Source organism: Paucidesulfovibrio longus DSM 6739, from assembly GCF_000420485.1.
Taxonomy (GTDB): domain Bacteria; phylum Desulfobacterota; class Desulfovibrionia; order Desulfovibrionales; family Desulfovibrionaceae; genus Paucidesulfovibrio; species Paucidesulfovibrio longus.
Genome location: NZ_ATVA01000017.1, coordinates 171,153 through 227,034, shown reverse-complemented (window position 1 = coordinate 227,034; position 55,882 = coordinate 171,153). Strand labels below are relative to the sequence as shown.

Genomic DNA, 55,882 nt, shown 5'->3' with positions numbered 1-55,882 from the left:
CGGCCCGCGCACCATCTACCGCGACGCGAAGAAGCTCCAGCCCGGACACATGCTCCGGGTGGACATGGACGGCATGCACGAGCCGGAACCTTACTGGTCGCTGCGCGAAACGCTCGAAGCCGCCGAACCCTTCGACGGCAGCCCCTGCGACGCCGCCGACAGGCTGGAAGCCCTGCTGCGCGAGGCCGTGCGCGGCCAGATGCTCGCGGACGTGCCCCTGGGCGCGCTGCTTTCCGGCGGCATCGATTCCTCCCTGATCGTGGCCCTGATGCAGGCCGAAAATCCGGGCCGGGTGCGCACCTTCACCATCGGCTCCGCGGACCCGGCCTACGACGAGGCCGCCCACGCCCGCGCCGTGGCCGCGCACCTCGGCACGGAACACACCGAGCTGGTCGCGCGGCCGGAGGACGCCCTGGAGCTGGTGGGGCTGCTGCCGGAAATCTACGACGAGCCCTTTGCGGACGCCTCGCAGCTGCCCACGCGCCTCGTCTGCGGCCTGACCCGCGAGCACGTCGCGGTCTGCCTGTCCGGGGACGGAGGGGATGAATTCTTCGCGGGCTACAATCGACATTTCTGGGCTCCGGAACTCTGGAACCGCATCTCGCGGGTGCCCGCGCCCCTGCGGCGGGCCTTTGCCGCGGCCCTGCGCGCGGCCTCCCCGCGCAGCCTGGACACCGCCTTCGGCCTGCTCGGCGCGGTCCTGCCGGAAAAATACCGCCAGCGCACGCCCGGCCAGAAGCTGCACAAGCTCGCCCAGGCCATGCCCGCCGGGACGCGCGAGGAAATGTACGCCCTGCTGGCCTCGATCTGGCCGGACCCGGCCTCCCTGCTCGTGCGCGGGACCGAACCGCTCCAGCTCTGGCAGCGGCCCGGCGAATGGCCGGAGAATCTCGGCTTCGCCCGCTGGATGCAGTACATGGACGCCGCGACCTACCTGCCCGACGACATCCTCGTGAAGGTGGACCGGGCCGCCATGAGCGTTTCCCTGGAGACGCGCGCGCCCTATCTCGACCACAAGGTCGTGGAGTTCGCCGCGACCCTGCCGCCGGAAATGCAGGCCGAGCCGGGACGCGGCAAGCTGCTCCTGCGCCGCGTGCTGGAGCGGCACGTGCCGCGCGGGCTGTTCGAGCGGCCCAAGACCGGATTCGGCATTCCCCTGGGCCCATGGCTGCGCACGGCGCTGCGCCCCTGGGCCGAGGAGCTGCTCGCCGAGAAGCGCCTGGAAGAACAGGGGCTGCTGCGGCCCGCGCCCATCCGCAAGGCCTGGAAGGACCACCTCGCGGGCAGGGCCGACAACGAATACAAGCTTTGGAACGTGCTCATGCTTCAGGCCTGGCTGGAGCGCTGGATATAAAAGACAAGCCTCCGGCGGCCAAGGGGCCCGCGGCCCCCTGGACCCCCATTCGCCGCCCGCGCTGCGCGCGGTCGGGGCCGGAGCTTCGAGGTTTGTCGTGAATGCGGGCAAGCCTGCGGTGCGCAACGGAGCGCGCTTCGAAACGGGCGCAGCCCGTTTCGAAGGAGGAGGCTTGCAAGACGCCGCTGGACGCCGAAGGCGTTCAGCCTGTGAACGGTCTTTGGGAAGGGGGTCCGGGGGGAACCCTTTCTGCAAGAAAGGGTTCCCCCCGGAAGGCTTTTCCAGACCAACATGAAAATTTGCATAATCGCTGGATACGCCCCTTCCCTGGTGAATTTTCGCGGCCCGCTGCTGCGGGCCATGCGCGCCCAGGGGCATGAGGTCTGCGCGCTCGCTCCGGGCGGGGCCGAGGCTGAGGGCGTGGACGAGGCGCTGGCGTCCTGGGGCGTGGGCTTTCGCGCGGTGCGCCTTTCCCGCCGGGGGCTGAACCCGTATGCGGACCTGCGCGCCGTGTTGGACCTGCGCGCGGCCCTGGTGGAGGAGCGCGCCGACCTCGTGCTTTCCTATACGATCAAGCCCGTGATTTTCGGCTCGTTCGCGGCGCAGCGGGCCGGTGTCCGGCGCATCTATTCCATGGTCACGGGGCTTGGCCGGGCCTTCGAGGGCGTGGGCGCGGCGGCCTGGGTGCTTTCCGCCGTGGTCCGGGGCCTGTATCGCGGCGCGCTGCACTTCAACGAGCGTGTATTTTTCCAGAACAGGGACGACGAGCGGTATTTCCGCGAGAACGGAATGCTCTCGCCGGACACGCCGAGCGCCGTGACCTTTGGCACGGGCGTGGATTTGGATCGTTTTCCCAGCACGGCGCTTCCCGACGGCCCGCCCCTGTTTCTGTGCATGGCCCGGCTCCTGCGGGACAAGGGCGTGGCGGAGTTCGCCGCTGCCGCGCGCGCGGTGCGCCGGGAGTTTCCGCAGGCGCGTTTTCGGCTGCTGGGCGGGCTGGAGCGCGGGCCGGGCGCGGTGGGCGAGGCCGAGGTGCGTTCCTGGGTCGCCGAGGGCGTGCTGGAATATCCGGGCGAGGTCGCGGACGTGCGTCCGCACCTGGCCGAGGCTTCCGTGGTGGTGCTGCCGTCGTATTACGGCGAGGGGCTGCCGCGTTCGCTCCAGGAGGCGGCGTCCATGGGCCGGGCAGTGGTCACGACGGATCATCCGGGCTGCCGGGACGCGGTCATCCACGGCCAAAGCGGTCTGCTCGTGCCTGTCCGGGACGTTTCCGCCTTGTCAGGCGCGCTGAAACGGTTCATTTTGGAGCCTGATCTGTCCGCGCGCATGGGCGCGGCAGCGCGGACCCTGGCCGAGGAGCGTTTCGACGTGCGCAGGATCAACGAAATTTTGCTGGAGGGCATGGGCCTTTGCTGAAGCGACTGATGGACCTGGGCGTGGCCCTGGCGGGCCTGGCCCTGCTCTGGCCCGTGATGCTCGGCGTGGCCCTGGCCGTGCGGCTGAAGCTGGGGCGGGGCGTGCTCTTCCGGCAGGTGCGGCCCGGCCTGGGAGGCAGGCCGTTCACGATGTACAAGTTCCGGACCATGCGCGAGGCCGCCGGCCCGGACGGAACCCCTCTGCCGGACTGCGAGCGGCTCACGCCGCTGGGGCGTTTTCTGCGCTCCACCTCGCTGGACGAGCTGCCGGAGTTGTATAACGTGCTCAGGGGGGACATGAGTCTGGTTGGCCCCCGGCCCCTTCTTATGCAATACTTGGAGCGCTACACGCCGCAGCAGGCGCGGCGCATGGAGGTCCGGCCCGGCATCACGGGCTGGGCGCAGGTCCGGGGCCGCAACGCGCTCTCCTGGGAGGAGCGCTTCGCGCTGGATGTCTGGTACGTGGACAACCGCAGCCTGCTCCTGGACCTGAGGATACTGTTGATGACCGTGGCGAGCGTTGCGCGGCGGGAGGGCGTCTGCCAGCCCGGCCACGCGACCATGGCGGAATTCATGGGTTCAAAACGACCCGAAGCAACCAACGGAGATTGAGATATGCAGATCAAGAAAGTGCTTTTGCCCGTGGACGGCTCTTCCAGCTCGGACCGCGCCGTGAACTACGCCGTGGGCTTCTGCGAGCTGGTGGGGGCCGAGGCCGTGCTGCTGCACGCGCACAAGTCCGTGCCCCAGACGCTGGGCAAGCCCAATTTCGACGAGGCCATGGACCGCATGAACCGCGAGGCCCAGGAAGTGCTCCGGCCCTATGAGGAAACGCTTTCGCTCTCCGGCGCGAACTACGTGACGCGCATCGTGGGCGGCCCCTCTGCGGAGGTCATCTTCGACGTGGCCACGGCCGAGGGCTGCGACCTGATCATCATGGGATCCAAGGGCAAGAGCGACCTGGAAGGGCTGATGGTCGGCAGCGTGACGCACAAGGTGCTGCACCTCGCGCCCTGCCCGGTGCTCGTGATTCGCTGACCGCGAAGCGTGCGTTCGCCTGGACGAGCCTGAAACAACGGGGTATATCGCGGCCCAGCGGGAACGTCCCGCAGCGACATCATCCTGGAGATACTATGCCTGTCCGACCCAAGGAGCGTTTTCTCGTTTTCGGCTCGCCCCGCATCGAGGAGGCCGAGATCGAGGAGGTTGCCGGAAGCCTGCGCAGCGGCTGGCTCGGCACCGGGCCCAAGGTGGCCCGCTTCGAGCGCGAGTTCGCGGCCTACACCCAGGCCGAGCACGCCGCCGCGTTCAACTCCTGCACCGCCGCCCTGCACCTCAGCCTCGTGGCGCTCCGGCTCCGGCCCGGAGACGAGGTCATCACCACGCCCCTGACCTTTTGCGCCACGGTCAACGCCATCATCCACGCCGGAGCGGTTCCCGTGCTGGCGGACGTGGACCCCGTGAGCATGAACATCGACCCGGAGGCGGTGCGCGCCAAGATCACGCCGCGCACGCGGGCGATTCTTCCGGTCCACTTCGCGGGCCGCCCCTGCGACATGGACGCGCTTCTGGCCCTGGCGGACGAGCACGGGCTGAAGATCGTGGAGGACTGCGCCCACGCCATCGAATCGACCTACAAGGGAAAGCATTGCGGCACGTTCGGCGACTTCGGCTGCTTCAGCTTCTACGTGACCAAGAACGTGGTCACGGGCGAGGGCGGCATGGTCCTGGCGAAGCGCAAGGAAGACCTGGACCGGATCAAGATCCTGGGCCTGCACGGCATGAGCGCGGACGCCTGGAAGCGCTTCGGCGACGAGGGCTACAAGCACTATCAGGTCGTGGAGGCCGGGTTCAAATACAACATGATGGACATCCAGGCCGCCATCGGCATTCACCAGCTGGCCAGGGTGGATCATTATTATGTGCGGCGGCGGGAAATCTGGGACATGTACGACGCGGCCTTCGCGGACCTGCCCGTGACCTGCCCGGCCCCGCCCGAGGCGGAAACCCTGCACGGGCTGCATCTCTACACGCTGCTCGTGGACGAGGCGCGCGCGGGCGTGAGCCGCGACCGCTTCCTCCAGCGCATGACCGCCGAGAACATCGGCGTGGGCGTGCACTACCTGGGCCTGCCGGAGCAGCCCTACTACCAGGAACGCTTCGGCTGGCGGCCAAAGGACACGCCCCACGGCACCCGCATCGGGCGGCAGACCGTGAGCCTGCCGCTTTCGGCCAAGCTGACGGACACGGACGTTCAGGACGTTATCGAGGCGGTGCGAATCGCCCTGAAACATTGACCAAAGGGGACCGGCAATGAAAGTCGTCATCATCGGAGCGGGAGGGCACGGCCAGGTCGTGGCCGACATCCTTTTCCATATGTGGGCCAAGGGGCGCGACCTGGAGCTGATGGGTTTCCTGGACGACGACTCCTCGCTCGCAGGCAAGGAATTTCTCGGGCTCAAGGTGCTCGGCAACGTGGACAAGCTCGACGACATCGGCCACGAGGCCGTCATCGTGGCCATCGGCGACAACCGCACGCGCCTGGAGATGACCGAGCGCCTCAAGGACGAGCAGCTGATCACGGCCATCCATCCTTCGGCCGTGCTCGCGCCGGACGTGTCCATCAAGGCCGGGGCCATGGTCTGCGCCGGAGCCGTGGTCAACCCCGGCACCACCGTGGGGCGCGGGGCCATCGTCAACACCGGGGCCACCGTGGACCACCACAACGCCATCGGCGAGTTCAGTCACGTGGCTCCCGGCGTGAACCTGGGCGGCGAGGTGCACGTGGGCGAGGGCGCTCTGGTGGGGCTGGGCGCGAGCATCGTGCCCCGGCTGAGCCTGGGCGACTGGTGCGTGGTGGGCGCGGGCGCGGTGGTCACCCGCGACGTGCCCGCGAACGAAACCTGGGTCGGGGTTCCCGCCCGGAAGATTTCCTGAGCATGGGCAGCCGACCGGAGCGCATCTTCCTCTCGCCGCCGCACATGGGCGGCAATGAGCGCGCCTATGTGGACGAGGCCTTCGCCAGCAACTACATCGCCCCGCTGGGACCGCAGGTGGACGCGTTCGAGCGGCGCTTCTGCGAGCTGACGGGCTTCGGCCACGCCGTGGCCCTTTCCAGCGGCACCGCGGCCCTCCACCTGGCCCTGCGCCTGCTGGACGTGGGCCCCGGCGACGTGGTCCTGGCCTCGTCCCTGACCTTCATCGGCAGCGTCAGCCCCGTGACCTTCCTGGGCGCGACCCCGGTGTTCATCGACGCCTCGCGCGAGGACTGGAACATGGACCCGGCGCTCCTGGCCGAGGCCGTGGAATACATGGCCGGGCAGGGCCGCCTGCCGAGGGCCGTGCTGCCCACGGACCTCTACGGCCAGAGCTGCGACCTGGACGCCATCCGCGAGGTCTGCGAGCCGTACGGCATTCCCGTGCTCGAAGACGCGGCCGAGGCCGTGGGCGCGCGCTACAAGGGCCGCCACGCGGGCCTGGGCGCGTTCGCCGCGGCGTTTTCCTTCAACGGCAACAAGATCATCACCACCTCGGGCGGCGGGCTGCTCGCCTCGGACCATCGCGGCATCATCGACGAGGCCCGGCGGCTTTCGCAGCAGGCGCGCGACCCGGCTGCGCATTACGAGCATTCCGTCATCGGCTACAACTACCGCATGAGCAACGTGGTCGCGGCCATCGGCCTGGGCCAGCTCGACGTGCTGGAAGAGCGCGTGGCCCGGCGGCGCGAGATCGCGGCCTGGTACGAGGCCCGGCTGGGCGGGCTGCCCGGCGTGTCGTTCATGCCGGAGGCGCCGCATGGCCGGAGCAACCGCTGGCTGACCGTGCTGCTCCTCGACGAGACGGTCTTCGGCTGCGGCCCGGAGCGTGTGCGGCTGGCCCTGGAGGCCGAGAACATCGAGGCCCGGCCGGTCTGGAAGCCCATGCACATGCAGCCCGTGTTCGCGGACGCCCAATACTTCGGCGGGGCCGTGGCCGAGGAGCTTTTCCGCAGCGGACTTTGCCTGCCTTCGGGCACGGCCCTGCGCGAGACGGACCTGGAGCGGATCGCCGCGGTGATTGAAGGCTGCGCGAGGTAACATGTATTTCAATTGGCGAAATCCCAAGCTCTACGCCATGATCGCGGCGGACGCGCTGCTGTTTTCCGTGGCTCTGCTGGGCGCCTATCTGGTCCGCTTCGATTTCGAGATTCCCCCGCACTATCTGACGCAGTTCTGGGGCGTGCTGCCCCTGGTCCTGGCCATCAAGCTGCCGTTCTACTTCGTTTTCGGCATGTATCGCGGCATGTGGCGCTACACGAGCCTGGGCGACGCGGTGCGGCTGTTCCACGTCTCCGTGGTCCAGTCCCTGGCCGTGGTCGCGGCCGTGGCCTACGTGCATCGGTTCACGGGCTTTCCGCGCAGCGTGTTCGCCCTGGACTGGCTCTTCGCCCTGGTTCTGGCCGGGGGGCTGCGTCTGGCCATCCGCATGGGCTTCGCCGTGATTTCCTCGGGCGGCCTGCGCTTTTGGCGCGAGCGGCGCAACGTGCTCGTGGTCGGCGCGGGGCGCGCGGGCGAGCTGGTCTCGCGGGAGCTTTCCGGCAACGCCGGGCTCGGCTACCAGCTGGTGGGCTTTGTGGACGACGATTCCGCCAAGCGGGGCCGGACCCTGCACGGCAAGGCCGTTCTGGGCCGCGTGGAAGAGATGGGCGAGCTGGTGGAGCGCTACAAGGTCGAGGAGATCTTCATCGCCGTTTCCCAGGCCTCGTCCGGCCAGATGCGCCGCATCGTGGAGGCCTGCAAGGCCACGGGCCTGAAGCACCGCATTCTTCCGGCCATGGGCGAGATCATGGGCGGCCGCGTGGGCATCAAGCAGCTGCGCGACGTGGATTATCACGACCTTCTGGGCCGGACCGAAGTGGTCATCGACAACGAGGGCATCCAGGGCCTGCTCGGCGGCCGCTGCGTCCTGGTCACGGGCTGCGGCGGGAGCATCGGCTCGGAGCTTTGCCGCCAGATCATCCGCTACAATCCCGCAAAGCTGGTTCTCTTCGACGCCTCGGAATTCAATCTCTATCAGATCCAGATGCAGCTGCACTGGGAGTTCGGTTTTCACGACTATGCGGCCGTGCTCGGAAACCTGAACGACGACGGACTGTTGGAGCGCGTTTTCGCGGAGCATCGCCCCGAAGTCGTCTTCCACGCCGCCGCCTACAAGCACGTGCCCATGCTGGAGCAGAACCCCTGGCAGGCCGTGGAAAACAACATCGTGGGCACGCGCGGGCTGATGCGCGTGGCCGTGCACCACGAGGTGCGCCGCTTCGTGACCGTGTCCACGGACAAGGCCGTGCGGCCCACCAACGTCATGGGCGCGAGCAAGCGCGTCACCGAGCTGCTCATGAAGCGCCACCAGGACACCAAGACCCTGTTCATGGCCGTGCGCTTCGGCAACGTCATCGGCTCCAGCGGTTCGGTGATGCCCCTCTTCCGCCAGCAGATCGAAAAGGGCGGTCCCGTGACCGTGACCGATCCCGAAGTCACGCGCTATTTCATGAGCATTTCCGAGGCCGCCCAGCTGATCCTCCAGGCCGGAACCATGGGCCGCCGGGGCGGGGAGATCTTCATCCTGGACATGGGCGAGCCGGTGCGCATCGCGGACATGGCCGCGGACCTGATCCGGCTTTCCGGCAAGACCCCGGGCCGGGACATCGAGATCGTGTTCACGGGCCTGCGCGAGGGCGAGAAGCTCTACGAGGAACTGATCACCGAGGGCGAGGACGTGGTCCGCACGGAACACGAGAAGATACGCGTGCTGCGCGGCACGGCGGAATCCCAGCCCTGCGACTGCATGCTGCTGGACGAGACCATCGAGGAACTGCGCCTGGCGGCCCGCTCCCACGACGCCGAGCGCATCCGCTCCCTGCTGCGCAAGCTGGTTTCCGAATACATCCCGGCGGGATGATCATCTGGCTCTTGCCAACCTTCTAATATTCTTATAAAAGCCTAGCACAGTTGCCGTTGCGTTGAAAAATAACGCAAGAGCAACAGCTTTCTTCAAGGAAATGCCTTGATTAAAGCGTCGCTGTGGGCTATCTTCCTCATAACTCGCGTCTTTTTCTCGGTTCGAGAAGCCGGGAAAAGAGCGTGGGCGGGCACTCGCCTGCTTTGCGGGCGCAAACAGAAATCGGAACGGAAATGAATTCGGATTGCATTTTTTGCAGGATCGCGGCTGGGGAAATCCCTTGCGCCAAGATCTACGAAAGCGAGGAAATCCTCGCCTTTCTGGATATCGCCCCGGTGAACAAGGGGCACGCCCTGCTGATTCCCAAGCGGCACCACGAAAACTTCTTCGACCTGCCGGACGAGATCGCGGGAGTGCTGCTGGCGGACCTGAAGCGCGTTGGCGCGGCGGTCATGGCCGCGACGAAAGCGGACGGGCTCAACCTGGGCATGAACAATTACGAGGCTGCGGGGCAGCTGGTCATGCACGCGCATTTCCACCTGATTCCCCGTTTCTTGGACGACGGATTGAACCACTGGGGCCAGAAGTCCTACGAGAGCCAGGACGAGATGAACGCATTTGCGGAAAAAATCCGGTCTTCGCTCGCTTGAGCAGGAGTACCCATGTCTTCAGACCAGGAGGCAAGCATGTCACAGACGCTGACCAAAGCCGGGATCGTTGACTACATCTACGAGCGCACGGAGAAGAACCGTGCCGAGATCAAGGATCTCGTGGAGAGCATCCTCGACATCATGAAGCTGTCCATCAAGAAGGACCATGCCCTTCTCGTGAGCGGCTTCGGCAAGTTCGAGGCCTACGACAAGCGCGCGCGCAAGGGGCGCAACCCCCAGACCAGCGAGACCATCACGCTGCCGCCGCGCAAGGTCGTCGTGTTCCGGCTTTCCCGCAAGTTCAGGGCTGAACTGAACCCGAATTGATCACGTAGCCTGCGGGATATTGCGGCTTGAGCGTTTCCAGGGCGGCTTCGGCATCGGCCCTGGTGGCGAAGCTGCCCGCCTGGACGCGGTAGAGGCCGTCCTCCTGGCTGCGGCTGATGCGAGACTGCCCGTATCCGGCGGAATACAGACCCGCCAGGACGTTTTTGGCGTTTTCCCGATCCTGGAACGCGCCGACCTGCACATACCAGGAATCCGGCTGGGCCTGGGACGATTGTCCCGAGACACTGCCCGCCTTCGACGCTTCGTCGGGGGCGGGCTGTTTCGTCTCTGTCGCGCCTTGACCGGACGGCGCTCCCTGGCCGTCGAGCACGCGCAGGCGCACCTTGGCCAGTCCGGAGGAAATCATGCCCAGTTCCTCGGCCGCGCGGCGCGACACGTCGATGATCCGGTTTTTCTTGAAGGGGCCGCGATCGTTGATGCGCACCACGGTGAAGCGACCGTTCTCCAGGTTGGTGACCTCCACCCTCGTGTTCATGGGCAGATCCCGGTGCGAGGCGGTCAGGGCGTCTTTGTCGTAGAGTTCGCCGCTGGCGGTGCGCAGTCCGTGGAAGTCGTCCGCGATCCAGGAGGCCATGCCCACGTCTCCGGAAGGAGCGGCGGCAACGGCTTGCGGCGGGGCGGTTTCGGCTTGCGGTGCGGGCGCGGGTGCGGGCGCGGGTTCGGGCGCGGATTGGGTCGCGGATTGGGCCGCGGGGAGCGGCTTCTGTTCCGGAAGCTCCTGCTGCTGCACGGCCAGGTTCGCGCTCTGGGTTCCGGCCTGGGCCGGCGCGGATGCGGAGGCGGGCGAAGCCGTCCCGTGGTCGTAATGGGCCGGTTCGCTGTAAATGCGTTTTTTCTGAACGCAACCAATGCTGACAAGCAATACGATGCAGCACGCCGCGAACGCGACGACGCGCATCTGCCTGACGGTACGTCTCATAAGTCCCACCCCTGATTGTCCGTCTTTCTAGATTTTTTCTAACGTAACGGAAGGGATGGGTAATCGCAAGAATAATATCGAATCAGGCTCTGCTGCGCGTCAGGGCCAGGGCCAGGGCCGTGGTCAGCTTGATCAGCTCGTTGTTGCTGCGGCGTACCGTGGCGGCCAGCCGTTTGCCGAGGATGGCCAGCAGGCGGCTGCCCAGCCGGGGTTCCTGCTCCACCAGGGCGAAAAAGCGTTCGCGGTCCGTGCGCAGGAATCGGGCGTCCTCGATCACGGTCACCGTGGCCGAGCGGATGTCGAGGTCGAGCAGGGCCATTTCCCCGAAGACCGGGTAGCCCTCGGCCCCCAGGGTGGCCAGCACCTTGTGCGGGCTGGCCGCCTCCAGCAGGGGCAGGTTCATGCCCTGGATGAGCATGGCCTTGATGACGCGCACGCGGCCCCGCACCAGGATATACAGTTCGTCGCCCTCGTTCCCTTCCTCCAGCAGGTTTTGCCCGGCCGGAATGTCCACGCTGTCGAAGATGGCCGCAACGAGCTTGAGCCAGTCTTCGGTCAGTCCCTCGAAGAGCGGAATGCGGCTCCATTCGATGTCGCTCATGACTTTGCCCCCCGCGCTTTCATAAAGAGAACCGAATCGTATGCGGCCAGGGGCTCGTCGTCGGAAGGGTTGGCCGTCACGCCCGGACCCTGCTCGCCGAGGCGCGTGTCCTGGCCCGAGGAGGCGAACAGCTCCAGGATGAAGGAATCCAGGGCGGATCCTTCGTCCAGGATGTCCTGAAGCGAAATGTCGCGGCTCTTCTTGCACAGGGCCAGGGGCAGGCTCCCGTTCTGGGCGCGGCAGCGCTCGGCGAAGGTTCGCCAGTCCATTCCGCGTTCCTCCCGCGTCAGGGGGCGCAGGTCGAGAAGCCCGGCTCCCCGCAGGCCGAGCATGGACTGCATCAGGCTCCAGAGGGCAGGGTCGCGGCCCATGAGTCCGAGCGCGCGGGTGGCGATTTCTCCGCGCACGAGCAGTTCGTTGACCCCGGCGCGGAGCAGGTGCTCGCGGTTGTCCGGCAGCCCGACCTCCCCGTAGATGGGCAGCTTGGGCGCGAGCGAGCGCAGGGTCAGGGCCGAATAGATGGTTTGCTGGTCCGCTTCGGCCGGGTCCAGGCCTTCCTGGCAGAGCAGGTAGGCCGTGCGGGCTTCCTGGGGCCGCGCCTTGTGCACGACGCTTTTCTGCGCTCCGCTGCCGTGGACGAACTGCAACCGCTCGCCCAGGCCCAGGGAGTAGGCGATTTCGCTGCGGGCCTCTTCGCCGAGGGTGTTCACGAGCACGAGGCTGCGCCCGTCGAGCACCCCGTCCTGGACCAGGGCCTGGGCCAGGTTGAGGGCGAAGGCGTTCCATCCGAGGATGACGATGTGGTCGTTGAGTTTCACTTCCAGAAGCCCTTTGCGTTTCCTGGCCTTGCGCTCCACGAGCATGGAGGCCAGGTTGCCGGTGAAGGTGCTCACGAGGCCTATGCCGCAGAGCATGACCAGGATGCCCATGATGCGTCCGCCCGCGGTCTGGGGCACGATGTCCCCGTAGCCCACGGTGGTCAGGGTGACGACGCTCCACCAGAGCGCGGAGAGCGGTCCGTGCACCATGTTGTTGCGCAGCTCGAACCAGTAGAAGCCGAGCGTGGCGGCCAGCAACACGCCGAGAATGGCGCCGAACAACTTTGCGAAAGGGGTGCGCAGCCAGCCGAAGACCATGTTCATGTAAGGCCTCTCCATTATGTAACTGGAGAATAGCAGAGGGGGGAGGGGTGTCAATGCGGGGCTTGGGGAAAAATTAAAGGCGCCCCCCGAAGGAGGCGCCCCGTATAGCTGCGTATGGCTTCGGCCGCTTATTAGAAGCTGTAGCCGAGGTTGGCGCGCATCTGGGCCGGGATGACGGCATCGGCGGCGGGCTCGAGAGCCTTCCACGGAGCGCCGGCGGCCTTGCGTCCTTCCTTGACTTCGTCCAGGGAGAAGTCGCGGGGCACGGAGAAGTTCTGGCCGGGGTAGATCAGATCCGGGTTCTTGATCTGGTCACGGTTGGCCTTGTAGATCAGGGGCCACATGAACGGATCGTTGTAGATCTGCTTGTACTCGGCGATCCACCAGAGGCACTCGCCCTTGGTCACGCTGTGGCTGGTGGGAAGCTTGGCATAGTCTTCCTCGTAGCGCTGCATGGGGGTGAGAACCTTGTCCATCGTCTGTTCCTTGACAACCACGGTCTCCGGCTCGGTTTTCACCTTTTTGGAGCAGCCCAGGGCAAAGACGAGGCTCAGGGCGACCGCGAGCAGAATAATTTTCTTCATTGTACGCCTCCTCAATTGGGTAAAGAAATTACAGCCTTGCACATACGGGTAAAGGTCAACTTTCAATCCTAAGGGACCAATTATCAATAATTTTTTTTTCCTGCAAGACAATTTTCTCGTCCGGTTTTATTTTATACGCCTCCGTAACGGCCTCGCGCGCCTGGTCCATCCAGCCGCCGAGCCGCAGACTGCGCGACGCGAGAACGTAAAGCATCCATGCCTGTCCAGCATAAATGCCGTCGATCAGGTCGTCATACAGTTCACCGAAGACGCCCCGGACCATGTCGCTTTGTGCGAAAATGAGTCTTGCGAGCAGCGCATTGTCGCTGTGGCGCGAAAGATACACGGGAAGCAGACGCTTGCATTGATCGAGAATGACTCTGATGCGTGCGATCTCGCGGCGCATGGACTCTTCGGTCTGGCCCGGCAGGTTCAAAAGCTGCCCGGCCACATCCTGTCCGCTCGCCCCTTCCACGGCCATCTCGCGCAGCCACGGCGCGTAGGTCAGCTGCTGGTAGCTGTCCTCCTTGAGCTTGATGCATTCGTGGAAGATGTAGCCCATGCCCCAATCCAGGAAGCGGCCCTCGATGGGGTCGTCCGGGTCGTTGCGGAAGACGTGGTGCGCCGTGTCCTTGAGCCGCCAGAGAAGCCCCTTGAAGCTCTCCTCGCCGATGAGATCCCGCAGCTGTTCGAAATCCACGCTGCCGACACGGTCGTAGCGCTCGAACTGCTCGTCGAGAAACCCGCAGGCCTGGCAGAAGTTCCGGAACATGTCCCGGACGAACTCGGGACGCTTGGCCATGATCCACGCCTTGGACATTACACCCTCCGACCTCCATCAATACGACATATTCATGCCGACATCAATGGATTCCGCCAGCGAGGCGGGACGCCGCCGCGCGGGCGGGGCCGGATCAAGAGGAGGCGCCCCGGCCGTATTCGCTGGCCAGGCGGGCCAGTTCGGCCAGGCGGTCGTCCACGCGGCGATAGAGCGTGCCCGTGGGGAACCGCCCGTCCTTGCCCTTTTTTCCGGCGGGAAGCCCGGTGAGGATGCCCATGGCCTCCTCCACGCTGCTGACCGGATGGATGAAGAACTTGCCCTCTTCCACGGCGCGGACCACGTCGTCGCGCAGCATCAGGTTCACGGCGTTGTCCCTGGGAAAGATCACGCCCTGGCGGCCCGTGAGGCCGTGGCGTCGGCAGACTTCGTAGAAGCCTTCGATCTTCCGGTTGACGCCGCCCACGGCCATGATCTGGCCGGACTGGCTCACCGCGCCCGTGAAGGCGAAGGAGAGGTTGATGGGCACGCCGGAAAGGGCGGAAAGCAGCGCGGCCAGCTCCGCGCCCGAGGCGGAGTCGCCCTCGATGCCGGCGTAGCTCTGCTCGAAGCAGAGGCTGCCGGTCATGACCGTGGGCTTGTCCTGGGCGAAGAGGTTGAGCAGGTAGCTCTTGAGGATCATCATGCCCTTGGTGTGGATCGGCCCGCCGAGCTGCGCCTCGCGTTCCAGGTCGAGGATGCCGCCGTGGCCCACGCCCACGGTGCAGGAGATCTGGTGCGGCAGGCCGAACTCGTAGTCGCCGAAGAGCGTCACGGAGAGGCCGTTGCAGCGGCCCACGGCCTCGCCCGTGGTGGCCACCTTGATGACCTCCCGCTCGTAGTCGCCCATGTATTCCTCTTCGAAGAGGTTGGAGCGGAAGTCGCGGGTGCCCACGGCCTCGCGGAGGTGGTCCGCGCCGACCATGTCCTTGCCGTCCATCTCGGCCAGGGCCGAGGCCTCGATCATGCGCTCGCGCACGAGGGGGAAGTGCAGGGAGAGTTTTTTCTGGTCTTCCACCAGCCGGGAGGAGAAGTCCACCAGTCCGGCCAGGGCCGAACGGTCGAAGGGCAGCAGCCCGCTTTCGCGCACGATCCTGCCGATGACCGCGAGGTAGTGGCGGATGTTGGGCATGGTGCGCGGGGCCGTGGACTGCATGTGGGCCTTGAGCTTGAAATACTTCTGGAAGCGGTCGTCGTGGTAGAGCAGGGCCTCGTAGTTCTCGTCCGTGCCGATGAGCACGATCTTGAGGTCCAGGGGAATGGTTTCCGGCTCGATGGTCCGGGTGCGCACCTGCTCCTGGTCCACGGGATCCTCGATGCGCGAGCGCCCGGCGCGCAGGGCGCGCAGCAGCCCCTCCCAGGAGGACGGGCTGGAGAGCAGATCCTCGGTGTTCAGGATCAGGAAGCCGTGGTTGGCCTTGTGCAGGCTGCCGGGCCGGATCAGGGTGTGGTCCGTGTAGAGCGCGCCGAGTTCGGCCTCGCGCTCGATGCTGCCCAGGAGGTTGAAGTTCGTGGGATGGTCCTCCACGATGATGGGCGCGCCCTCGGTGCGGCTGTTGTCCACGAAGAGGTTCACGTCGAAGCGCGAGAAGTGGTCGTCCACGTTGCTCTCGTTCTGGGCGGCCGTGAGATTGGCCTGGCCGTCCCTGGGCAGGAAGAGGTCCACGTTCTCGACGAGATATTCCTCGGCGTCCTTGATGTAGGCGGCGAGCTTTTCATGGGAGCCGAAGCGCTCCACCAGGGGCTGGAAATTCTCGGCCAGGGCCTCGCGGGCGATGGTGCGCTGGAGTTCCAGCTCCTCGCGCTTGAGGCCCTTCTCGCTCTGGTTGATCTGGCGCAGGAAGGTGCCGATGTCCGAGAGCAGCACGTCGCCCTCGCGCTTGAGCCTTGTGCGCTCCTTTTTGGGCAGCTGCTCGAAGGCCTTGTCGTCGATGGCTTCGCCGTCCACCATGGGCGAGAGGGTCAGGCCCCCGGCCTCGTCCATCTCCAGCCGGAACTGCTTGGCCTTGGCCGCCTCTTCCATCTTGGCGAAGAGGTCTTCGCGGCGCTGGTTGTGGCTTTTGAAGAGCGTCTCATGGCGCTTGTGGTAGCTGTCGCGGTCGAAATAGGCGGGAAGGTCCGCGCGGATGGCGGTCAGGGCCTTGGACATGGCGTTCTTGAAGGCCCGCCCCTGGCCCGCGGGCAGGCGCACGGCCACGGGCCGGTCCGCGTTCTCGAAGTTGTGCAGGTAGATCCAGTCCGGCGGGGTGGACGCCTTCCTGGCCGCGGGCTTGAGATGGTTGCGCACGAAGTAGGTGCGGCCCATGTTCGAGTCGCCCGCGACGTAGATGTTGTATTCGTTGCCCTTGATGCGCAGGGCCAGCTCCAGGGCCTGGATGGCGCGGGGCTGGAAGCGGGAATAGCCGTTGCCCGAGGGAATCTCGCGGCTGTCGGCGTAGGGGATTCTATCAGGGTCGAGGACGGCGCGAAGCATGCGGGCGTCCAGGGTTTTCGGCTTGGTGGTCATGTGCGTCTCTCTTGCGGATATTTCCGGCCCGGAATGGAACGCCTTGCCGGAGCAAAGACAGTAAGTGCTTTGCGCTGGTTTGTCACCAGGGGCGAATCCGGGTTGTGCGGATGGGCATGCCTGCGCGCTTGTATTCGGGCCTTGCTGCTGGTACGCATCCGGCATGGAAGAGCAATCCATTCCCGTGGGCGCGCCGCAGGAGAAGGAGCGCAAGCGCCGCCGGCGAGAGCTGGCCATCGCCCTGACCTGTTTCGCGCTCATCGGCGTGCTCACCTGGGTCCAGCTCAAGTATCTGGCCGTGGATTCCTATCTTTTTCTCGGCCTGTTCAACGTCAATTTCATCCTGCTCCTGCTGGTGCTCTTCATCGTCACCCGCAACGCGGTCAAGCTCCTGCTGGAGCGCCGCCGCCGGGTGCTCGGCTCGCGGCTGCGCACGCGCCTCGTGGTGGCCTTCGTTTCCCTCTCGCTGATCCCCACCCTGCTCATGTTCATGGTCTCGGTGAAGTTCGTGCAGACCTCGGTGGACTACTGGTTCAAGGTCCAGGTCGAGGACAGCATGGAACACTCCCTGAACCTTTCGGAGACGTTCTACCGGGTCATGGAGGACCGCCTGGACAGGCAGGCCGCCACCCTGGAAACGCTCCTGCGCGGCAAGTCCTTCCGCTGGGGCGGCAAGGGCATGGACGAATTCTGCCGGGAGAAGGGCGAGGAATGGGGCGTGAGCCTGCTCGGCGTGGCCAAGCCCGACGGCACCTGGCTCACGGTCTTCCGCAACGAGCGCATCAGCCGGGCCTGGTCCTCGGTGGAGGGGCAGCTCGCCCGGCAATACCGCGAGAATCCCGGCTCGGCCTTCCTGCTCAAGGGCGGCGGCGTGGACCACGTCGTGGTCTTCCGGCCCGTGGACGACGGCGAGACGGGCTACATCGTGGTCGCGGACCAGCTCGGCTGGGACGTGCACGAGAAGCTGCGCCAGGTCATCAACGGACTCAACGAATACCAGAAGCTGAAGACGCTCAAGAGCCCCTGGAAGACGACCCTGTACATGACTCTCGGCGTGATGACCTCGCTGATCATCCTCGGCGCGATCTGGTTCGGGTTCCGGCTGGCCAAGGAGCTGTCCGCGCCCATCCAGGCCCTGGCCGCGGGCACGGAACGCGTGGCGCGCGGCGATCTTTCCGTGAAGCTGGAAGACCCCTCGGACGACGAGCTGGGCTTTCTGGTCAAATCGTTCAACGGCATGACCGAAGACCTGCGCGAGAGCCGCGCCCGGCTGGACACCTACAACCGCCGCCTCGCCCAGCAGAACCGCGAGCTGGAACGGCGCGGCCGCTACATCGAGGCCGTGCTCGACAACATCACCTCCGGCGTGGTGACCATGGACCACGAGGGCCGGGTCGGAACCATGAACCGCGCGGCCGAGGACATGCTCAGCCTGGTCTCGAGGGAGATCATCGGCAGAAAGCCGCTGATGTTCCTGCAGGGCGAATTCGCGGAGATGCTGCGCGAGGCCCGCGAGCAGATGGTCCAGGATCCCCAGTCCCAGTGGCAGCGCCAGCTCGAGATTCCGGTCCGCTCCAAGACGGCCAAGTTCTTCGTCAACGTGGTGTCCCTGCGCGCCAAGGACGGCGAGGCCTACGGCATCGTGGCCGTGTTCGAGGACATCACCGAGCTGGAAAAGGTCCAGCGCATGGCGGCCTGGCGCGAGGTGGCCCGGCGCATCGCCCACGAGATCAAGAACCCGCTCACGCCCATCAAGCTTTCGGCCCAGCGGCTCCAGCGCCGCTACGGCGAGGAGCACCAGGACAAGACCTTCCAGGAGTGCACCGAGCTGATCGTCAAGCAGGTGGAGCGCATCCAGCAGATGGTCACGCAGTTCTCGGCCTATGCCAAGCTTCCGGAGGTCCAGCCCCGGCCCGACGTCCTGGCTCCGCTCCTGGAGGAGGTCGTGAGCATGTTCGCCAACACGCACCGAAGCGTGCAGTGGCGTCTGGACGCGGAAGCCGACCTTCCGGCCTTTCCCTTCGACCGCGAAGCCCTGCGCAGGGTCTTCATCAACCTGCTGACCAACGCGGCGGAAGCCCTGAACGGGCGCGAGGGCGGCGAGGTGGAAGTGGCCGCCCGGCGCGACGCCGAGCGGGGCAAGATCGTCATCGCCGTGCGCGACAACGGGCCGGGCCTGTCCAAGGAGGAAGCCTCGCGCCTGTTCGAGCCGTATTTTTCGCGCAAGAAGGGCGGCACGGGCCTGGGCCTGACCATTGTCCGGGCCGTGGTGGGCGACCATCGCGGCGTGGTCAACGCTTCCTCGCGGCCCGAAGGCGGCGCGCAGTTCGTCGTGGAGCTGCCGGACCACTGACGGCGGTGCGGCACGGCGCTGTCGGCGCGCCTGGAAAAAACCCGGACTCCCGCACGAACGCGCGGGAATCCGGGTTTCGGTGTCCTGTGGCCGCGTCAGGCGCGGCCCGGAGCTATTCTTCGGGGTTGGTGAAGCGTTCCGAGATGATGGCCGCGTCCTCGGGCCGGGCTTCGGCATACAGGCCTCTGGCCTCGCCGTGGCAGGCGAAATCCGTTCCGCGCAGCTGCACGTAGCCTGCCGAAAGCACGGTGGGGTAGGGAATCTGCTCGCGCAGCTCGGCAAAGTCGATGCGCCGGGGAAAGATCACAGGCACGGGATCGCCAGAAAAATCTTCGAACATGATGTATTTCATGGAAATTCCTCCGTTTCCGGCAAAAGTTGATCCGGTATCGGCGGGCCGCTTCGGGGCGACGCCCTCTGCCTGCCTTGTATTCGCCTTGTCGAGGCATTTCAAGTCTTCACGGAATCGGACCGGAAGCCGGGGAAGCCGGGCGCAAGGCGTCGGACGCGGTCCGCGCGGCGAAGCTGTTGTCAGCGGCGCGCGCAGCGGGTAAGGGATTTGCGACATGCGTGAATTCCGCAAGATAGGCGTCTGGCAGACCGCGTTCCTGGGCGACGCCGTGCTGACCCTGCCCCTGCTCCGGGCCTTGAACCTCGCGTTTCCGGACGCGGGGCTGCACTTTTTCGTGCGCGGCGGCCTGGAAGGGCTTTTCGCCGCGCAGGAGGGGCTCGCCTCGGTGACGGGCTTTTACAAGCGGGGCGCGCAAAAGGGCCTGGGCGCGGCCTGGTCGTTCGGACGCGAACTGGCCGGGCGCGGTTTCGACCTCTGGATCTCCCCCCACGCCAGCCTGCGCAGCGCCGTGGTTTCGTTCGCCACGGGCGCGCCCGTGCGCATCGGCTACCGCAGCCCGCTTTACAACCGCATGGCCTACACCCACACCGTGGACCGCCGCTTCCGGGACTTCGAGGAGGTGGAGCGGCTGCTGCGGCTGCTGCGGCCCCTGGACCTCGAACCGGAGCCGAGCACGTTTCCCTGGCCGGAGCTGACCCTGCCCGCCGAGGCCGAAACCCGCGCCGGGGAGCTGCTCGGCGGCCTGCGCCGCCCTTTGCTGGGCCTGCATCCCGGCTCCACCTGGCCCACCAAGCAGTGGCCCGTGGAATATTTCGCCGAGGTGGCGGGCCGGGCCGCGCTGGCCGGGGCCGGGGTTGCCGTGTTCGCGGGTCCGGGCGAGGAAGCGGACGCGGCCAGGGTGGTCGAGCTTTCCGGCGCGGCGGGCAACGTGGTCGATCTCGCGGGGCAGCCGAACCTGCCCGCCCTGGCGGCCTGCATCCGCCGTCTCGACGCCTACCTGACCAACGATTCCGGCCCCATGCACCTGGCCTGGGTGCAGCGCGTGCCCACGCTGGCCCTGTTCGGCCCCACGGTGCGCTCCCTCGGCTTCTTCCCGCGCGGGGACACGGCCCGCGTGCTGGAGGTGGACGGGCTGGACTGCCGCCCCTGCGGCCTGCATGGCCCGCGAAAGTGCCCCAGGGGGCATCACGACTGCATGCGTCTGCTGCGGCCGGAACAGGTTTGGGAGCATCTTGCGCCCATGCTCGGCCTTCAGGCGCAGCCCGCTCCGTAGTCAAGGTCAAAATGGGCGCATATCGCGCCCGCAGCGATTTTCCCTTTGCCTGATCCCCGTACATTTCAGCCGATTGCGTTTCGGCACGCCCGTTGCTTCCTGTTTCGCAACAAGGAGGCAGCAATGCTTATCGCCATCAGCAGCCAGGGACGAACCCTGGAGGACGCCATGGACCCGCGTTTCGGGCGGGCTTCCGGTTTCGTGATCTACGACAGCGAAAGCGGGGAACACCGCTGGCTGGACAACGGGGACAACGCCTCACAGGCCCAGGGAGCGGGAATCCAGGCGGCACAGCACGTGGCCGACGCGGGCGTGCAGGTGCTGCTCACGGGGCGGGTCGGACCCAAGGCCGAGGACGTGCTCCAGCGCGGCAACGTGCGCATCGAGCTGTGCGCCGAGGGCAGCGTGCGCAGCGCGCTGGATCGGTTTCTCGCTTCCGGCCAGGCCCAGACGCCCCCGGCGGGCGCGCAGCGCGCGGCAGGCTCCGGCAGCGGCGCTTCGGGACAGGGACAAAGCCAGAGCCAGGGCCAGGGCCAGGGTCGCGGGCCGTGCGGCGCGGGCCAGGGTCGTGGACGCGGCCCGGGAGCCGGCCAGGGGCGCGGCGTGGGCGGCGGCGGTCGCGGCGTAGGCGGCGGTGGCGGTCAGGGTCGCGGCGGCGGTCGCGGCATGGGCGGCGGTGCGGGAGGACGCTGACGCTTCGCCGCGGCTGCGCAAACAACGGCCCGCAGGCGCTGATAATAGTCTGTTATCTTCCCGATGATTATGATAGCAACCGGGCATGAACAGCGGCAAGAATGACCGCGCCCGGCCGAAGGCCCTTTCGGCGCGGGTTTGGCGTCGCCCCTGGCTGCGTGCTTTGGGGCCGCGGGCCTCGCTTTTTTCTCCGGCCCTGTTCCTTTCCGTGATCCTTGCCGTGTTCCTGGCCCTGTCCGGGCCGCTTTGCGGGGCCGCCCTCGCCTCGTCCGCTGATTCTCCGGACCGTGGCGAAAAAGCGCCCGTCATCATCGCCTGTCCCGACCACCATCCTCCCTTCACCCTGCGCAACGACGCGGGCGAGCCCGCAGGACTGCTCGTGGATCTTTGGCGGCGCTGGTCCGTGGTCACGGGGATTCCCGTGACCTTCAAGGTCGGAACCTGGGAGGAAACCGAGGAGTGGGTGCGGACAGGCGAGGCGGACATGCACAGCGGGCTGATCCGCACGCCGCAGCGGCAGCGCTGGATGGCCTTTTCCCAGCCGCTTTTCGAGGTGGACTCCGCCCTGGTCACGCCTCTTGCCGCGCAGGAGCGCACGCTTGCCGAAGGCATTCAGGATTTGCGCATCGCGGTGGCGCGCCATTCCCCCTGGGAAGGCTGGCTCCGGGAGCGGCAGCCCGACGTCGCGGTGGTTGCCGTGGCGGACGAGGCCGCGGGCTTGCGCAGCGTGCGGGAAGGCCTGGCGGACGGCGTCTTCGCGGAGCTGTCGAGCGTGGCGCTGGCCCTGGAGCTGAGCGGCCGTTCCGGCGAATTCCGGGTGACGATCCAGGGAGACATGCGCCGGCAGCTGCATGCCGCTGGACGCCGCGAGGACGCCGAGCTGATGGACGCCGTGGACCGGGGGCTGGCGGCCATCACTCTGGACGATCTCGTCGAGCTGGAGCGGCGCTGGCTGCCCGGACCAGCGTTCCGCCTTGTGGCGCAGTCGCAGGGAAACCTGCGCCTGACCGGGGTCGAGGACGAATGGATCGCCGCGCATCCGCTGATCCGCGTGGGCGTGGCCGCGGGGCTGCCTCCGCTGCGCTTTGCGGACGCCTCGGGCAAGCCCTCGGGCATGGTCCCGGATTATGTCGATCTGATCGGCCAGCGCGCCGGGCTTCAGGTGGAGATGGTTCCGGGCATGGATCCGGCCCTGCGCTTCGGGGCGCTGCGCCGGGGCGAGGTGGACGCCCTGGCCTGCGTGCTGCCCACTCCGTCCCTGCGCCAGGAGTTTTTGTTCACCAAGCCTTTCCTGCGGCTGCCTTCGGTCATCGTCACCCGGACCGACGCCCCGTTTCTTTCCGGATTGACGGACGTCCTGGGCAAGACCGTGGCCATGCCCGCCAATGCGGGGCGCACCGAATTTCTCTATCGCGATTATCCCGAACTCGACCTGCGCCTGACCGAGAGCGTGGCCGAAGCCCTGGAGGAGGTCTCGCTGGGCCTCGCCTATGCCACGGTGGGGGACCTGCCCACGCTGACGGCGAGCATCCGCAGTCTCGGCCTGACCAACCTCAAGGTCGCGGCCCGCACCGAATACGAATACGACGAGTTTTCCCTGGCCGTGCGGCCGGGCATGCCCCACCTGACCTCGATCCTGAACCGCGCCGTTGAATCCCTGAACGCGGGGGACCGGGACACCGTGGCGAGCCGCTGGGTGGACGCGGAAATGGCCCCGGACGAAAAATACGAGGCTTTCTGGAACCTGACCCTGCGCGTGGGCGGCATGGGGGCTTTGATCCTGGCCCTGCTGCTGCTCTGGAACTGGCGGCTGAACAAGGAGGTCCGGCGCAGGCGCAAGACCGAGGACGCCCTGGCCCAGGCCGAGCGGGAGCTGCGCGAGATCTACGACCATGTTCCCGTGGGCATCTTCAAGGTCTCCATGGACGACGCGGTTCTCAGCATGAACCGCGAAATGCTGCGCCTCGGCGGCTACGAGAGCATGGAGGAGCTGGAGGCCCAGGGCGGCCGCGTCAGCCGCAACTGGTACGCCGACTTTTCGGACAGGGACCGGATGCTGGAGCTGCTCAGGGAGCACGGCGAGATCAAGGAGTTCCTCTACAAAGCGCGGCGCAGGGACGGCAGCATCATCTGGGTCAGCCAGAGCGCCCGGCTCAAGCGCGACGCACAGGGCGAGCCCGTCCACGTCAGCGGCTACGCCCTGGACGCCACGGAGCGCATCGAGGCACTGGAGAGCGTGCGCCGCAGCGAAGCCCGGTTCAAGGCCATCGTGATCAACAGCCCCTTCGTGATCCTGAGCATGGACGACGACCTGCGCCTGGAGCTGCCCCTGGACAGCCCGGCAGTGGAGCGCATCACCAGCTACCGCCCGGACGAACTGCGCGGCCAGCTCTTCGTGGACTACGTGCACCCGGAGGACGCGCTGCGCACGGACTACCAGCTGCGGCGGTTCCTTTCCTCCCCGGGGGAGAGCGTCTCCCTGCGCTGCCGCTGGCGCTGCCGCAACGGGGTCTGGCGCCACCTGGAATGCAGCGGCGTGAACTACCGCAACAACCCGGACCACGCGGGCGTGCTCTTCATCCTGCGGGACATCACGGCCCAGCGCGAGGCCCAGGAGCGCCTGATCCAGGCGCGCCAGGCCGCCGAGAACGCGGACCGCGCCAAGAGCGAATTCCTGGCCTCCATGAGCCACGAGATCCGCACGCCCATGAACGCCATCCTGGGCATGGCCGAGGTGCTTTCCGAGACCGATCTTTCCGAGGAGCAGCGGGGCTACGTGGAGCTGTTCCGCAACGCGGGCGAAAGCCTGCTCAGCCTGATCAACGACATCCTCGACCTCTCCAAGGTGGAGGCCGGGCAGGTCGATCTGGAGCACATCCCCTTCGACCTGCGCGAGCTGGTGGAAAAGCTGGCCCACATCATGGGCATCCGCGCGCGCAAGAACGGCGTGAACCTGCAATGCGTCCTGGCCGACAACCTGCCGGAAATCATGGTCGGCGACCCCGGACGCCTGCGCCAGGTGCTGGCCAACCTGCTCTCCAACGCGGTCAAGTTCACGCACCAGGGGCGCATCGACCTGGAAGTGCGGCGCGAACCCCAGGAGCACGGCCCGGACATGCTCCTGTTCTGCGTCCGGGATACGGGCATCGGCATTCCGCCGAACAAGATCAAGGACATTTTCGAGAGCTTCGTGCAGGCCGACTCCTCCACCACGCGGCGCTACGGCGGCACGGGCCTGGGCCTGAGCATCAGCCAGCGGCTGGTCAACCTGATGAACGGGCGCATCTGGGTGGAAAGCGAATTCGGCCAGGGGAGCAGCTTCTACTTCAGCGTGCCCCTGGACGCGCCGGACGACTCCCCGTCCGGCGAGCACCCCCGCCAGGCCGAGGACGAGCTGGAACGGGCCATCCCCGAAGGAGACGTCCTCTTCGTGGAGGACACCGAATCCAACCGGACCCTGATCGAGGCCTACCTCGAACCCACGGCCCTGCGCCTGGACATGGCCGGGGACGGCCGCGAGGCCCTGGAGAAGTTTTCCTCCCGGCGCTACGACCTCGTGCTCATGGACATGCAGCTGCCCTTGATGAACGGGTACGACGCGGTGCGGGCGATCCGCAAGATGGAGCGCGACCGGGGTCTGCCGCGCACGCCCGTGTTCGCGCTGACGGCCTTCGCGCTCAAGGGCGACGCCGAGAAGTGCATCCAGGCCGGTTGCGACATGCATATCGCCAAGCCCGTGCAGCGGGAGGAATTTCTACGAATTCTGCTGGAACAGCTCACGCATTCGGGCAACGAGGCCACGTCTGGCGGCGAGCCCAAAGCTTTCTAGGCCCTGCGGCCGGATTCCCGTCTAGTCCATCTGAATGCCGTACTGGCGGAGCTTGCGGTAGAGGGAGCTGCGCTCCAGGCCCACGGCCTTGGCCAGCCTGGAAACGTTGCCGTCGTATTCGCGCAGCTTGGCCTCCAGGAAGTGCGCCTCGAATTCGGCCTTGGCCTGCTTGAGGTCCACAGGCCCGTCAGGCAGGTTCCCGGCCTCGGCTTCGGCGTTGCGGCAGCCCGCGCAGGCCGCCCGCGCCTGGAATTCGCCCAGCATTTCCGCGGGCAGGTCGTCCGTGCCGACCTCGCAGCCCGAATACATGATCAGCATCCGTTCCACGAAATTCTTCAGCTCGCGCACGTTGCCGGGCCAGTCGTAGCCCACCAGGGCGTGCATGGCCCCCTCGGAGAAGCTCAGCGGCTTGAAGGCGTGCTCGCTGACGAGCCTGGCCGCGAAATCGCGGATGAGCAGGGGAATGTCCTCGGAGCGTTCGCGCAGGGGCGGCACCTCCAGCGGAAAGACCTTGAGCCGGTAATAGAGGTCTTCGCGGAAGTTGCCCTCCTGGATTTCGTCCATGAGGTTCTTGTTCGTGGCCGCGATGACCCGCGCGTCCACCTTGATGGTCTTGCGGCCGCCCACGCGCTCGAAGCTCTGCTCCTGGAGAATGCGCAGGATCTTGGCCTGGGTCTTCAGGCTCATGTCCCCGATTTCGTCGAGAAAGAGCGTGCCCTTGTCCGCCAGCTCGAATTTTCCGGCCTGGGCGGTTTCCGCCCCGGTGAACGCGCCCTTTTCATGGCCGAAGAGTTCGGATTCGATCAGCTCCTCAGGAATGGCCGCGCAGTTCACGGCCACCAGGGGCTTGTCCGCCCGGCGGCTGCCCGCGTGGATGGAGCGGGCCACTATTTCCTTGCCCGTGCCGTTTTCCCCGGTGATCAGCACCCAGGCGTCCGTGGGCGCGACCTGCTCTATGGCCCGCCGCAGCGTCCGGATGGCCGGGCTTTCACCCGTGAGCCGCACGGGATGCTGCTCGCCGATGCGCGCGCGCAGCGCCCGGTTTTCCTCGGCCAGCCGGGAAAGCTCCAGGGCGTTGCGGCAGACCGTGACGACCTTGTCCAGGGAGAGCGGCTTTTCGATGAAGTCGAAAGCGCCCTTTTTCAGGGCGGTCACCGCGGTTTCAATGGTCCCGTGCCCGGAGATCATGACCACGGGAAGGTCGGGCCGGGAGGCGTGGATGCGCTCCAGGGCTTCCAGCCCGTCCATGCCGGGCAGCCAGATGTCCAGGAAGAGCGCGTCGGCCGGCTCGGCGTCGAGAGCCTCCAGGCCCTGCTCCGCGCTGCCCGCCTCGCGGACGTCGTGGCCCTCGTCCTCGAGGATGCCCCGCAGGGAAAAACGGATGTCCTCTTCGTCGTCGATGATCAGAATTCTGCCTGCCATGCTCGCTCCTGCCGGGGCCGTGGTTCTCGATGCGCGCAAACCCTAAACCAGAGCCGCGCCGGGCTCAAGGGCCGTTGTCCGATGGCGGGGCCGCCGCGCCTAGAGGCCCTGCACCGCGTCCGCGAGGGCCGCGTCCAGCTGCGGGCGGCGGAATTCGTACCCCGCCCGGAGCAGGGCGCTCGGCAGCGCGCGCTGGCCCGAGAGCAGCGCCTCGTCGGCCATGCGCCCATAGAGCAGCCGCAGGGCGAAGCCCGGAACAGGGAGCAGCGCGGGCCTGCGCAAAGCCCTGCCCAGGGCGCGGGCGAACTCCCGGGATGTGGCCGGCTGCGGCGAGGTGAGATTGAACACGCCGCCGAGACGGTTTTCGATAAGGTATCGGATGGCCCCCACCTCGTCCGCAAGGTGAATCCACGAAAGCACCTGCCGCCCGCTGCCCACGGGACCGCCGAGGAAGAACCGGAACGGAGGAACCATCTTGGCCAGGGCGCCGCCCGGACCGAGCACCACGCCCGTGCGCACCACGGCCCTCGGCACGCCCAGTTCCTCGACGGGTCGGCTGGCCGCCTCCCACTTGCGGCAGACCTCGGCCAGGAAGCCGCCTCCGGAAGGCGACTCTTCGTCCAGGACGAGATCGCCGGGCTGCGGGCCGTAAAAGCCCACTGCCGAGCCCTGGACCACCAGGGCGGGCGCTGTCGCGCGGCGCTCTTTGGCCTCGGCCACGGCGGCGGCCACGGCCTCTCCGGAGCGCACCCGGCTCTCCAGGATCCGGCGCATGCGTTCCGGGGTCCAGCGCGCCGCGATGTTCTCCCCGGCCAGGTTGACCACGGCGGTCTCCGGGCCGAGCAGCCCGGCCCAGGAGCCGGGGCCGCCGCCTTCCAGCGCGCGGACGCCCTCGCCGAGCACGCTCCGGACCTTGGCCGGGGAGCGCGAGACAACTGCCACCTCGTGACCCGCACCGAGCAGCTCCGCGCAAAGCGCCCTGCCGATGAACCCGGTTCCGCCAAGTATGATGACCAGCATGAGGCCTCCATGATTATTGGTGAACCATCAGACGCTATATCTTGCGCCCTCTGGTCCGATCCTATATCATACTGTTCGATCGCAATCACCTTTCCAGGGAGGGCACGATGTCGGAAGATAAGCTCAACAACGTCATCGAAGACGATTTCATGGACGATGAGGACGGCGATTCCCAAAAGGACAAGTACCTCACCTTCCACCTCGGCAACGAGGATTACGGCCTGGATATCCGCTACGTCATCGAGATCGTGGGCATCCAGAAGATCACCGAAGTTCCGGACATGCCCGGCTTCGTCAAGGGCGTCATCAACCTGCGCGGCCAGGTCATCCCGGTCATGGACGTGCGCACGCGCTTCAAGATGGAGCCGCGCGACTACGATGACCGCACCTGCGTCATCGTGGTGCGCATCAATGAAACGTCCATCGGCCTCGTGGTCGACACCGTGAACGAAGTGGCGGACATTCCCGAAAAGAACGTCTCCCCGCCGCCCCAGGTTTCCAAGGGCTCGGGCAGCCGCTTCATCAAGGGCATGGGCAAGATCGGCGACGACGTGAAGATCCTGCTCAACGTGGACAAGCTGCTCTACGAAGAGGAGCTGGAAAAGATCGGTTCCGCCGCCTAGCGGCCCGGACACGGTCCTCTGCGCGGCTCGCGGCGCACACGAAAAAGGCCCGGACATCCGGGCCTTTTCCATTTCGTGCATCCTTCGGCGCTCTAGTCGTACTTCACCGAGGAAAAGCGCATCAGCTTGTCCCAGGAATGTTCCGACTCGATGTAGCGGATCGTGCCGGTGTGGCCGCGCATGACCAGCGAGTGGGTCAGCGCGCCCGTGCCCGTGTAGCGCACGCCTTTCAGGAACGAACCGCCGGAAAGGCCCGTGGCCGCGAAGAACACGTCGTCGCTTTTGACCAGGTCGGCGGCGGTGTAGACCCGCGTCAGGTCGAACCCGGCCTCGGCCATGGCCTTTTTCTCGTCTTCCAGCTGCGGGTCGAAACGGGCGAACATCTCGCCGCCCATGACCCGGATGGCGCAGGCCGCCAGCACGCCTTCGGGAGTCCCGCCCGTGCCGATCATCACGTCCACGTCGCCGCGCGGGTTCACGGCCATGAGCGCGCCGTTCACGTCGCCGTCCGTATGCAGCTGGATGCGCGCGCCCGCCGCGCGGATCTCGGCGATGAGCGGCTTGTGGCGCGGCTTGTCCAGCACGAAGACCACGAGGTCGTCCACGTCCTTGCCGAGCGCCTTGGCAATGGACTTGAGGTTGTGGCCCACCGGGGCCTCGATGTCGACCACGGCGCGCGCCGGAGCCGGAACCACCAGCTTCTGCATGTAGAAGCTGGGACCGGGATCGAGCATGGTGCCCGCCGGGGCCACGCCCACCACGGCGATGGCGTTGGGACGGCCCGTGGCCAGCAGATTCGTGCCCTCCACGGGGTCCACGGCCACGTCCACGGCCGGGCCGTCGCCCGTGCCCACGCGCTCGCCGTTGTAGAGCATGGGCGCTTCGTCCTTCTCGCCCTCGCCGATGACGATCCGGCCGTCGATGTCCAGGCTGTTGAACGAAAGACGCATGGCGTCCACAGCGGCCTGATCGCCGGAATTCTTGTCGCCTCGGCCCAGCCAGCGGCCTGCGGCCAGAGCCGCGGCCTCGGTCACGCGCACCAGGTCCATCGCCAGATTCTTGGACGGAGCTTCCATGTCATCCTCCAGGAAATAGAATTCCCAAATCGTATGCCCGCGCTCGGCGCGGACGAAGTTTCAAGGGCTGCAACATTGCAACGATCTGCCTGCCTACGTATGCCAAACCGTTTCGGATGACAATCGCGCCGCAATCGGGAGGAAGCGTTTCGCCTCCGGCGGCCAGAAGGCCCGCGGCCCTCCGGGCTCCCATTTTGCGCCGAAGCCCGATGCTGCGCATCCGCGCTTAAGCGCGGAAAGGGAAGCGAGACGGGGAGGTGGCTGCGGACTGTTCCTCGTGGAAAACAAAAGCGGAATGCCGAAAGGCATTCCGCCGATGAACGTCTTTGGAAAGGGGGGCCGGGGGAAGAACCTCTCTTCAGAAAGGTTTTCCCCCGGTTGCTTCCCGAAAGCTAGGAGTATTTTTCCTGGATGAGCTTGGCCAGCGCGTCCGGGGTGAAGCCGTATTCCTCTTCGAGCTTCTGGTAGGGCGCGGAGTGGCCGAAGTGGTCGATGCCCTTGATCAGGCCGTCCATGCCCACGTAGCGGTACCAGAGTTCGGGCCGTCCGGCTTCCACGGCCACGCGCTTGGCGACCTTGGGCAGCAGCACGCTGTCCTTGTATTCCTTGCTCTGCCGCTCGAAGAGCGTGACCGAGGGCATGCTCACGATGCGGATCTTGTGCTGGGGCAGCTGCTTGGCCGCGGCCATGGCCAGGGAAACCTCGGACCCGGTGGCCACGATGACCATGTCCACGGCGTCGGGGCCGCCTTCGGGGTCCACGAGCACGTAGCCGCCCTTTTTCACGCCCTCGGCCATGCCGGTGTGCACGGCGGGATCAAGGGTGGGCAGGCCCTGGCGGGTCAGGAACAGGCAGCAGGGGTGCTTTTCCTGGCGCAGGGCGACATCCAGGCAGAGCGCGGTTTCCACGGCGTCGGCCGGGCGCAGGTCGATGACGTCCGGGATGAGCCGCAGGGAGGAGAGGTGCTCGATGGGCTGGTGCGTGGGGCCGTCCTCGCCGAGGTAGAACGAGTCGTGGGTGAAGACGTAGAGCGCGGGCAGTTCCTGGAGCGCGCTCATGCGGATGGCGTTGCGGCAGTAGTCGGAGAAGGTCAGGAAGGTCGCGCCGAAGGGGATCACGCCGCCGTGCAGGGCCAGGCCGTTGACGATGGCGGCCATGGGGAACTCGCGCACGCCGAAGGAGAGGTTGCGGCTGCCGAACCCGTCCACGCCGAAACAGCCCACGTGGTCGCGGAACTTCACGGTCTGGTTGGAGGGGTCGAGGTCCGCGGAGCCGCCCACGAGCTGGGGCAGCTGGTCCATGATCTGGTTCAGGCAGGCTCCCCAGGCCTTGCGGGTGGCGACCTTCTCGCCGGGCGCGAAGGAGGGCATCTCCACCTGGAGCGCGGAGCGCGGGCCGGTGAAGAGGTTCCACTTGGCGGCGAAGTCCTTGTCCGCGAGCTTGGCCTTGAGGTTGGCCTTCCACTCGTCCGCGTTGGCGCGCAGGCCGTCGAAGCGGGCGCGGAACTCGGCCAGGGCAGCGGCCGGCACCTGGAAAAATTGTTCGGGATCCAGGCCCATCTTGGACTTGGTGGCGGCGATTTCCTCCGGGGGCAGGGGCGAGCCGTGGGTTTCATGGTCGCCTTCGCGTCCGGCCGAGCCTTGGGCCATGATGGTGTGGCCGATGATGATGCTGGGCCGGGTGGCTTCCATCTGGGCGCGCTTGAGGGCCTCGGCGATGGCTTCGCGGTCGTGTCCGTCCACTTCCTGGACATGCCAGCCGAAGGACTCGAACGCCTGGACGTAGTTGGTGCAGTCCACGCGGGAGCAGGCTCCGGCGATCTGGACCTTGTTGGAGTCGTAGAAGGCGATGAGCTTGCCCAGGCCCCAGCGTCCGGCCAGGATGGCCGAGCCCAGGGACACGGGCTCCTGGATGTCGCCGTCCGAGACGAGCACGTAGGTGAAGTGGTCCACCACGTCCGCGCCCAGGGTCTCGTTCAGGAAGGCCTCGGCCGCGGCCATGCCCACGGACTGGGAAAAGCCCTGGCCGAGCGGTCCGGCCGTGGCTTCGACGCCGGGGGTCAGGTGGACTTCCGGGTGGCCCGGGGTCTTGGAGCCCCACTGGCGGAACCGCTCCAGCTCTTCCAGGGGCAGCAGGCCCTGGAGGTGGAGCAGGGAGTAGAGCAGCATGGACTCGTGGCCCGCGGAGAGCACGAAGCGGTCGCGGTTGAACCAGGTCGGATCTTCGGGATCGTAGTTCAGGAAATCCTTGAAGAGCGTGGTGGCGAAGTCCGCCGAGGACATGGCCCCGCCGGGGTGGCCGGAATTGGCCTTGCGGGTGCCGTCCATGACGAGGCCCTTGACCGTGTTGACCACGAGCTGGCCGTTTTTGAGCGTATCCTGGGACATGCGCGTATTCCTTTGAAATATATGGTTAGTTTTCGATCAGATTGATGCGGCGCAGGTGGCGTCCGCCTTCGAACTCGGCGCTCAGGTAGACCTGGGTGATCTCCTGGGCCAGGCCGGGGCCGGTGGTGCGCTCGCCGAGGCAGAGCACATTGGCGTCGTTGTGGGCGCGGGCCATGCGGGCCATGTATTCGTTGGTGCAGACCGCCGCGCGGATGCCGGGAATGCGGTTCGCGGTCATGGACATGCCGAGTCCCGTGCCGCAGATGAGGATGCCGAGGGAGCCCTCGTCCTTGAGCACGGCGTCGCAGACCGCCTTGGCGATGAGCGGGTAGTCGCAGCTGTCCGTGGTGTGGGTTCCGAGGTCGGTCACGCTCCAGCCCATCTTTTCGATGAAGGGCTTCAGGGTTTCCTTGAGCGCCAATCCGCCGTGGTCGCAGCCGATGATCACGTTTTTGGACATGTCTTCCCTCTTTCGGCGCGGGCGCGCCCTGGGGTCTTTGGCCGTCAGGCGGCCTGGTTCTTGCGTTCCTGGTCCAGGGCGTCGATTTCGTCCCGGAGCAGGCCGATCTGGCCCATGACCAGCGCCCGGCTGGTTTCGGCGTCGTGCCCGGCCTGGATGCGGCCCAGGCGGCAGTACTCTTCATCGAGCCGCTTGGCAAGCGCGCGCCGCTCGTAGCGGTGCAGCAGGCCGGAGAGCGCCTTCCCGCTCTCGCGCCAGACAACGCGCAGTCCCAGCAGGAAATTTTCGATCAGCCCCGGTTCGGGACCGGGAATGGGGTAGCTGGTTCGGGAGGTATTTTCCTGGGTCGTTTCGGACATCTTCGCTCCGATTCGGCTATGGTTGGTCATTGTCGCCCGGCATCGGCTCTTCGCCTTCGGGCCGCCCGGTGGTCCAGTCTCTGGGCGCGCCGTCCAGGGCGCGGACCTCGACCCCTTCGGGCAGGTTCAGGGTCATGGCCTTGTCCGGCCATTCGTCAAGTTTAAGCTCTCGCGACTGGATGCGCAAGCTGCCGCGGTTGTCGCCCGGAAGGGTCAGGAAAAGGCGTTCGGCCATGGGCGCGCGGGCCTTTTCCGGCTGGGCCGGGTCTGCGGGAGCGGGCGCGGCGCTGTCCGGATAGTTGGAAAAATCAATGCTCCAGAGGCCGCCGAGCTTTTCGCGGTATTCCTCCGGCACGCTGGTCTGGCCGGACATGGCCAGGGGCCGGGCCGCCTTGTCCAGGCTCAGGCTGCGCACCCGGCCCGTGCGGAAGGTGTAGCGATAGCCGCCCTTGGGCAGGGCTTCCACCGCGTCGTAGCGTTCGGGCACGAGGTCCGTGAAGTCGCCGTAGAGCAGGGCCGCGAAGTCGGCCAGGGAAAAGGGAAAGGGCAGGCCGAGCAGGCGCGCGCCGATGACCGGGTCGGAGTGGGTGTAGGCCTTGAGCTGGTCCGGGTAGAGCGCGGCCAGGCCATCCGTGCCCTCGCGCAGGTTGCAGAGGCTGCCGCCCAGGTTGGACCAGGCATCCATGCGGATGATCGCGCCGCTGCCCGCGCCGCCGTCGGGCATGTCCGCGTGGGAAAAGGCGCCCCAGAGATCGATGAGGATGCGCGCGCTCTTCTTGCCCGAGCTCCAGGCCAGGCTGGTGGAGACCGCGAAGGCCGGAGCCTGCGGGCGAACCCGGTAGTGCGCGTTGAAGACGTTCCAGGTCTGCGGCGCGAAGCCGTAGTCGGGCAGGGGCCTCTTGGCGCAGCCGCCCAGAAGGCCGGACAGGACGCAGAAAAGCGCGGCCCAGGCGAGCAGGGCGGCCGGGCGGGAACGGGGCGCGTCGATCATAAAGACTTAATCTTGTCCTTGATGCGGTCAACCTCTTCCGATCCGTACTGGATGGCCTTGCGGTAGCCTTCCAGGGCGGAGACCTTCTTGCCGAGGGCCTTGGCGATGTCCCCGTAGTGCTCCCAGATGGTGGGATCCTTGGGCACCTCGCGCACGGCGCGCTGAATCTGCTCCCAGGCCTTGTCCAGATGGCCGGACTTGAGGTGCACCCAGGCCAGGGAGTCGATGATGTAGCCGTTGTCCGGCTCCTGGAGCAGGGCGTTTTCGACGAGCACCAGGGCGCGCTGGAGGTCGCGGCCCTCCTCGGCCAGGGTGTAGCCGATGTAGTTCAGGGCGTCCGCGTGCTGCGGGTCGCTCTTGATGATCCGCTCCATGATCTGCAGACCCTTTTCCCGCTGGCCCGTACGGTCGAGCAGCGCTCCGTAGCGGTAGAGCAGGTCCGGGTTGTCCGGCCTGCGGGCCAGCCCGCGCTCCAGCGCGCCCAGGGCCTGCTGCTCGTCTTCGCGGCTGAGCCAGTACTCGGATTCCATCTGGTAGAATCCGAGCTTGTCCGGAAACTTGGCCTGGCCCTCGCGGATGAGCTTGAGCACGTCTTCGGGCCGTTCCAGGCCGTGCAGGATCTGGATGCGGAATTCCAGGGCCTCGTCGTAGCGGTCGTCGTCCGTGGGCACCTGGTCCAGGTATTCCAGGGCCTTTTCCACGTCCTCCTCCGCCTCGAAGGCGATCACGGCCTTGTAGAAGAAGTATTCCGTGGGCACGGGGTCGAACCCGCCCAGGGTGTCCAGCACGGCCGATGCCTGGGCCGGGAAGCCCTGATTGAGGAAGGCGCTGGAGGCCGAGAGAAGGTAGGATTTCTCCGTGGGGCCTTCCATGGCGACCTTGAGCGCCTGGTCCACGCTGTTCAGTTTGAGCAGCAGGGTCACGAGCCGGATGCGGATCTCTTCTTCCGGGCCGCCCAGGTCGAGCAGGCGCTTGTACGCCTTGATCGCGCCGGGCAGGTCGTTTTCCAGCTCGCGCAGGTAGGCCACCTCGGCCCAGGCTTCATAGTAGTCCGGGTCGAGCTTGAGGGTCTGGTCCAGGGTCGCCAGCGCCTGCCGGCGCTTGCCCAGGCGGGACTCGGCCCTGGCCTGGAGGTAGAGGGCGACCTTGTCCCGCTCCTTTTTGGGGATGATGTTGATCTGGTCGAGCCCCTTGGCGAAATCCTGGGAGTCGATGAGCACCCCGGCGAGGCGCTTGCGCATTTCGTGGTCTTCGGGCGCGCTGTAGAGGTATGCTTCCAGGAGCAGGGCCGCGCTCTTGGTGTTGCCTTCCAGCAGGTAGGCGCTGGCGAGCATGCTCACGAGGTCGCGGTCGTTGGGAAACTTGGCCAGTCCCGCGTCCAGGATGGAGCGGGCTTCGGAGAGCTGGTCCGAATTGAAATAGAGGGAGGCCTTTTCGCCGTAGAGTTCCGGGGAAGGCTGCTCGGCGAGGAGCCGGTCCGCGGCCTGGGCCGCGCGCTTCTGGATCTCCATGGCCTCGGCGTACTGCTCCTCGGTCATGTCCTGTCCGAGCCGGGCGAGCCGCTCCAGCGCGGAGCGCTGATCCTGGAAGAGCAGGTAGTCGTAGGTGCGCTGGGCTTCCGGGCTCAGGGGGACGGAGGCCGGGGGCGCGGTCCGCGTCGAGGGATGCGCGGCGCACCCGGCCAGGACGGCCAGGCAGGCGAGGCAGATCAGGCCAGCCAGGAGCGCGCCCGTGCGGCATCTCCCGGAGTCGCGGTCTGCGGAAATGTTCTTTCGGGCTGCGAAAATGCTCATGCGGTGCGCTCCGTGTGGATGCGTTGTTGGTGTGGTCCGGAGGCCGTGTCAGCGTCCCTCTTCCATGCCCGCGGCCTCGCGCAGCAGCTTGAGCATGAGCTCGCCCTGCTCCACTCCGGCCTGAAGGATCTCCGGGCCGTACTTCCTGCCCGGCTCGGTGAGGAATCCGTCCGAGGCGTAGCGCGCGGCGTCCACGCCCTTTTCGAACTGGTCCACCAGTTCGGGCAGGCTCAGGGTGGTGTAGTCGCAGTAGATCCACATGACGGTGGAGAAGATGTCCGGCCCGAAGCGGAACCAGTAGGCGTCGTGCAGGCTGAAGCTCAGGGCGCGCAGCTCGCTGCCTTCGGGCATCTCCGCCGGGTCCGGGCGGGTGCGGCAGGTGCAGGCGCGGGTCACGAGCCGCTTTTCCTCCGGGGAGAGCGGGCAGCCGTCCAGCAGGGACAGGGCCGAGCCCTGGCTGCGGTCGGATTCGCCGTCGGAGCATTCGATGTCGCGGATCATGGCCGCGACCTGGGCCAGCAGCCCGGTGCGCCGGGAGGCCTGGCTGGTCAGGCCGTTGTCCCAGGCCAGCAGGATGGTGCAGGCGTCCTGGGCCAGGCGCTTGGAATGCTCGATGCCGAACATGTAGTCGTCGTAGAAGAAGGCGACGGAGTCTTCCTGGAGCTTGAGCAGGGCCTGGTTGTTGAAGAACAGGTCGGAAGAGAAGTCGGCCTCCTCGGCGAAGTCGCTGTAGAAGGAGGGCAGGTTGTGCTGGCGGGCCAGCCTGCAGGACTGTTTCTTCAGGGCAATGAGCTTGTCATTCATCTTTGTTGATCCACTCCACGGAAAAATCGTCCACCGTTTCTTCCAGATGCTGCCGGATCTTCTGCAGCAGCCTCGCCTCGATCTGGCGCACGCGCTCCCGCGTGACCCCGAAGCGCTCGCCGATCTCCCGCAGGGTCACGGGGGAGTCCGAAAGCAGGCGCTCGTTGAGAATGGCCAGTTCCTTGTCGTTGAGATCGTGCTCGATGGCCTTGAGATTCTTGAGCAGGATGGAGGAAATCTGATTGTCGGAAAGGGTTTCCTCCACGCCGGGGGCCAGGGAGGGCAGAAAGTCGAGCCGGGTGGAGTCCGTGTCGTCGCTCATGGGCATGTCCAGGGACATGTCGCCGCGCGAAAGGCGCTGGTCCATCTCCACGATCTCGGACTCGCTGACGTTCAGGGATTCGGAAAGGGCCTCCGTGGTCGGGTTGAACCCGAGCGAGAGCAGCCGCTGCCGTTCCTTGTTCAGGTTGTAGAAGAGCTTGCGCTGGGTCTGGGTGGTCCCGATCTTGACCATGCGCCAGTTGTCCATGATGTACTTGAGGATGTACGCCTTGATCCAGAAGGCCGCGTAATAGGAAAACTTGATGCCCTTGTCCGGGTCGAACTTGTTCACGGCCTTCATCAGGCCCACGTTGCCCTCCTGGATCAGGTCGAGCACGTTCTGCATCCAGCGGCGCTGGAATTCCATGGCGATCTTGACCACGAGGCGCAGGTGGGAGGAAACGAGGCGGAAGGCCGCGTCCTGGTCGCCGTTTTCGCGCACGCGCTGGGCCAGCTCCTGCTCCTCTTCCGGCTTGAGCATGGGGAAGCGCGAAATCTCGCGCAGGTAGAGCTGGAGCGGGTCGCTGGGCACCACCTGGCCGGAGCGCTTGTCCTTGAGGGCGGGCAGCATGAAGCCTTCGGCCTTGTCGGGCTTTTCGCTGCTGGCAATCTTGGCGTCTCCGGCTTCGGCTTTATTCACCGACGCCTGGTCGACATCCGGCTGGGAAGTGGTGTCCGGTTTCATGTCTGGATGTTCTTCCGGCGAAAGCATCGCCGTGTGGTGTTCAATGGCGGTCAAATGCACACGGTATACCTTTCGGGTATGTTTTTCAACCTGTGCCCTCCGAGGCCTTCCGGAGCGCCTTGCTCGGTCGGTCCGGAGGCGGCAGGGAGGCCGCCGGAATGGTACCCTACCCGGAATTCGCGCCGCGTGCCAGTCGGGCCAATTCAACGTTGCCTATATTGAGATGTCTTGATATAGGAACGCAGGAAACGCACGCGACAATCATGCGCGGGCCTCGCACGCCCGCGCCGACCAAGCCCCGGACCAGGACCGGAACCGGGTGAGGCGGCAACCGCCGCCGGGAGATTCAGATGCCGGACTTTCGCAAGCTTCTCAACGACGACAAGGTGCATTTCTTCGACGGCGGCTACGGAACGCTGCTCCAGCAGCGCGGGCTGCCCGCAGGCATGTCGCCGGAGCTGTTCGGCCTGAAGACTCCCGACCCGGTGCTCCAGGTGCATCGCGATTATCTCGCCGCCGGAGCCGAAATCCTGACCACGAACACCTTCGGCGGCTCGCGGCTCAAGCTCGGCCTGGACGCCGACGCCTACGAGCTGAACCGGGCCATGTGCGCCCTGGCCCGGAAGGCCGCCGGGGACAACGCCTTCGTGGCCGCCAGCATCGGACCCACCGGGCATTTCTGCGAGCCGCTGGGCGAGCTGACCTTCCGTGAGCTGGTGGAGGTCTTCAAGCAGCAGATCAAGGGCTGCGTGGACGGCGGGGCCGACCTGATTCTCGGCGAAACGCATTTCGATCTGGCCGAGGCGCGCGCCGTGGTCATCGCGGCCCGCGAGGTCTGCGACCTGCCCGTGGGCGTGTCCATGACCTTCGAGGGGGCCAACAGCCTCACCGGCACCGCCCCCCTGCACTTCATCGACACCATGCAGAACATGGGCGCGGACCTCGTGGCCACCAACTGTTCGGCCGGGCCGGAACAGCTCGCGGGCGTGGTCGAGTCCATGCTGCGGCGGCTTTCCACCCCGCTCTACGTCGCGGCCAACGCGGGCCTGCCCGAGCTGGACGCGGACGGCAAGACCGTGTTCCGCCTGGGGCCGGACGTCTTTGCCGAGCAGTCCGCGCGCTTCTTCGAGCTGGGCGCCAAGTTCGCCGGGGGCTGCTGCGGCACCGGGCCGGACCACATCCGCGCGCTGCATTCGCGCTGCGCGGGCCGCGCCTGGAACCGCCCGGAGCCGGAGGACCGCGCCGTGGTCCTGACCTCGCGCGGGGCGGGCGTGCCCCTGGGCGGCGGCCACCCCGCAGTGCTCATCGGCGAGCGCATCAACCCCACGGGCAAGCAGCAGCTCATCGCCGAGTTGCAGCAGGGGCTCCAGGACGAGGCCCTGCGCCTCGCCTCGGAGCAGATCGAGCTGGGCGCGCCCGTGCTGGACGTGAACGTGGGCGCGGCCATGGTGGACGAGACCGTGACCCTGCCCGGACTGGTCAAGACCCTGGTGGGCCGCTTCACCACGCCCCTGTGCATCGACTCCTCCAACCCGGCGGCCGTGGCCGAGGCGCTCTGGAGCTATCCGGGCTCGCCCCTGGTCAACTCCATCAGCGGCGATCCGGGCCGCATGGCCGAGCTGGGACCGCTCTGCGCCCGGTTCGGCGCACCGTTCATCCTGCTGCCCATCAAGGGCCGCAAGCTCCCCGTGACCGCTGCCGAGCGCATCGCCATCATCGAGGAGATGCTCGACGAGGCCGAGTCCCTGGGCGTGCCGCGCCGCCTCGCCGTTGTGGACGGCCTAGCCCTGACGGTTTCCTCCAAGCCGGAAGCGGCCCGCGCCACCCTGGAGACCATCCGCTACTGCACGGAAAAGCTGGGGCTGGCCACGACCCTGGGACTTTCCAACATCTCCTTCGGCCTGCCCGCGCGCGAGCTGCTCAACTCCACCTTCCTGGGCATGTGTCTCTGTTCCGGGCTGGCCTCGTTCATCGCCAACCCCGGCTCGGCGCGTCTGCGCGAGGCCCTGGCCGCGTCCGAGGTGCTGCTGAACCGCGACCCCCAGGCCGGGCGCTTCATCGCGGGCTACGCCGAGTGGAAGCCCGCGGGCGGCGGCGCTCCGGCAGCGGGCTCCGCCGGGTCGGCCGGAGGCGGCGCGGGCAGCGTGCCGGACGCGGACCCGCTGCACGCGGCCGTGGTCCGGGGCGAGCTGAACCGCATCACCGCCCTGGTGCAGGCCGAGCTGGACAAGGGCGCGGAGCCTTTTTCCCTGGTGGACGGCCGGCTCATCCCGGCGATCATGGAGGTGGGCGAAAAGTATGAGCGCAAGGAATACTTCCTGCCCCAGCTGATCCAGTCCGCGGAAACGCTTCAAACCGCGTTCAAGCTGCTCAAGCCGCTGCTGGAAAAGGACGGCGCGGGCAAGGACAAGCCCCGCGTGGTCATGGCCACCGTGGAGGGCGACATCCACGACATCGGCAAGAACATCGTCTGCCTGATGCTGCGCAACCACGGCTTCGAGGTCGTGGACCTGGGCAAGGACGTGCCTGCCGAGCGCATCGTGGAGGCGGCCAGGGCCGAGGGGGCCAAGCTCGTGGGACTTTCCGCGCTGATGACCACCACCATGGTGCGCATGGAGGACACCATCAAGCTGCTGAAGGAGCAGGGCCTGGACGACGTGCGCGTGATGATCGGCGGGGCCGTGGTCACGGAAGCCTTTGCCGAGGCCATCGGCGCGCACGGCTTCTCCACGGACGCGGTCAGCGCGGTCAAGCTGGCCAAGCGCCTGATGAACTAGGCGGAAGGCCGCCCGCGCGCCGCGCGCTTGTGGCCCGGCGCGCAGGCGTGTATGTCCGCGCCTCGCGGTCCGGGCTTGCCTGATGGGGCCGGGGGCCTTACTGTGTCCTTTTCGGGCCGGAAGCTTTCTGATACAACCGCGCCCAAGATTCACGAGGTATCCATGAAAAGAATATCCGTTTTCGGATCCATGCTGGTCGCGGCGCTGCTGCTGGTGGCGTTGCAGGCCGGTTGTTCCTCCGGTTCGCCGGAAGGCTCGGCCTCGTCCGGGGAAGAGGCTTCCGCCTCCACCGGGGGCCACTGGAGCGACAGCCTGAAGCCCCTGAACGTGGAAGAGGTCAAGGAGCGCATCGCCGCGGGACGCGGCAAGGCCGTGCTCGTCTGCCTCTGGTCCGTGAACTGCCCGGCCTGCGTGCAGGAGATGCCCGTGCTCGAGGAGCTGGCCGACCAGTTCCCCCCGGACGAGCTGGAGGTGCTGCTGCTCAACCTGGACATGGACAAGAACCTTGTCCGCGGGTTTTTCAAGGAATACGAGCCCGGGGCCACGGTGCTGCTGGTGGAGCCCGCCGTGGGCGACGAGCTGCGCACCGTTTACATTCCCAAGCTTCTGCTCTACGACGCCAAGGGCGAGATCGCCTTCGAGGACTCCGGCTTTTACCCCAAAGAGATGCTCGCGGCTTTGATCAAGCGCGCGGCGGCGGCCAAATAGATGGACAACGCGTTCGTCATCCGCAAGGCGCGCATTTCCGACGTCAAGCCCATGCACGCCATGCTGCTGGACAATCCGGAGGAGGAAGGGCTGGTCCTGCCGCGCTCCTTCAACCAGCTCTACACGCTCCTGCGTGATTTTTTCGTGGTCGTGGAGAAGGAAACCGGGCGGCTGGCGGGCTGCTGCGCCCTGTCCATCTGCTGGGAGGAGCTGGCCGAGGTACGCTCCCTGGTCATTACCCGCGACTTCCGCGGCCGGGGCCTGGGCCGCGATCTGGTGGAGGCCTGCCTGAGCGAGGCCGTCACGCTTGGGCTCTACAAGGTGTTCGTGCTCTCGAACACGCCGGACTTCTTCGCGCACCTGGGCTTCCGCGAGGTGCCCAAGGACGTGCTGCCGCAGAAGGTCTGGTCCGATTGTCTGAACTGTCCCAAATTCCCGGACTGCGACGAGACCGCCATGATGATGCGGCTCTAGCCGCGACGGAGCGGCCCCGCGTCCGCGTTGAGGAAACGATGATATGAGTCATGAACTGCATCCCCTGGTCGATGCCGCGACCATTCACGACCGCGTCCGGGAGCTGGGCCGCGAGATCAGCGCATCCTACGGCAACGAGCCGCTGGTGCTGGTCTGCGTGCTCAAGGGCGCCTTTCTTTTCTTCGCCGACCTGGCGCGGGCCATGAAGACCGAGTGCGAGCACGATTTCGTGCGCCTCGCCAGCTACGGGTCGGGCACCAGCCGGGGCAAGGAAATGCGTTTTTCCAAGGATCTCGAGGTGCCCATCGAGGGCAAGCACGTGCTCATCGTCGAGGACATCGTGGACACCGGAAATTCCGTTGAATTTCTTCGGCACGTGTTTGCGAAAAGCGAGCCGTTGAGTTTGAAAGTTTGCGCACTTGTTGATAAACGGGAAAGGCGTGAAATCGACATCGAAGTCGATTTCGCCGGGTTCAACCTGACCGGTGCGGGTTTTCTGGTGGGCTACGGTATGGATTATGCCGAGCGATACCGGGAGCTTGACGCTATCTACGAGCTGGTGCGCCCCGAGCGCGCCTAAGAGAGACTGCCATGATCGTCGCCTGTCCCAGCTGTGAGACGAAATATAATCTTCCTGACGGAAAGATTACGGCCAAGGGGCTGAAAGTGAAGTGCGCCAAGTGCGAGCACGTCTTCCGCGTGACTCCGCCGCCGCCCGAAGAGGAGACGGAAATCCTCACGGACGACATGGTGCAGGCGCCCACGCCGCCCAAGGCCCAGAAACCGCCCAAGGCCGCCGCGCCCGTTCCGGAGCCGGACTCGGATTTCGACAAGGCCTTTGAGGAGGCTGTCGCGGACGGCGGGGACGACTTCGGAGGCGACTTCGACGAGGACTTCGCCGCCGAAGCTCCGGCCGGAGGCGCGGAAGGCGACCTGAACCTGGACGACGACGAGGCCGGGGACGACCTCTTCGCCGGATTCGCGGACGCGGACGAGGACGAGAAGGAATCCGCCGAAACGGATGGCGGGTTCGGCAGCTTCAACCTCGACGACGATTCCGAGGACGACGTGCTTTCCGGAGCGCCCGACGACGATTTCGGGCTGGCGGACGAGGATCTCGAAGACGAGAACGCCGCGCCGGACCTCGTGGCCGACGATTCCGAAGAGGAAGAGTACGACGACGAGGCGCGCAGCGACCTCTTCCACTCCCTTTCCGGAGACGACCTCGATCTGGAGCCCAAGCGCAAGGGCGGGGGATTCGGCAAGTTCCTGCTCTACCTCATCCTGCTGCTGCTTCTGGGCGCGGCCGGAGCCATCGTGACCTTCAATTTCGGCATGTGGTCCCTGCCGGACTCCATGCAGACCATGGGCGTCCAGCTCGGCACCGAGCTGCCCTTCAAGGTTCCCTTCGTGCTCGGACCGGACGAGCCGCAGCAGCCCGAGCCGGGCGAGCTGCCCGCCGAGCGGATCAAGAACATCCAGCCCGTGGATTTCCGCCAGTACGTGATCACCAACGAGCACGCCGGGCCGCTTTTCGTGGTCGAGGGCAAGGCCCTGAACAAGTTCCAGGAGGCCAAGGAGCGCATCAAGGTGCTCGTGACCCTCTTCGACGAGCAGGGCAACGTGCTCGCCACCCAGGAGCAGATGTGCGGCAACACGCTCTCCCTGCTCCAGCTCCAGGTCCAGACCAAGGAGGAGATCGAGGAGAGCCTGAACTCCTCGGCGGGCATCTACGCCAACAATTCCTTCATCAAGCCGGACCAGACCACGCCGTTCATGGTGGTCTTCTTCGACCCGCCCAAGAACGTCAAGGAATACCAGATCGAGATCGTGGACGCCCGCGACCCGAAACGTTAAGAATAAGGCCCCGCTCGTCGGGGCCTTTTTTGATTTGCAGGAGGGCGCGAGCGGTCGCGCCCTTTTGTCGTCCGTGCGGGGCGGGTTCCGCTTCGTCGCGGCGCATTGGCTCCTGGTCGGCCTTGCGGTCGATCGGCCATCAGCCTTCAACATCCGGAGAGTGGACATGAAGACCAAGGAAGTGTTTCGCTGCGCGTCCTGCGGAGGGCAATCCCCGCGCTGGCAGGGCCAGTGCCCTTCCTGCAAGGCCTGGAACACCCTGGAGGCCGTGTCCGTGGCCCAGGGCAAGGCCCGCGCCGGGCGCACTTCCGAATCAGGCGCGGGACCGCGTCCGCTGGAGGATCTCCCGGAAGACAGCCTCGAAGGCCGCACCACGGGCTTTCCCGCCCTGGATCAGGTGCTGGGCAAGGGGCTGACTCCGGGCGGCGCGGTGCTCCTGGGCGGCGAACCCGGCATCGGCAAGTCCACGCTCCTGCTCCAGCTCGCAGGACGGCAGGCCGCGCTGGGCGCCAAGTCGGTCTACCTCTCCGGCGAGGAAAGCCTGCCCCAGCTCAAGAGCCGCGCCCAGCGCCTGGGCTTGCTCGGGCCCGGCCTGCTGGCCATGGCCTCGAACCGCGTGGAGGACGGGCTGGCCGTGCTCGAAGGCCCGGAGCCGCCCGAACTGCTCATCGTGGATTCCGTGCAGACCATTTCCTCGCCCAATGCCGACGGCATTCCCGGCAGCGTGAGCCAGGTGCGGGCCGTGTCCGCCGAGCTGGTGGAGGCGGCCAAGAAGAGCAGCACCACGCTGATCCTCGTGGGCCACGTGACCAAGGACGGCCAGATCGCGGGGCCGAAGCTCCTGGAGCACATGGTGGACACCGTGCTCTACCTGGAGGGCGACCGCAGCCACTTTTCGCGCATCCTGCGCGTGCTCAAGAACCGCTACGGACCCAGCGACGAGCTGGTGGTCTTCGTGATGAAGGAACTGGGCCTGGAGATCGTGGACGACCCCTCGACCATGTTCCTGGGCAGCCGCGAGGCCGCGCTGTCCGGCTCGGCCCTGGTCATGGCCGTGGAGGGGCAGCGCCCCTTTGCCGTGGAGGTCCAGGCCCTGGCCTCGAAGACGTTCCTCTCCATTCCCCGGCGCACGGCCCTGGGCTTCGACACCAACCGGCTGCACCTGCTGCTGGCGGTGCTGGAAAAACGCCTGCGCCTGAACCTGTCGCAATACGACATCTACGCCAAGATTTCCGGCGGCCTGGCCATGCGCGACCCCGGCCTGGACCTGGGCGTGGTGGCGGCGGTGCTCTCGTCCTACTATGACCGCGCCCTGCCGGACGGGGCCATCTTCTGGGGCGAGGTGGACCTCAACGGGCAGGTGCGGCCCGTTTCCGGGCGCGACACGCGGCTCAAGCAGGCCGGACGCCTGGGACACAATCCCGTGTTCGAGGCCGAGTCCTGCCGGACCCTGGCCGATCTGCAACAACGACTCTTTGGAAAAGGATAAGGCATGTCCGCCGGGTTTGATCTGGAATCTGCTTTGCAAAGCCTCGACCTGCACCTTGATTCGGGTGCGAAGGAACGCCTCGCGCTCTATCTCGACCTGCTCGTGCACTGGAACCGCAAGACGAACCTCGTGGGCCCGCGCGACGCCCGGACCATCTTCGAGACGCTGCTCATCGACAGCCTGCGTCTTGCGCCGTTTCTGGAACGCCTGGGCCTGCCCCAAGCCCCGCTCTGCCTCGACCTGGGCGCGGGCGCGGGCCTGCCGGGCATTCCCCTGCGCTGCTGCTGGGATCGGGGCGAGTATCATCTCGTGGAGGTGCGCGAGAAGCGCTGCGTGTTCATGCGCCTGGCCGCGGGCCGCATGGGGCTGGCCCGCACCCTGGTCTATCAGGGCCGGGCCGAGGACGCCCTGGCGCACGTGGCCAAAGTTGCGGCAAGGCCCGACGGAGAGGCTCCCCTGGCCGATCTGGTGCTCAGCAGGGCCTTCATGCCCTGGCCGCAGCTGCTGCCGTTCGTGCGGTCCATGCTCGCGCCGCAGGGCCGGGTCGTGGTCCTGGCCAACGAGCCCGCCCCGGAGGCGCTGCCGGAAGGCTGGGAGGCGCAAGAGTCCGAGGCGTATGAGGTCCGTTCCGGAGGAACGTCCTCGCAGCGCTGGTTCTGGGCCTTGCGCAGGCGTTCGGAAAACTGAGGGATTTTCTTCGAGGCTACGGCATGGACGTGGCCGCGACAGCATTTGGCCGCGACAGCCTTGGGCCGCGACAGCCTTGGGCCGCGCGATCAGCCGGACGAGAGGCCGGAACAGACCATGGCCGAGGCCACGAGGGCGGCGCGCGCCCTGGCCTTGATCAGCTCCTTGCGCGCGCCTTCCTTGAGGGCGCTCTGGAGGCTGCGCAGCAGGCGGTAGTTGTTCACGGAGTTGTCCGTGGCCGGCTTGAGCAGCTCATGGGTCTGGAAGCGGATGCGCCGTTTCAGGAAATCATGCACGTGCTCGCCCTTGAGCATGGGGGCGTCCGTGCGGCCCACGATGAATTGCTCGCCGGGATAGTGGGCGTCCGAGCCCACGGCCCAGCCCAGACCCTTGCCCCGGTCCTTCATGGGCAGGTCGATGGTCCGGCGCAGCTTGTCCGCTGTCTTGCGGAAGAGCGGCAGGGTCCGGCTCGTGGAAAGCCGCTTGTCCATGGTCAGGGCCGAGCCGTTGTGGATTTCGACGTAGTCGCAGCTGCGCAGGAGCTGGGAATAGGCGCGGCGGGAAAGCGCGTTTCCGGCGGCGGAGCGGCAGATGTGAAAGGGGTGCGGGATGATGGAAATGGCGCCCGTGGCCTGGGCGATCTGCTTGACGTCGCGCACCGAGCGCTTGAAGCTGACGATGTCGCGCCCGGCCAGGCGCATTTGCTCCTCGTCGCGGAAGAGGAAAATCAGGTCGATGCCCTCGCAGGTCACGGTTTCCACGCCGGGAATGATCCGCGTGTGCCCGCCCGCAGCGGCGTCCGCGAGATACAGATAGGCGTCCAGGGGCTTCTTGTAGGAATGCTCCGTGGAGGCGAGGAAATCCAGCCCGCTGTCGGCCAGGGTCCGGCTGATGGTCCTCAGCCGGAAGCGGCGCTGCATGCCGGGCATTTGATGGATGTTGGTATGGTAGTGCAGGTCGAATGTAAGCATTTCGTCCCGTTGCGCTCCTGACGTCGTGGTTCGTCCGGGCCTGCCCGCTCCTGGGCGGGAAGAAAGGCCGAGGCTTGCGCCGATTCGCCTTCCGAAAAAAAGAAAACCCACTTTTTCCGCGCGGCGCAGAGCCGTGGGCAGGGCCTGGGGACGGTGAAACGGCGGGGGTAAGGATGCACCCGCTCCGGCGGGCTGTCAAGCGGATGCCGACACGTCTCCCTTCCGGCGCGAAAAGACGCCGGAAAACAAAAAGGGCGGCCCTGTCCAGGGACTCCCCTCCCTGATCCGGCCGCCCCTTTCGTGAAAGGGAACCCGTTTTGCCTTGCGGCTCAAGGTTTTGTCAGCACTGATGAAAATCCTTGTTGATGTACAGGCAGAGGTCGAAGAGATTGTTGACCGCCTCCTGCACGACGTCCTGTTCATTCGTGGCCGGACCGATGCTCCGATTGATGATCTTGGAGAAGAGCAGCCCGATGAGCTGGTCATCGTAGGCCGTCCAGTACTTTGTTCCGGACGGGAATTTCTTTTCGAATCCCTGGTAGTACACGTTGTTGTCCTCTGTCCGGCGATCCGTTTCTGGTTGATGATCCGGAGTTGCCCATCTTATCGGTCCGCCGGGCGCGATGCTTTACCTGAGACGCAGCATTTTTTTTTAACCGCAATGATTGCGGCGTGTTCACCTGTTTTCGGCGGACCGGTTCCGTAAAGCCTTGCCGCAAGCGAGTATTCACAATAATGTAACAGGAAAGGCTTTCCGCAAGGGCCGCAAGCGGGTATATCCGCAAACTGTAACGCCGACGCCCCAGCAAGGAGATACGACGTGCCCGACAAGAAGATTCTGGTCGTGGAAGACCATGAGGATACCCGCGAGCTGCTCGAATACAATCTCAAGGCCTCCGGCTTCGAGGTGCGCGCCGTTGCGGACGGCCACCAGGGACTCGAGATCGTGCGCTCTTTCCAGCCCGACCTGGTGCTTCTGGACCTGATGCTTCCGGGAATGGACGGCCTGGAGATTTGCCGCAAGCTGAAGAAGAACCCGGACACGTCCGGCCTGCCCGTGATCATGCTCACGGCCAAGGGCGAGGAGGTGGACCGCATCGTCGGCCTGGAGCTGGGCGCGGACGACTACGTGGTCAAGCCGTTCTCCCCGCGCGAGCTGATCCTGCGGATCAAGGCCGTGATGCGCCGCACTCCGGCGGACGGCGAGGACAAGGTCAAGGCCTGGGAACGCGAAGGGCTCAAGGTCGATTTCGAGGCCCACAGCATCGAGGTGGACGGCGAGAACGCCCAGCTCACGGCCACGGAGTTCAAGCTTCTTTCCGAGCTGATCATGGGCAAGGGCAAGGTTCAGACCCGCGACCACCTGCTGGACACCGTCTGGGACACCCATTTCGAGGGCTACTCCCGCACCGTGGATACGCACATCCGGCGGCTGCGCCAGAAGCTCGGCCCCTACGCCGACTGGATCGAGACGATCCGGGGCGTGGGCTACCGTTTCCGGAGCTGAACTTGTCCCGCTCCTCCGGTTTTTCCCTGCGGACCGCTCTGCTGCTGTTCTGGAGCCTGCCCCTGGCCGCCTCGGCCGGGCTTCTGGCCCTGCGCGAGGCGAGCGGCGGCGCGTCCAGCCTGAACCTGGAACTGCTCGTGCTCGGCATGAGCTTCGTCGCGGGGCTCTCCGGGTTTTCCTTCCTCCTTGGCCGGGCCGGGCGTTCGGTCGCGTCCATGATCGAAACCGTGGACGCCGTGGGCCGCGGGAACTATGCGCGCCGGGTGGATCGCCGCGCCGGAGGGGAACTCGCCGCCCTGGCCACGGCCATCGACGGCATGGCCGAAAGCGTGGCCCGCAGCGTCCACGCCGTGACCAGCCAGAAAGAGGAAATCCGCGCCGTGCTCAACGGCATGCGCGAAGGCGTGATGGTGCTCGACTCCCGCTGCCGCATCCAGCGCGTCAACCGCGCCATGGAGCGCATCCTGCCGGGCTGCGGCGAGCGCCTGGGCCGCTCCCCGCTGGAAGTCCTGCCCAGCCCGGAACTGCTCGACGCCTGCGGAAAGGTCATCGCCGGGCAGGACGATGGAATCTCCTCGCTGCTCCTGGTGCTCGACGAGCGCCGCATCTACGAGGTCAACGTGCTCCGCGCCAGCGAGGCGGCCGGGCTCGGAGCCATCGCCGTGTTCCACGACGTCAGCGAGATCAAGCGCCTGGAATCCGTGCGCCGCGACTTCGCGGCCAACGTGTCCCACGAGCTGCGCACCCCTCTGACCTCCATCAAGGGCTATGCGGAAACCCTGCTCGGCGACATGGCCCCGCCGCCGGACATGGCCGTGAAATTTCTGCGCGTGATCCTGCGCAACGCCGACCACATGAGCAAGATGATCGGCGACCTGCTTTCCCTGGCCCGGCTGGAGGCGGACGGCTCCGTGCCGGGCGGCGTGCGCGGCGTGCCCATGGATCCGCGCGTATCCCTGGGCCGCGCCTGGGAATCCATCCAGGTCATGGCCGGAGCCAGGCGCATCACCCTTCAGGACGAGATGCCGGGCTGCCTGCCGCGCGTGCTCGCGGACGAGGACCAGCTCACCCAGGTGTTCCGCAACCTGCTGGAAAACGCCGTCAAGTTCGGGCCGGAAGCCCGGCCCGTGCTCGTGCGCTCCCGGACCCTGGAAGGCTTTCTGGAATTCACGGTGCGCGACTTCGGGCCGGGCATCCCCAAGAAGGACCAGCCGCGCATCTTCGAGCGCTTCTACAGCGTGGAAAAGCACCGCCGCAACGAATACGGCAGCACCGGCCTGGGCCTGGCCATCACCCGCCACATCGTCCACAACCACGGCGGGGTCATCCACGTGGAAAGCCCCCCCGCAGGACACCTCGAAGGAACCGCCTTCGTCTTCACTCTTCCGCTGGCCTGATCATTCTTCCGCATTTCAAGGTGTTGCGATCTTCGCGTGCTATCTCAAGCTCTTGCAAGCCGGGGCGAACAGGAGTACGCAACAGCGAAAGATGAAATGTCCACCCCGAATGCAGGAGCTGCGCATGACGATTACCGATCTCGCCCCGATAGAAGCATGGGAAGCGCTGGAGCGCGAACTTCATGACAAATACGGCCTGAACGCCGCCGTGAACGGCGCGGACGGCATGCGCGTCACGTCCTATGCCAACTGGTGCAACCAGCTCTGCCCGCGCATCAAGGGCGATCCCAAGGGACTTTCCGCCATCTGCGCCGTGGCCGGGCGGCACTTCAGCCAGTTCTGCACCGAGGCCCGCAAGCCCCTCATCGACGAATGCGACGCCTGCCTGACCAAGGTGGCCGTGCCCGTGCTCAAGAACGGGGAATACCTCGGCTGCGCGGGCGGCTGCGGAGCGCTCATGCAGGACAGCGAAGTGGAAACCTTCCTCGTGTCCAAGTCCCTGGACATGGACGAGGACGAGGTCGAAAAGCTCGCGGCCACCGCGCCCGTGCTCACCCCGGAACGCGCGGACGAAATCGTGGCCTTCCTCAAGAAGCGTCTCGTGGAACTCGGCGCCGACCCGGTTCAGGATTAGCAGATTTCACCGGGGGGAACCCTTTCTGCAGAAAGGGTTCCCCCCGGATCCCTCCAAAGACCTTTCCCCTGCGCAACGCCTGCGGACTTGCGCGCGCTTCCGCACACGCGTGCCCAATTTCTCCATTGTCGAGGTTCGTTCTGTTTATCGAGCGGCAACGGCAATGCGCGCACGAAGCCCCCGGCCGCGCAAGCGCGGCCGGGGGCTTCGTGCAGAAAGGGGTTCTCAGGGGCCGCGGGCCCCTGAGCCGCCGGAGGCTTCTTTCTCTTATATCTCTTTAGAGTCCGCCGCCGGAGCCGCCGACCATGAGGTCGCGGCGGGCGGTGCTCAGGCTGATGGTGAATCCGGCGATGACGTCGAGCAGGGTCATGAGGGTGATGATCATGAACACGGCGGTGCCGGTCTGGGGCACGGCCAGAAATTCGATCAGGCAGCCCACGAAGAGCAGCAGGGACAGGGCGTGGTCGATGGCCGTGGCGCCGCCGGTGCGGGTGGCCTTGACGATTTCCACGAAGAGCAGGAGCACGGCCAGGCAGATGATGAGTTCACCCGCGTTCACGGCGAGGGCCTGCCCGGAGAGCAGCGGCAGGGTCAGCAGCGGCGATGTCAGGCTGTCGGGCATGAGAAATGCCAGGGCGTTGTACAGGCCGACCGCGATGATCAGGGTGGGAATGACGTTCATGCTTGCTCCTCGTGCGTATGTTGTTGTTCGGGCGCCGCATTCCCGCCGGGAGCAGGCGCGTTTCCGCCGGGCGGTGATCGCCCGGCGCTGCCGTCAATCGTATCCTGGAAGCCAGAGGTAATAGACGCCCGCCTGCTTCGGGAAAGAACGTTGCAGGGCTGCGTCGAAGATTCCCGCGTCCACGAGCGCCGGGCGGTCCAGGGATAGTCCGGCGGCGGCGTTGTAGGGCGTGTCGTTGGCCTGGAGCGAGCTGCGGTAGACCACGAGCTTTGCGTTCTCGGGCAGCTTGGCGAGCTTTTCGGCCTCTTGCAGGGCGTCCTGGAGATAGCCGAGGCGGTCCACCAGGCCGAGCTTCAGGGCCTGCGGCGCGGTGAACACGCGGGCCGTGGCCACGGTGCGCATGGTCTGGTCGTCGAGGCGGCGCGCTTCGCGCACGAGGCTTTGGAACCTGCCGCCCATTTCGTCGATGAGGGCCTGGGCGAGTGCGCGTTCCTCGTCCGTGGCCGCGCGGAAGGGGGAGCCCATGTCCTTGTTGCGCCCGGACTTGGCCACGTCCACCTGCACGCCCAGAAGGTCCATGAGTCCGTTCACGCGGGGCATGAAGAAGACCGCGCCCACGGAACCCGTCACGCTGGTGGGGTGGGCCACGATGCGGTCCGCGGGCAGGGCGATGTAGTAGCCGCCGGAAGCGGCCACGTCCATGAGCAGCGCGACCAGGGGCTTGTCCGTGCGTCTGCGGAACTCGGTCAGTTCGTGGTGCAGGATGTCGCTGGCCGTGACGCCGCCTCCGGGGGAATCGATCTTGAGGATCACGGCGCGGACGGAGTCGTCCTCTTCCGCCAGCTTCAGACGGCTGGCGATTTCCTGGACCATGCTGGGCCGCGAGCCGAGCATGCCTTGCCGTGGTTCGTCCGAGACCACGCCGCTGGCGTCGATGAGCAGAACTTTCTCATCCCCTTTGCCCTGGAGAACCTGTTCCACAAGCGGCTCGCTGCCGTCCGGGAAGAGCGTGATGCGCGGCGAGCAGGCTGCCAGCGCGGCGAGGGCGGCCAGGAGCAGCGTCGGCAGGATGCAGCGGGATCGGATGCTGGGCATGGCGGTTTCCGGGGGTTAGAGGACGAGCAGCAGGCCGAGGGCGGCGGTGAGTTCGGCGATGACGATGGCGGCGCCGAGGAAATCGCCGTTGACGCCTTCCACGGTGTAGATCAGGTAGTAGAGGGGCACGAGCCCGACCACCACCAGGGCCACGGCGAGCAGCACGCCCAGGGGGCTGGTCAGCAGCACTCCGGCGGCCACGGTGCAGAGGCAGGCGAAGAGCGTGGCCGGAAAGTTCGCGCCTTCCATGAACTTCTGGCCGAGTCCGGGCCGGGCCAGGCTGCGGACGATGAAGCCGAGGACAACGGCGGCCGCGCGGCCCATGACGAAGCACCAGACCAGCGCGCCGAATCGGCCCGCGTCCAGCAGTTCGGAAAAGAGCACGATCTGGCCGGAAACGGCCAGTACCAAGGCGAGAACGCCGAACGCGCCCACGTGGCTGTCCTTGACGATGGCCCAGAAATGTTCGGTTTCCGTGTGCGAGGCGCAGCCGTCGGCCACATCGGAAAGTCCGTCGAAGTGCAGGCCGCGCGTGAGGTAGAGGTTCAGGCAGACGATGATCCAGGCCTGGACCAGCGGGCGGCCCGCAAAGAGTCCGAGCCACCAGAAGGGAGCGACCAGCACGAGGCCGAGCACGAGGCCCACCAGGGGCAGCCAGCGCATGCAGCCGGAAATGGCGGTGTGGTCCACGAGGCGCGCCGGGGCGAGCCGGGTCAGAAATCCGAGCGCCGTGGAAAATTCCTTGATCGGGTTCATGGTCATCCTTGTTGTGTTTCAGCCGAGGGTCAGGGTCACGGTATGGCCCACCTGGCAGCCCATGAGCTTGGCGGCGGAGCCTTGGTTCACGGCCAGCTCCAGCAGGCCCTGGCTGCCTTCGAGCATGCCGACCTCCCTTTCGCGCAGGTCGGAATAGGTGCGCACCGCCCGCGGGTAGGCCGGGACGCCCTGGTGCTGGCCGGAGCCGATCAGCTTGGCGAAAAGCTCGCCGGGCTGAAGATTGAGAATCACGTTGTCGAAGCGGTCCACGTGGAGCACGTGCGCGGTTATCTTGGAGCCTCTGTCTTCAGGGGTCAAGGGCCGGGGCGTCGTGGCCGGGTGGGGCACCAGGCTGTCCTTGCGGATGGGGATTCCGAGTTTTTCGAGAGGCTCGCCTTTTGCCAGCCGGGCGGCCAGGGGCGCGAAGATGTCGCGGCCGTGAAACGTCGCGGAGGCGTTGTCGGGGATGTCGCGCATGGAGAAGATGTCTGCTTCGCGGCCCAACAGTGCGCGGGGGCAGAGCAGCAGGCCGAGCAGTCCGTTGTCCGGGGCGAGGAAAAGCCGATTGCGGATGCGGGCGGCCACGATGCGGCGCTTGGAGCCCACGCCCGGATCGACCACGGACATGAATACGGTGTTGTCCGGAAAGTGCGCGGCGCTGGCCGCGAGGAAGAAGGCGGCCTGGCCGATCTGGAACGGCGCGACGCCGTGGCTGAGGTCGAGGATGCGGCTTTCGGGCGCGAGGCGGGCCAGGGTTCCCTTGACCTGGCCCACGTAGGGGTCGTCCAGGCCGAAGTCCGTGAGCAGCGCGATGGGCCTTGGGTCCGCATTCATCTCAGTACTCCTTGCGTGCCGAAAATCCCTTGCCGAGCACCTTGTACCCCGAACCGATGATCAAAAACGCCTTGGGATCGTGCGTGTAGACGATTTCCTCCAGGCGTTTGAGCTGAATGTTGTTGACCATGACCATGATGACCTTTTTGCGCCGTCCGGAGTAGCCGCCCTGCCCGTAGAGGTAGGTGGCGCCGCGGTGCAGCTTTTCCAGCACGTCGTGCATGATCGGTTCGGAATGTTCGGCGATGACCAGGGCCATCTTGCGCTCGCTGAACACGTTCAGGCTGTAGTCCACGACGGTCCCGGTCACGAAGGTCATGGCCAGTGAGTAGAGCATGCGCTCCAGATCGAGAAATCCGAAGCCCGCGCCGAAGATGGTCAGGTCCACGAGAAAGCGGAATTTGCCGATGTTGGCGTTGTAGCGCTTGTTGGCGATGACGGCGAGGATGTCCGTGCCGCCCGTGGAGCCCAGGGAACGCAGGGCCACGCCCGCTCCCAGGCCGATGAACGCGCCGCAGGTGAAGACCGCGAGCCAGGTGTCCTGGATGACGAGGAGCTGCGGCATGAGGTCCATGAACAGGCCCACCGCGATCATGCCGTAGAGGCTGTAGAAGAAGAAGCGCCGGCTGACCATGCACCAGGCCAGGATGAAGATGGGCACGTTCAGCGCCCAGAACCACTGGCCGGGCTGGAGCCCGCCGATGATGTAGTAGACCAGCAGGCCCGCTCCGGCCATGCCGCCGGTGAGAAATCCGTGCGGAATGGCGATGGACTTGATGCCGAAGGCGATCAGCGCCGATCCGATGGTGATCAGCAGCAAATTGTAGGGGATGGAAAAGCCGCGTCCCCGCAGCGGGAATTCGGGATCAACTGTCTTGGTCATACCGCCTCCGCTGGAGGTTGTAGCGTCTTTTGGTAATCCTGAAAAGCCGTCTCCGGAAAACAATGGACAAGGGCGGGCGGGAAGAAAAAAAGACGTCCCGCGCCCTGAGGCGGCGGGACGTCGAAGGGAGCGCCCCCTGGGGCTTACTCCACGGCCTTGCCGAGGTTGATGTGGAAGGCCAGCGCGTAGAAATGGTGAATGAAGTCCACATATTCGAGAGGAATATGGTCCGGGACTTCGATGCGCGAGGGCGCATAGTTGATGATGCCCTTGATGCCCGCCTCCACGAGGTAGTTGGCGGCGCGCTGCGCGCGCTCCGGCGGGGTGGTGATGATCCCGATCTCGAGCTTCTGCTCGTCCACGAGATTTCTGGTCTTGCGCGTGCAGATGACCTCGAGCCCCTCCACGATCTCGCCGATCTTGTAGGGGTCGCAGTCGAAGGCGACCTTGATGTTGAAGCCCTTGCTCTTGAACTCGCCGTGCCGCAGCAGCGCGCGGCCGAGGTTGCCCACGCCCACGATGCAGCAGTTCCAGACGCGGTCCACTCCGAGGGACTGCTTGATGGAGGTGATCAGTTCCGGCACGTAATAGCCGACGCCCCGCACCCCGAACTCGCCGAAGTAGGCGAGGTCTTTTCGGATCTGCGAGGAGTTCACCGAGCAGGCCTGAGCCAGGTTCTCGGAGGAGATGACTTCCGTGCCCTCGGCCTTGAGCCTCTCCAGAACCTGGATGTAGACAGCGAGGCGGCCTATGGTGGCCTTGGGAATGTGTTCGCTTTTCAATGGTTTGCGCCCCATTTCCTCGGCTTTTATTGTGAAATTCGTAACAAGAGTTATTGTAAAAAAGGAGGCCGGAGCCTCCCTTTTTATCAAACCTTGCTACGCCAATTAGCCGATCAGCGGGTTGGCGAACAGAAGGATCAGGTTGACGACCAGGGCGTAAATGGCCAGGGACTCGACGAAGGCCAGGCCCAGGATCAGGGTAACGGTGATCTTGCCGGAAGCCTCGGGGTTGCGGGCGGTGCCTTCGCAGGCGGCCTTCAGGCCCAGGCCCTGACCGATGCCGCAGAGGCCGGCGGCGATGCCCATGCCCAGAGCGGTGGCGTAAGCGACGGAGCTGGCGACAGCGGCGTCGGCGGCGAAAGCCATGGAGGCGGTCAGAACCATAGCCATGGTAGCGAACAGAACTTTGACGAGCTTCATTGTACGTTCTCCTAAATCGTTATTTGTTTGGTCGAAGACCATTTCCCCAAAATCAGCGAGCCGGCCCGGATCAGTGGGCGTGCTCGACGGCGCCCTTCAGGTAGATCATCGTCAGCATGAAGAAGATCAGAGCCTGAATGGACTTGGCCAGGAAGAACAGGAAGTACATGGGCACGGTGGAGGCCACCGGAGCCAGCATGAACAGCAGGATCAGCACGATTTCCTCACCGCGGATGTTGCCGAAGAGTCGCAGAGTGAGCGACAGCGGGCGCGCGAGGTGGGAAATGGTTTCCAGGACGAGCATCAGCGGCGCGAGGAAGCCGACGGGTCCGAGGAAGTGCTTGATGTAGCCGGCCTTCCAGGTCTTGATGCCTATGTAGTTGTAATAGGCGAAGACGAAGACCGCCATGGCCGCGTTGGTGTTGATGTTGGCCGTGGGCGCGTCGCACCCGGGCATCAGTCCGAGGTAGTTCATGGTGGCGATGAACAGGAAGATCGTCGCCAGGATGGGCATGAACTGACGTCCTTTCTCGCCGATGTTGGCGACGACGAAATCTTCCATGCCGCCGATGATGATTTCAAAAAAGTTTTGCAGTCCGCCGGGAACCAAGGTCAGTTTCCTGCGAACCAAGAGCCCGGCGATGAGCAGAATAGCCATCGCCAACCACGTAAACCACACATGCGTCGGGATCGGGTACATGGACGGATCCAACGGGCTGCCCGGATGTGCAGCCGCGTCCGCCCCGAGCGCGATGTTCAGCTCCCTGAAAATTACCAGGGGATGCGGCAAACCACCTGCCATAGTCCTTACGCCTCCTTCGCTTTTTGCATGTAATTGGCGGTCCCCCAAGTAATAGCGTTAACCACCACCGTGGAGAGGCCGACCAACAATCCGGACACAGAGGCATCGAGCCACGCGATGAGCGCGAACAGGGCCAGTCCGGTAAGAGCCATTCTTCCGTAGAAAAGTATCAGCATCAGCGTGACGGCGCCTTTCTGCGCAGACACGACGGATTGCCCGGTGCGGGCCATCCACCAGAAATTGAGCGTCACGAGCAGGCAGCCCGCGGCAAAGGACAGGGCCCATGCGGAGCAGGCCGTCAGGCCGTTGATGACCGTTATGGACAGGAAGGCCAGCACAAGCTGGTTGCGCACCATGGCGCGCACCTGCGGGTGCGTGAACCCGCGCTTGTAGAGAAAGGCTTCCAGTTTACG

54 protein-coding genes (3 of these 54 cut by a window edge) are annotated in these 55,882 nt (G+C 66.1%); 25 read left to right on the top strand and 29 right to left on the bottom strand.

Annotated features, from left to right (window positions below; translation table 11 throughout):
• From asnB to G452_RS0115405, 10 genes are all read left to right on the top strand, one after another.
• Positions 1–1,354, top strand: the 3' portion of a protein-coding gene (asnB, locus tag G452_RS0115450; protein WP_022663167.1) for an asparagine synthase (glutamine-hydrolyzing). Its footprint begins 572 nt before the window's first position; 1,354 of the gene's 1,926 nt are visible here — the last part of the coding sequence; the start codon falls outside the window, past its left edge; its stop codon occupies positions 1,352–1,354.
• A gap of 291 nt (positions 1,355–1,645) precedes the next feature.
• Positions 1,646–2,770: a glycosyltransferase family 4 protein gene (locus G452_RS0115445; protein WP_022663166.1), complete on the top strand. Its 1,125-nt coding sequence runs from the start codon at positions 1,646–1,648 to the stop codon at positions 2,768–2,770.
• On the top strand, positions 2,764–3,381 hold the full coding sequence (locus G452_RS0115440; RefSeq protein ID WP_022663165.1) for a sugar transferase: 618 nt from the start codon (positions 2,764–2,766) through the stop codon (positions 3,379–3,381). Before G452_RS0115445 ends, G452_RS0115440 begins: the two co-directional genes overlap by 7 nt.
• A 3-nt stretch (positions 3,382–3,384) precedes the next feature.
• Positions 3,385–3,807, top strand: a complete 423-nt coding sequence (locus tag G452_RS0115435) for a universal stress protein (protein WP_022663164.1) — start codon at positions 3,385–3,387, stop codon at positions 3,805–3,807.
• A 95-nt stretch (positions 3,808–3,902) separates the two neighbouring features.
• Entirely contained in the window at positions 3,903–5,066 is a 1,164-nt protein-coding gene (locus G452_RS0115430) for a DegT/DnrJ/EryC1/StrS family aminotransferase (RefSeq protein ID WP_022663163.1), read from the top strand.
• A gap of 16 nt (positions 5,067–5,082) precedes the next feature.
• Positions 5,083–5,706, top strand: coding sequence for an acetyltransferase (locus G452_RS0115425; RefSeq protein ID WP_022663162.1), 624 nt, complete (start codon positions 5,083–5,085; stop codon positions 5,704–5,706).
• 2 nt (positions 5,707–5,708) lie between these two features.
• Positions 5,709–6,845, top strand: a complete 1,137-nt coding sequence (locus G452_RS0115420; RefSeq protein ID WP_022663161.1) for a DegT/DnrJ/EryC1/StrS family aminotransferase — start codon at positions 5,709–5,711, stop codon at positions 6,843–6,845.
• Between the two features lies 1 nt (position 6,846).
• Positions 6,847–8,706 (top strand): polysaccharide biosynthesis protein, encoded by a 1,860-nt coding sequence (locus G452_RS0115415; RefSeq protein WP_022663160.1) that lies wholly within the window; start codon positions 6,847–6,849, stop codon positions 8,704–8,706.
• 233 nt (positions 8,707–8,939) lie between these two features.
• Positions 8,940–9,356 carry an HIT family protein gene (locus tag G452_RS0115410; protein WP_022663159.1) on the top strand — a complete coding sequence of 139 codons (417 nt, stop codon included), beginning with the start codon at positions 8,940–8,942 and terminating at the stop codon, positions 9,354–9,356.
• 36 nt (positions 9,357–9,392) lie between these two features.
• Positions 9,393–9,683 carry an integration host factor subunit alpha gene (locus G452_RS0115405; protein WP_022663158.1) on the top strand — a complete coding sequence of 97 codons (291 nt, stop codon included), beginning with the start codon at positions 9,393–9,395 and terminating at the stop codon, positions 9,681–9,683.
• Here G452_RS0115405 and G452_RS20835 read toward each other — a convergent pair.
• The 6 genes from G452_RS20835 to G452_RS0115375 all read right to left on the bottom strand — a co-directional run bounded on the left by G452_RS20835 (position 9,658) and on the right by G452_RS0115375 (position 16,273).
• Entirely contained in the window at positions 9,658–10,623 is a 966-nt protein-coding gene (locus G452_RS20835; protein WP_081650648.1) for a septal ring lytic transglycosylase RlpA family protein, read from the bottom strand. The two genes, G452_RS0115405 and G452_RS20835, sit on opposite strands and share 26 nt — an antisense overlap.
• A gap of 82 nt (positions 10,624–10,705) precedes the next feature.
• Positions 10,706–11,224 carry a cyclic nucleotide-binding domain-containing protein gene (locus G452_RS0115395; RefSeq protein WP_022663155.1) on the bottom strand — a complete coding sequence of 173 codons (519 nt, stop codon included), beginning with the start codon at positions 11,222–11,224 and terminating at the stop codon, positions 10,706–10,708.
• Positions 11,221–12,366, bottom strand: coding sequence for an ion channel (locus tag G452_RS19880; protein WP_022663154.1), 1,146 nt, complete (start codon positions 12,364–12,366; stop codon positions 11,221–11,223). Before G452_RS19880 ends, G452_RS0115395 begins: the two co-directional genes overlap by 4 nt.
• Positions 12,367–12,497: 131 nt before the next feature.
• Positions 12,498–12,950 (bottom strand): LysM peptidoglycan-binding domain-containing protein, encoded by a 453-nt coding sequence (locus G452_RS0115385; RefSeq protein WP_022663153.1) that lies wholly within the window; start codon positions 12,948–12,950, stop codon positions 12,498–12,500.
• A gap of 55 nt (positions 12,951–13,005) precedes the next feature.
• Positions 13,006–13,770 (bottom strand): hypothetical protein, encoded by a 765-nt coding sequence (locus G452_RS0115380; protein WP_022663152.1) that lies wholly within the window; start codon positions 13,768–13,770, stop codon positions 13,006–13,008.
• Positions 13,771–13,864: 94 nt separating this feature from the next.
• Positions 13,865–16,273 (bottom strand): Lon protease family protein, encoded by a 2,409-nt coding sequence (locus tag G452_RS0115375; RefSeq protein WP_022663151.1) that lies wholly within the window; start codon positions 16,271–16,273, stop codon positions 13,865–13,867.
• A 163-nt stretch (positions 16,274–16,436) separates the two neighbouring features.
• Between G452_RS0115375 and G452_RS0115370 the strand changes: the two genes are divergently transcribed.
• Positions 16,437–18,626, top strand: a complete 2,190-nt coding sequence (locus G452_RS0115370) for a sensor histidine kinase (RefSeq protein WP_022663150.1) — start codon at positions 16,437–16,439, stop codon at positions 18,624–18,626.
• Positions 18,627–18,738: 112 nt separating this feature from the next.
• Here the strand turns inward: G452_RS0115370 and G452_RS0115365 are convergent, their stop codons facing one another.
• Positions 18,739–18,978, bottom strand: a complete 240-nt coding sequence (locus G452_RS0115365) for a hypothetical protein (RefSeq protein WP_022663149.1) — start codon at positions 18,976–18,978, stop codon at positions 18,739–18,741.
• Between the two features lie 214 nt (positions 18,979–19,192).
• Between G452_RS0115365 and G452_RS0115360 the strand changes: the two genes are divergently transcribed.
• From G452_RS0115360 to G452_RS20830, 3 genes are all read left to right on the top strand, one after another.
• Positions 19,193–20,251 carry a glycosyltransferase family 9 protein gene (locus G452_RS0115360; RefSeq protein ID WP_022663148.1) on the top strand — a complete coding sequence of 353 codons (1,059 nt, stop codon included), beginning with the start codon at positions 19,193–19,195 and terminating at the stop codon, positions 20,249–20,251.
• A gap of 123 nt (positions 20,252–20,374) precedes the next feature.
• The gene (locus tag G452_RS0115355; RefSeq protein ID WP_022663147.1) at positions 20,375–20,944 is read left to right on the top strand and encodes a NifB/NifX family molybdenum-iron cluster-binding protein; all 570 of its coding nucleotides are present in this window, start codon (positions 20,375–20,377) and stop codon (positions 20,942–20,944) included.
• An 85-nt stretch (positions 20,945–21,029) separates the two neighbouring features.
• Positions 21,030–24,773: a transporter substrate-binding domain-containing protein gene (locus G452_RS20830; RefSeq protein WP_022663146.1), complete on the top strand. Its 3,744-nt coding sequence runs from the start codon at positions 21,030–21,032 to the stop codon at positions 24,771–24,773.
• 21 nt (positions 24,774–24,794) lie between these two features.
• Here the strand turns inward: G452_RS20830 and G452_RS0115345 are convergent, their stop codons facing one another.
• Together G452_RS0115345 and G452_RS0115340 are read right to left on the bottom strand one after the other, a co-directional pair.
• Entirely contained in the window at positions 24,795–26,195 is a 1,401-nt protein-coding gene (locus G452_RS0115345; protein WP_022663145.1) for a sigma-54-dependent transcriptional regulator, read from the bottom strand.
• 99 nt (positions 26,196–26,294) lie between these two features.
• The gene (locus G452_RS0115340; protein WP_022663144.1) at positions 26,295–27,215 is read right to left on the bottom strand and encodes a TIGR01777 family oxidoreductase; all 921 of its coding nucleotides are present in this window, start codon (positions 27,213–27,215) and stop codon (positions 26,295–26,297) included.
• Between the two features lie 107 nt (positions 27,216–27,322).
• On the opposite strand from G452_RS0115340, the gene G452_RS0115335 reads away from it, so the two are divergent.
• The gene (locus tag G452_RS0115335; protein ID WP_022663143.1) at positions 27,323–27,838 is read left to right on the top strand and encodes a chemotaxis protein CheW; all 516 of its coding nucleotides are present in this window, start codon (positions 27,323–27,325) and stop codon (positions 27,836–27,838) included.
• Between the two features lie 92 nt (positions 27,839–27,930).
• Here the strand turns inward: G452_RS0115335 and glpX are convergent, their stop codons facing one another.
• From glpX to G452_RS0115295, 8 genes are all read right to left on the bottom strand, one after another.
• A complete protein-coding gene (glpX, locus tag G452_RS0115330; RefSeq protein WP_022663142.1) occupies positions 27,931–28,914 on the bottom strand; it encodes a class II fructose-bisphosphatase in 984 nt (327 codons plus the stop codon).
• Positions 28,915–29,306: 392 nt separating this feature from the next.
• Positions 29,307–31,301: a transketolase gene (tkt, locus tag G452_RS0115325; protein ID WP_022663141.1), complete on the bottom strand. Its 1,995-nt coding sequence runs from the start codon at positions 31,299–31,301 to the stop codon at positions 29,307–29,309.
• Between the two features lie 25 nt (positions 31,302–31,326).
• Positions 31,327–31,761, bottom strand: a complete 435-nt coding sequence (gene rpiB / locus G452_RS0115320) for a ribose 5-phosphate isomerase B (RefSeq protein ID WP_022663140.1) — start codon at positions 31,759–31,761, stop codon at positions 31,327–31,329.
• 44 nt (positions 31,762–31,805) lie between these two features.
• A complete protein-coding gene (locus tag G452_RS19870; RefSeq protein ID WP_022663139.1) occupies positions 31,806–32,120 on the bottom strand; it encodes a hypothetical protein in 315 nt (104 codons plus the stop codon).
• A gap of 16 nt (positions 32,121–32,136) precedes the next feature.
• Positions 32,137–33,111, bottom strand: a complete 975-nt coding sequence (locus G452_RS0115310) for a hypothetical protein (protein WP_022663138.1) — start codon at positions 33,109–33,111, stop codon at positions 32,137–32,139.
• Entirely contained in the window at positions 33,108–34,904 is a 1,797-nt protein-coding gene (locus G452_RS19865) for a tetratricopeptide repeat protein (protein WP_022663137.1), read from the bottom strand. The genes G452_RS0115310 and G452_RS19865 overlap by 4 nt, the downstream gene beginning before the upstream one ends.
• Positions 34,905–34,952: 48 nt before the next feature.
• Positions 34,953–35,708 carry a hypothetical protein gene (locus G452_RS0115300; protein ID WP_022663136.1) on the bottom strand — a complete coding sequence of 252 codons (756 nt, stop codon included), beginning with the start codon at positions 35,706–35,708 and terminating at the stop codon, positions 34,953–34,955.
• Entirely contained in the window at positions 35,701–36,741 is a 1,041-nt protein-coding gene (locus G452_RS0115295; RefSeq protein WP_040368752.1) for a sigma-70 family RNA polymerase sigma factor, read from the bottom strand. The genes G452_RS0115300 and G452_RS0115295 overlap by 8 nt, the downstream gene beginning before the upstream one ends.
• A gap of 323 nt (positions 36,742–37,064) precedes the next feature.
• On the opposite strand from G452_RS0115295, the gene G452_RS0115290 reads away from it, so the two are divergent.
• The 7 genes from G452_RS0115290 (at position 37,065) to G452_RS19860 (ending at position 44,706) form a co-directional block, all read left to right on the top strand.
• Complete coding sequence (locus G452_RS0115290; protein ID WP_022663134.1) at positions 37,065–39,491, top strand: homocysteine S-methyltransferase family protein; 2,427 nt, start codon at positions 37,065–37,067, stop codon at positions 39,489–39,491.
• 162 nt (positions 39,492–39,653) lie between these two features.
• Positions 39,654–40,199, top strand: coding sequence for a TlpA disulfide reductase family protein (locus G452_RS0115285; RefSeq protein WP_022663133.1), 546 nt, complete (start codon positions 39,654–39,656; stop codon positions 40,197–40,199).
• Positions 40,200–40,673 (top strand): N-acetyltransferase, encoded by a 474-nt coding sequence (locus tag G452_RS0115280; protein WP_022663132.1) that lies wholly within the window; start codon positions 40,200–40,202, stop codon positions 40,671–40,673. It abuts the gene before it with no gap.
• Between the two features lie 43 nt (positions 40,674–40,716).
• Complete coding sequence (gene hpt / locus G452_RS0115275; protein ID WP_022663131.1) at positions 40,717–41,253, top strand: hypoxanthine phosphoribosyltransferase; 537 nt, start codon at positions 40,717–40,719, stop codon at positions 41,251–41,253.
• A gap of 11 nt (positions 41,254–41,264) precedes the next feature.
• Positions 41,265–42,530, top strand: coding sequence for a DUF3426 domain-containing protein (locus tag G452_RS0115270; protein WP_022663130.1), 1,266 nt, complete (start codon positions 41,265–41,267; stop codon positions 42,528–42,530).
• A gap of 166 nt (positions 42,531–42,696) precedes the next feature.
• Positions 42,697–44,019, top strand: a complete 1,323-nt coding sequence (radA, locus tag G452_RS0115265; protein WP_022663129.1) for a DNA repair protein RadA — start codon at positions 42,697–42,699, stop codon at positions 44,017–44,019.
• Between the two features lie 3 nt (positions 44,020–44,022).
• Complete coding sequence (locus tag G452_RS19860) at positions 44,023–44,706, top strand: 16S rRNA (guanine(527)-N(7))-methyltransferase RsmG (RefSeq protein ID WP_022663128.1); 684 nt, start codon at positions 44,023–44,025, stop codon at positions 44,704–44,706.
• Between the two features lie 89 nt (positions 44,707–44,795).
• Here G452_RS19860 and G452_RS0115255 read toward each other — a convergent pair whose 3' ends face one another.
• Positions 44,796–45,677 carry a PHP domain-containing protein gene (locus G452_RS0115255; protein WP_022663127.1) on the bottom strand — a complete coding sequence of 294 codons (882 nt, stop codon included), beginning with the start codon at positions 45,675–45,677 and terminating at the stop codon, positions 44,796–44,798.
• Positions 45,678–46,017: 340 nt separating this feature from the next.
• A complete protein-coding gene (locus G452_RS0115250; protein ID WP_022663126.1) occupies positions 46,018–46,224 on the bottom strand; it encodes a hypothetical protein in 207 nt (68 codons plus the stop codon).
• 273 nt (positions 46,225–46,497) lie between these two features.
• Here G452_RS0115250 and G452_RS0115245 point away from each other — a divergent pair, with 273 nt between their 5' ends.
• The 3 genes from G452_RS0115245 (at position 46,498) to G452_RS0115235 (ending at position 49,215) form a co-directional block, all read left to right on the top strand.
• Entirely contained in the window at positions 46,498–47,184 is a 687-nt protein-coding gene (locus G452_RS0115245) for a response regulator (RefSeq protein ID WP_022663125.1), read from the top strand.
• Between the two features lie 2 nt (positions 47,185–47,186).
• Positions 47,187–48,581 carry a HAMP domain-containing sensor histidine kinase gene (locus G452_RS19855; protein ID WP_022663124.1) on the top strand — a complete coding sequence of 465 codons (1,395 nt, stop codon included), beginning with the start codon at positions 47,187–47,189 and terminating at the stop codon, positions 48,579–48,581.
• A gap of 124 nt (positions 48,582–48,705) precedes the next feature.
• Positions 48,706–49,215 (top strand): PocR ligand-binding domain-containing protein, encoded by a 510-nt coding sequence (locus G452_RS0115235; RefSeq protein WP_027189315.1) that lies wholly within the window; start codon positions 48,706–48,708, stop codon positions 49,213–49,215.
• Positions 49,216–49,492: 277 nt separating this feature from the next.
• On the opposite strand, the gene G452_RS19850 is transcribed toward G452_RS0115235, so the two are convergent.
• Complete coding sequence (locus G452_RS19850) at positions 49,493–49,897, bottom strand: hypothetical protein (protein ID WP_022663122.1); 405 nt, start codon at positions 49,895–49,897, stop codon at positions 49,493–49,495.
• 93 nt (positions 49,898–49,990) lie between these two features.
• On the bottom strand, positions 49,991–50,992 hold the full coding sequence (sppA, locus tag G452_RS0115225) for a signal peptide peptidase SppA (protein ID WP_022663121.1): 1,002 nt from the start codon (positions 50,990–50,992) through the stop codon (positions 49,991–49,993).
• A gap of 15 nt (positions 50,993–51,007) precedes the next feature.
• A complete protein-coding gene (locus G452_RS0115220) occupies positions 51,008–51,748 on the bottom strand; it encodes an adenosylcobinamide-GDP ribazoletransferase (protein ID WP_022663120.1) in 741 nt (246 codons plus the stop codon).
• An 18-nt stretch (positions 51,749–51,766) separates the two neighbouring features.
• Entirely contained in the window at positions 51,767–52,582 is an 816-nt protein-coding gene (locus tag G452_RS0115215) for an SAM hydrolase/SAM-dependent halogenase family protein (protein ID WP_022663119.1), read from the bottom strand.
• A 1-nt stretch (position 52,583) separates the two neighbouring features.
• Positions 52,584–53,465 carry a YitT family protein gene (locus G452_RS0115210; protein ID WP_022663118.1) on the bottom strand — a complete coding sequence of 294 codons (882 nt, stop codon included), beginning with the start codon at positions 53,463–53,465 and terminating at the stop codon, positions 52,584–52,586.
• A 143-nt stretch (positions 53,466–53,608) separates the two neighbouring features.
• Positions 53,609–54,262 (bottom strand): redox-sensing transcriptional repressor Rex, encoded by a 654-nt coding sequence (locus G452_RS0115205; protein ID WP_081650644.1) that lies wholly within the window; start codon positions 54,260–54,262, stop codon positions 53,609–53,611.
• Positions 54,263–54,352: 90 nt separating this feature from the next.
• Positions 54,353–54,667, bottom strand: a complete 315-nt coding sequence (gene atpE / locus G452_RS0115200; protein ID WP_022663116.1) for an ATP synthase F0 subunit C — start codon at positions 54,665–54,667, stop codon at positions 54,353–54,355.
• 70 nt (positions 54,668–54,737) lie between these two features.
• Positions 54,738–55,469 carry a F0F1 ATP synthase subunit A gene (atpB, locus tag G452_RS0115195; RefSeq protein ID WP_027189312.1) on the bottom strand — a complete coding sequence of 244 codons (732 nt, stop codon included), beginning with the start codon at positions 55,467–55,469 and terminating at the stop codon, positions 54,738–54,740.
• A gap of 5 nt (positions 55,470–55,474) precedes the next feature.
• A protein-coding gene (locus G452_RS0115190; protein ID WP_235619628.1) for an ATP synthase subunit I crosses the window boundary here: on the bottom strand, positions 55,475–55,882 show its 3' portion. 6 nt of this gene lie beyond the right edge of the window; the window shows 408 of its 414 coding nt (coding positions 7–414); its start codon lies beyond the right edge, outside the window; the stop codon is at positions 55,475–55,477.
• Positions 55,878–55,882: the 3' portion of an AtpZ/AtpI family protein gene (locus G452_RS0115185; RefSeq protein WP_022663113.1), read on the bottom strand. The gene runs 277 nt beyond the window's last position; the window shows 5 of its 282 coding nt (coding positions 278–282); the start codon falls outside the window, past its right edge; its stop codon occupies positions 55,878–55,880. Before G452_RS0115185 ends, G452_RS0115190 begins: the two co-directional genes overlap by 11 nt.

Coding starts and splice junctions, on each gene's coding strand:
- rpiB (WP_022663140.1), bottom strand. CDS start 31,761: ATGTCCAAAAACGTGATCATCGGCTGCGACCACGGCGGATTGGCGCTC.
- G452_RS0115370 (WP_022663150.1), top strand. CDS start 16,437: ATGGAAGAGCAATCCATTCCCGTGGGCGCGCCGCAGGAGAAGGAGCGC.
- G452_RS0115375 (WP_022663151.1), bottom strand. CDS start 16,273: ATGACCACCAAGCCGAAAACCCTGGACGCCCGCATGCTTCGCGCCGTC.
- G452_RS0115270 (WP_022663130.1), top strand. CDS start 41,265: ATGATCGTCGCCTGTCCCAGCTGTGAGACGAAATATAATCTTCCTGAC.
- G452_RS0115205 (WP_081650644.1), bottom strand. CDS start 54,262: ATGGGGCGCAAACCATTGAAAAGCGAACACATTCCCAAGGCCACCATA.
- G452_RS0115430 (WP_022663163.1), top strand. CDS start 3,903: ATGCCTGTCCGACCCAAGGAGCGTTTTCTCGTTTTCGGCTCGCCCCGC.
- G452_RS0115285 (WP_022663133.1), top strand. CDS start 39,654: ATGAAAAGAATATCCGTTTTCGGATCCATGCTGGTCGCGGCGCTGCTG.
- G452_RS0115300 (WP_022663136.1), bottom strand. CDS start 35,708: ATGAATGACAAGCTCATTGCCCTGAAGAAACAGTCCTGCAGGCTGGCC.
- hpt (WP_022663131.1), top strand. CDS start 40,717: ATGAGTCATGAACTGCATCCCCTGGTCGATGCCGCGACCATTCACGAC.
- G452_RS0115290 (WP_022663134.1), top strand. CDS start 37,065: ATGCCGGACTTTCGCAAGCTTCTCAACGACGACAAGGTGCATTTCTTC.
- G452_RS0115365 (WP_022663149.1), bottom strand. CDS start 18,978: ATGAAATACATCATGTTCGAAGATTTTTCTGGCGATCCCGTGCCTGTG.
- G452_RS19865 (WP_022663137.1), bottom strand. CDS start 34,904: ATGAGCATTTTCGCAGCCCGAAAGAACATTTCCGCAGACCGCGACTCC.
- atpE (WP_022663116.1), bottom strand. CDS start 54,667: ATGAAGCTCGTCAAAGTTCTGTTCGCTACCATGGCTATGGTTCTGACC.
- glpX (WP_022663142.1), bottom strand. CDS start 28,914: ATGGAAGCTCCGTCCAAGAATCTGGCGATGGACCTGGTGCGCGTGACC.
- radA (WP_022663129.1), top strand. CDS start 42,697: ATGAAGACCAAGGAAGTGTTTCGCTGCGCGTCCTGCGGAGGGCAATCC.
- G452_RS0115405 (WP_022663158.1), top strand. CDS start 9,393: ATGTCACAGACGCTGACCAAAGCCGGGATCGTTGACTACATCTACGAG.
- G452_RS0115395 (WP_022663155.1), bottom strand. CDS start 11,224: ATGAGCGACATCGAATGGAGCCGCATTCCGCTCTTCGAGGGACTGACC.
- G452_RS0115310 (WP_022663138.1), bottom strand. CDS start 33,111: ATGATCGACGCGCCCCGTTCCCGCCCGGCCGCCCTGCTCGCCTGGGCC.
- G452_RS19880 (WP_022663154.1), bottom strand. CDS start 12,366: ATGAACATGGTCTTCGGCTGGCTGCGCACCCCTTTCGCAAAGTTGTTC.
- G452_RS0115435 (WP_022663164.1), top strand. CDS start 3,385: ATGCAGATCAAGAAAGTGCTTTTGCCCGTGGACGGCTCTTCCAGCTCG.
- tkt (WP_022663141.1), bottom strand. CDS start 31,301: ATGTCCCAGGATACGCTCAAAAACGGCCAGCTCGTGGTCAACACGGTC.
- G452_RS19870 (WP_022663139.1), bottom strand. CDS start 32,120: ATGTCCGAAACGACCCAGGAAAATACCTCCCGAACCAGCTACCCCATT.
- G452_RS20835 (WP_081650648.1), bottom strand. CDS start 10,623: ATGAGACGTACCGTCAGGCAGATGCGCGTCGTCGCGTTCGCGGCGTGC.
- G452_RS0115415 (WP_022663160.1), top strand. CDS start 6,847: ATGTATTTCAATTGGCGAAATCCCAAGCTCTACGCCATGATCGCGGCG.
- G452_RS19860 (WP_022663128.1), top strand. CDS start 44,023: ATGTCCGCCGGGTTTGATCTGGAATCTGCTTTGCAAAGCCTCGACCTG.
- G452_RS0115335 (WP_022663143.1), top strand. CDS start 27,323: ATGTCGGAAGATAAGCTCAACAACGTCATCGAAGACGATTTCATGGAC.
- G452_RS0115280 (WP_022663132.1), top strand. CDS start 40,200: ATGGACAACGCGTTCGTCATCCGCAAGGCGCGCATTTCCGACGTCAAG.
- G452_RS0115210 (WP_022663118.1), bottom strand. CDS start 53,465: ATGACCAAGACAGTTGATCCCGAATTCCCGCTGCGGGGACGCGGCTTT.
- G452_RS0115220 (WP_022663120.1), bottom strand. CDS start 51,748: ATGAACCCGATCAAGGAATTTTCCACGGCGCTCGGATTTCTGACCCGG.
- G452_RS0115340 (WP_022663144.1), bottom strand. CDS start 27,215: ATGCTGGTCATCATACTTGGCGGAACCGGGTTCATCGGCAGGGCGCTT.
- sppA (WP_022663121.1), bottom strand. CDS start 50,992: ATGCCCAGCATCCGATCCCGCTGCATCCTGCCGACGCTGCTCCTGGCC.
- G452_RS0115360 (WP_022663148.1), top strand. CDS start 19,193: ATGCGTGAATTCCGCAAGATAGGCGTCTGGCAGACCGCGTTCCTGGGC.
- G452_RS0115295 (WP_040368752.1), bottom strand. CDS start 36,741: ATGCTTTCGCCGGAAGAACATCCAGACATGAAACCGGACACCACTTCC.
- G452_RS0115355 (WP_022663147.1), top strand. CDS start 20,375: ATGCTTATCGCCATCAGCAGCCAGGGACGAACCCTGGAGGACGCCATG.
- G452_RS0115410 (WP_022663159.1), top strand. CDS start 8,940: ATGAATTCGGATTGCATTTTTTGCAGGATCGCGGCTGGGGAAATCCCT.
- G452_RS0115345 (WP_022663145.1), bottom strand. CDS start 26,195: ATGGCAGGCAGAATTCTGATCATCGACGACGAAGAGGACATCCGTTTT.
- G452_RS0115420 (WP_022663161.1), top strand. CDS start 5,709: ATGGGCAGCCGACCGGAGCGCATCTTCCTCTCGCCGCCGCACATGGGC.
- G452_RS0115425 (WP_022663162.1), top strand. CDS start 5,083: ATGAAAGTCGTCATCATCGGAGCGGGAGGGCACGGCCAGGTCGTGGCC.
- G452_RS0115445 (WP_022663166.1), top strand. CDS start 1,646: ATGAAAATTTGCATAATCGCTGGATACGCCCCTTCCCTGGTGAATTTT.
- G452_RS0115380 (WP_022663152.1), bottom strand. CDS start 13,770: ATGTCCAAGGCGTGGATCATGGCCAAGCGTCCCGAGTTCGTCCGGGAC.
- G452_RS0115235 (WP_027189315.1), top strand. CDS start 48,706: ATGACGATTACCGATCTCGCCCCGATAGAAGCATGGGAAGCGCTGGAG.
- G452_RS0115385 (WP_022663153.1), bottom strand. CDS start 12,950: ATGAAGAAAATTATTCTGCTCGCGGTCGCCCTGAGCCTCGTCTTTGCC.
- G452_RS0115255 (WP_022663127.1), bottom strand. CDS start 45,677: ATGCTTACATTCGACCTGCACTACCATACCAACATCCATCAAATGCCC.
- atpB (WP_027189312.1), bottom strand. CDS start 55,469: ATGGCAGGTGGTTTGCCGCATCCCCTGGTAATTTTCAGGGAGCTGAAC.
- G452_RS20830 (WP_022663146.1), top strand. CDS start 21,030: ATGAACAGCGGCAAGAATGACCGCGCCCGGCCGAAGGCCCTTTCGGCG.
- G452_RS19850 (WP_022663122.1), bottom strand. CDS start 49,897: ATGAACGTCATTCCCACCCTGATCATCGCGGTCGGCCTGTACAACGCC.
- G452_RS0115215 (WP_022663119.1), bottom strand. CDS start 52,582: ATGAATGCGGACCCAAGGCCCATCGCGCTGCTCACGGACTTCGGCCTG.